The organism is Actinophytocola sp. (assembly GCF_036378875.1).
Taxonomy (GTDB): Bacteria; Actinomycetota; Actinomycetes; order Mycobacteriales; family Pseudonocardiaceae; genus Actinophytocola.
Genome location: NZ_DASUVO010000033.1, coordinates 1 through 57,671 on the forward strand (window position 1 = coordinate 1; position 57,671 = coordinate 57,671).

Consider the following 57,671-nt stretch of genomic DNA (forward strand, 5'->3'; position numbering starts at 1 on the left):
GCAAGGACGCCGTGCTCGTCGCGGACCTGTCGCACGTCAACCGTGACCTGTGCTACCTGCCGGTCGACGCGAGCGAGGAACTGCTGCACCTGGCCGTGCGCCGGCTGGTTCGCGGGCTCGAACTGCCGACCGACCGGATCATGTCACTGCCGTGGGACTTCACGCTGCGCGAGAACGTCCGCGCGCTCCGCCGCCTGCTCGACGACCTGTTCGGCCAGACACCAGTGCTGTTTTCCTTACTGGGCAACACGATCGCCCATCTTGACGCGGACACCGAGGCACTGGAACTGATCGCGACCGAACTGCTGCGCCCTGGCGACCGCCTGCTGCTGGAGGTCGAGGCGACGTCCGGCCTCGGCGACGGCCTCGCCGCGATGGCCGCCGACGAACACGCGCGGTCGACGGTGTTCGGCGAGTTCGTCACGAGCGCGCTGCGTCACCACACCGACCTCGACGCGGAACCCGCGGGCGTGGAACTCCACGGCACGGTGGAGGGCGACCGCGCGCTGCTGGTGAAGACGATGTACCGCGCGGACGAGGACTTCACGATCACACTGCCGAACCAGTCCACGGTCCGGTTCGCCTTCGACGACACGATCCGCCTTGCGCTGTCCCGCAAGTACACCCCGGAGGGTCTTGCCGCGATGCTCGCCGACACCGGCCTGACCATCGTCGGCGACGTGTGCACCACCGCGGACGACCCGTTCGGCATCGCGCTGCTGATGCTCGAGGTGTCGTGATCTCCATGACCGCCGCGGTAAGCACGTCTAGTCCAGGGCCAGGCCCTTCAATAATGGGATGAACACGTCGTCCACCAGGGCGATGATGGTCTCCTCCGGTAGTGGGCTGCCGCACAGGATGGATTCCGCGCGGATGAGGTCCAGGGGGAGACGCTGTACGCGGGGAGGGAGGTGGATCTGTTCTAGCTCGCCGCGGGCTGTCGCGTTGTCGATGATTCGCCAGAGGGACTTCGTCAACGGGGCGGAGTCCAGGCGTTCCCGGAGCAGGGACTGGACCTCCGGGTGCTTGAACGCCTCGGACATGACGCCGGCGATGGTCTGGCTCATCATCGTGTCCGTGCGCATGGCGACCCGGGTGAAGAGCCAGAGCAGATCAGCTCGTAGCGAACCCAGGTCCGGGATCGCCGTGCTGATCGGCTGTCTGCCGGCCCATGCGGCGATGACGAGGGCCGCTCGGCTTGGCCATCTGCGGTAAATGACGGGTTTGCTTGTCCCCGCCCGTTTTGCCACCGCCTCTATCGTGAGAGCTGTGTAGCCCACCTCGCTCAGCTCCGCCCACGCCGCGTCCAGGATGGCCTGTTCGAGCTCAGTGCCACGCCGCCGAGTCCTCGTCTCAGTCACCCTGCTCCTTAGATACGTTGCGTTTCTTAAGCGAGTGGTCTACCTTGCCCAATATTAGACACGGGTCGTTTCTTCCCAGGGGGAACCGTTGCTGAACCGATTACTGTTCGCCTACCTGCGGCCCTACCGCAGGGAGCTGGCGATCGTGCTCGTGCTGCAACTCGTCGGCACGATCGCGTCGCTCTACCTGCCGAGTCTCAACGCCGACATCATCGACTTCGGTGTCGCGCAGGGGGACAACGGCTACATCGTCAGGGCAGGCGGCTGGATGCTCGCCGTCTCGTTGTTGCAGATCGTGTGCTCGGTCGTCGCCGTCCGTTACGGGGCGCGGGTGGCGATGGCTTTCGGGCGGGACGTGCGGTCGGGGATCTTCCACCAGGTCGGCCAGTTCTCCGCCAGGGAGGTCGCCACGTTCGGCGCCCCGTCGCTGATCACCCGCACGACCAACGACGTGCAGCAGGTGCAGCTGCTGGTCGTCATGATCGCCACGATGTTCATCGCCGCGCCGATCATGTGTGTCGCCGGCGTCGTCATGGCGCTCCAGGAGGATCTTGGACTGTCGTGGTTGTTGCTGGTCTGCGTGCCGGCGCTGGTCATCTCGATCGGCCTGATCGTGTCCCGCATGGTGCCGCAGTTCCGGTTGATGCAGGAACGCATCGACCAGGTCAACCGCGTGCTGCGCGAGCAGCTGTCCGGCATCCGCGTGGTCCGCGCGTTCGTCCGCGAGAAGGCGGAGACCGACCGGTTCGGCGACGCCAACCGGGACCTGACGGACACCGCGCTGCGGGTCGGCCGGCTGCAGGCGATGATCTTCCCGACCGTGCTGCTGATCCTCAACGTCTCCAGCGTCGCGGTCCTGTGGTTCGGCGCGCACCGCGTCGACACCGGTGAGATGCAGATCGGCGCGCTCACCGCGTTCCTGTCCTACCTGCTGCAGATCCTGATGTCGGTGATGATGGCGACGTTCATCTCGATGATGATCCCGCGCGCCGCGGTCTGCGCCGAGCGGATCATGGAGGTGCTCGACACCGACTCGTCGGTCAGGTCGCCGGAGCACCCGGTGGCCGAGCTGCCCGCACGGGCCGAGGTCGAGTTCGACAAGGTCGAGTTCCGGTACCCGGGCGCGGTGGACCCGGTGCTGCGGGACATCTCGTTCCGCGCCGAGGCCGGGAAGACCACCGCGATCATCGGCAGCACCGGCGCCGGCAAGACCACGCTGGTCTCGCTGATCCCTCGGCTCATCGACGTCACCGGCGGCGAGGTCCGGGTCAACGGCACGGACGTCCGTTCGCTCGACCCCGCGGTGCTGCGTAGCCGGATCGGGCTGGTGCCCCAGCAGGCGTACCTGTTCACCGGCACCGTCGCGTCCAACCTGCGTTACGGCAACCCGGACGCATCGGACGAGGAACTGTGGCAGGCGCTGGAAATCGCGCAGGCCAAGGACTTCGTCACCGACATGGGCGGGCTCGAGGCCACCATCGCGCAGGGCGGCACCAACGTCTCCGGCGGACAGCGGCAGCGGCTGTCGATCGCGCGGGCGCTGGTGCGCAAACCGGAGGTGTACCTGTTCGACGACGCGTTCTCCGCGCTGGACCTGGCGACCGACGCGGCGTTGCGAGCCGCGCTGCGGCCACGCGTCGAGCGTTCCGCGGTGATCGTGGTCGCCCAGCGGGTGTCCACGATCCTCGACGCGGACCAGATCGTGGTGCTGGAGAACGGATCCGTCGTCGGTGTCGGCAACCACCGCGAGCTGATGGGCACCTGCCCCACCTACGTCGAGATCGTCGAGTCCCAGCTGACCCCGGAGCAGGCCGCGTCATGAGCACTCCCACCACGACCCGCAGACCACAACCCCCGGTGGGCGGCCCTCGTTGGGGTGCCGCCATGCAGGGCCCGCCCAGCAAGGCCGACGACTTCGGCACGTCGGCGAAACGGCTCATGGCCCGGATGCGGGACGAGCGGTTCGCCCTCGGCTTCGTCGTCGCGCTCGGTGTGCTGAGCGTCGCGTTCGCCGTCGCGGGACCGAAGATCCTGGGGCACGCCACCGACATCATCTTCGACGGCGTCCTCGAGCACATGCGCGGCCTGCCCGGCGCGGGCGTCGACTTCGGCGCGCTGGGCACCGTCCTGGCGTGGGTGCTCGCGCTGTACCTCGTCTCGTCGCTGTTCGGCTGGGCGCAGGGCGTGCTGCTGAACAACGTCGTCCAGCGCATCGTCTACCGGCTGCGTGAGGACGTCGAGGCGAAGCTGCACCGGCTTCCGTTGCGGTACTTCGACAACCAGCCGCGCGGCGAGCTGCTTTCCCGTGTCACCAACGACATCGACAACATCTCGACGACGCTCCAGCAGACGCTGAGCCAGCTGCTGACGTCGGTGCTGACGGTGGTCGGCGTGCTCGTCATGATGTTCACGATCTCGCCGCTGCTGGCGCTGATCGCGTTGCTGGTCATCCCGGCGTCGGTGGCGGTCACACGGGCGATCGGCAAGCGGTCGCAGAAGCTGTTCGTGGCGCAGTGGAAGCACACCGGCGCGCTCAACGCGCACATCGAGGAGTCGTTCACCGGGCACCAGCTGGTGAAGGTGTTCGGCCGGCAGGAGGAGTCGGAGGAGGAGTTCCGCAAGCGCAACGAGGACCTGTACCAGGCCTCGTCCGGCGCGCAGTTCGTGTCCGGCCTGATCATGCCGTCGATGATGTTCCTGTCGAACCTGAGCTATGTGCTGATCGCCGTGGTCGGCGGCCTGCGCATCACGTCGGGGTCGATGACGCTGGGCGAGGTCACGGCGTTCATCCAGTACTCGCGGCAGTTCACCCAGCCGCTGACGCAGGTCGCGTCGATGGCGAACCTGCTGCAGTCCGGCGTCGCGTCGGCGGAGCGGGTGTTCGAGCTGCTCGACGCCGAGGAGCAGGAGCCGGACCCCGCGGACGCGACACTGCCGGCCACGCGCCGCGGCCGCGTCGCGTTCGAGGACGTGTCCTTCTCCTACAAGGAGGACCAGCCGCTGATCGAGAACCTGTCGCTGGTGGCCGAACCGGGGCAGACCGTCGCGATCGTCGGGCCGACCGGCGCCGGCAAGACCACGCTGGTGAACCTGATCCTGCGGTTCTACGAGCTGGACGCCGGCCGCATCACGCTCGACGGGGTGGACATCACCGCGTTGAAGCGGGAGGACCTGCGCTCGCAGGTGGGCATGGTGCTGCAGGACACGTGGTTGTTCGGCGGCACCATCCGCGACAACATCGCGTACGGCAAGCCGGGCGCGACGGAGGAGGAGATCGTCGCGGCGGCGCAGGCGACCTACGTCGACCGTTTCGTCCGCACGCTGCCGGACGGCTACGACACGGTCATCGACGAGGAGGCCTCCAACGTCTCCGCCGGTGAGAAGCAGCTGCTGACCATCGCGCGGGCGTTCCTCGCGAGCCCGTCGCTGCTGATCCTCGACGAGGCGACCAGCTCGGTCGACACCCGCACGGAGTCGTTGGTGCAGCACGCGATGGCGGCACTGCGGTCGTCGCGGACCAGCTTCGTGATCGCGCACCGCCTGTCCACGATCCGCGACGCGGACCTCATCCTGGTGATGGAGTCCGGCCACATCGTGGAGCAGGGCACGCACGAGGAACTGCTGGAACAGCAGGGCGCCTACCACCGGCTGTACTCGGCACAGTTCGCGGCGCCGGTGGAGTGACGGTCGGGCGTTCGGGCGGGGCACGTCCTCGCCCGAACGCCCACGCTCGGGGCCGGGCAGCGAGTAGCCTGTGAAGGCGACGGGTCATCGCATCCTGGGGAGAATCCCTTGTGCGCCAAGCGGTCCAGCAGACGACGCCGTGCTCGTTCCCCTGTTGCCAAGTGGGTGGGGGCGGCAGCCAAGAGTCCGTGGACCGTCATGCTGGGCGTGCTGGCCGCGGTAATCGCCGTGGTGCCTGCCTTCACCGGGCCGGTGGCGGTGATCGGCGCGCCGACGAGCACGACGCCGGACACGTTGCGCATCGAGCCGTTGCCCCGCGACTTCGCCACACAGTTCTTCCTGCCGGTGGACGCGCCGTTGGCGGACATGCCGTACAGCGCGCCATGCACCGAACCCACCATCGAATGGTTGAGGGAACACGGTGTGGAACGGCCGTTCGCCTACGAGATGTCGGTGCGCAACGACGCCGACAGCGGGCCGATGCTCACGATCGACAACGTGCGGGTCGTGGACAGGACGGAGCTGGCGGTCCGGCCGGGATACATGTTCCGGTGCCCGGACGCCGGCGTCGGTGAGACCGCGGTGCTCGACCTCGACCTGGACCGGGACACGCCCGCCGTGCTCGTCGAGGAAGAGGACGGGACGACGCGCCCGTTCGCCTTCAACCTGGCGCCGGGCGAGGCGGGCAGCATCGACCTCCGGCTGCGCACCGTCACCACCGCGGGGTACTCGGGTCGTGTCGCCGCCGATGTCACCGGGGGCGGCACCACGTCGCGGGTCGAGCTGGCCCTCGGTGCGGACGGCGGCAGCTTCGAGTATCCAGGTCCGGGCCGCTCACCCGGTTTGCTCGTGCGCCTCGGCGCCTCCCATGGCGAGTTCGACTGCTTCCTGCTGGACGACGACGGTTCGGTCCTGTCGCCCGGGACGTGCGACGCGGAAGAAGCCATGGCGAAGGCCGCCGAGCTGTGGGGCCGGTGATCGCGTACGTAGCATCGGCCACGTGAACGGTGCTGCTCTGGTCACCGGGGCCGGGCGCGGCCTGGGTGCGGCGATCGCCCGCACCCTCGCCGCGCGCGGCTGGCCGGTGGCGGTGAACGACCTGCCGGGCCGCGCCGACGACGTGGTGGCGGACATCGTCGCCGCGGGCGGGAAGGCGACCGTGGCGCCAGGGGACGTCACCGACGAGGCCGAGGTGACGCGGCTCGTCACGGCGGTGACCGAGCGACTCGGCCCGGTCGGCTGCCTCGTCGCCAACGCGACCGGGCCGCAGCCCGTCGTGGGGTTCGAGGACCTGACCTGGCACACCCACCTCGGCCAGCTCGAGTTCTTCGTCAAGAGCCCGACCCTGCTCGCACAGGCCGTCGTGCCCGGCATGAAGGCACTCGGCGGCGGACGGATCATCAACATCGGTTCGGACATGCCGGAACGGGCGCTACCCGGATGGTCGGCGTACTCCGCCGCGAAGGCGGCCCAACTCGCGCTGACCCGGGTGTGGGCACGAGAGCTGGGTGCCTCCGGCATCACTGTCAACGTGGTCGCGCCAGGGTGGATCCCGGTCGAGCGGCACGCCGACGTCACACAGGAGGACGCGCCGAGTACATAGCCGAGTTGCCGCTGCGCCGCATCGGCACCCCGGAAGACGTGGCGGCCACGGTCGCGTTCCTGGCCTCGCCCGACGCGGCCTTCATCACCGGACAGTGCGTCCCCGTCAATGGGGGCCACACGTGACTGCCCGAAGGGCTCCCCAGCGATGCCCTTCGAACCGTCGCCCCGCGCTTTACCACTGAGGCACACTGAAAGGTGAGCTTTGGGGGACACATGTCTGTTGAGTACTCGGCGACCGCGAAGCTCGACGAACTGCGGCGCACCGAGTACGGCTACCTCGACGAGCAGGGGCACCTGTACCTGGACTACACCGGTGCCGGGTTGGCCGCGCGGGCCCAGTACCGGGCGCACGCGGAACGGTTGGCGGGCACGGTGTTCGGCAACCCGCACTCGGCGAACCCGACCAGCGCGGCGGCCACGGAGCTGGTCGAGCGGGCCCGTGCCAGGGTGCTCGAACACCTCAACGCGAGGCCGGACGAGTACACGGCGGTCTTCACGCAGAACGCGACCGGGGCGGCGCGGCTCGTGGGGGAGGCGTACCCGTTCACCCGGCGCACGCGGCTCGTGCTGACCGCGGACAACCACAACTCGGTCAACGGTCTGCGTGAGTTCGCCCGCCGCGCGCACGCGAAAACCGTGTACGTGCCGACGCGAGCGCCGCGGTTGCGGATCGACACGGACGTGCTCGAACCGTTCCTCGCGCACGGCCGGGGTTTGTTCGCCTATCCGGCGCAGAGCAACTTCAGCGGTGTGCGCCACCCGCTCGACTGGATCGGACTGGCGCAGGGGCTCGGATACGACGTGCTGCTCGACGCGGCCGCGTACCTGCCGACGGCCATGCTGGACCTGAGCGTGGTGCGCCCGGAGTTCGTGATGGTCAGCTGGTACAAGCTGTTCGGCTATCCGACGGGCGTCGGCTGCCTGGTCGCCCGCCGCGACGCGCTGGCCAGGCTGCGCCGCCCGTGGTTCTCGGGCGGCACGATCCAGGCGGTGAGCGTCGGCGCGCCGTGGCACACGATGGCCCCCGACGAGATCGCGTTCGAGGACGGCACGCTCAACTTCCTGTCCATCCCGGACGTCCACTTCGGACTTGACTGGTTGGCCGGCATCGGCGTGCCGCTGATAGGTGCCCGGGTGAGCCACCTGACGGGGCGGTTCCTGAAAAAGCTGACGGAGTTGCGGCACGGCGACGGCTCGCCGATGGTCCGGGTCTACGGCCCGACCGACACGAACGATCGCGGCGCCACGGTGGCCTTCAACTTCCTGGACGCCCAGGGCCGGGTGGTCGACGAACGACTGGTCGAGGCGGAGACCGCCGCGGCGGGGATCTCCCTGCGCACCGGCTGTTTCTGCAACCCGGGCGTCGGCGAGGACGCGTTCGGGGTGGACGTGCGGGCGTTGAGACAACTGCGCGCCGCGAACACCGGCTCGCTGGACGAGTACCTGAAACGCATCGGCCTACCCACGGCGGGCGCGGTCCGCGTCTCGTTCGGCCTGGTGTCCACTGTGGAGGACGTGGACCGGTTCATCGCGTTCGCGGAAAAGACCTACCGCGACCGGATACCGGACGCGGTAGGCCTACCCCCGCGAGAAAGATGCTGACCTAGCTCACTGGTTCGAGGACGCGGGTCTCCTCGGTCGCGTCGACCTCTTCCTTCTTGCGCAGGAAGCGTGGGGTCCACCAGTTCGCGTTGCCCAGCACGGTCATGAGTGCCGGCAGGAGGACCGCGCGGATCAGGGTCGCGTCGATCAGGATCGCCGCGGCCAGGCCGACGCCCATCTGCTTCATGTCGATCGTGCTCAGCGTCGCGAAGACGGAGAACACGCCGATCATGACCGCGGCCGCGCTTGTCACCACGCCCGCCGACCTCGTGATGCCGGTGGCCACCGCGTCGCGGGTCGACATCACACCGACCGACTCACGGATGCGGCTCACCACGAACACGTGGTAGTCCATCGACAGCCCGAACAGCGTCACGAACAGGATCACCGGCAGCCACGCCGTGATGCCGCCCGTCGACGTGAAGCCGAGCAGACCCTCCGCCCAGGTGTTCTGGAACACCAGCACCAGCAGGCCGTACGCGGCACCCGCCGACAGCAGGTTCAGCCCGATCGCGCTCAACGCGATCACCGGGGCGCGGAACGCCCACAGCATCACCAGGAACGTCAGCAGCAGCACGAACAGGATCACCCACGGCAGCGCGTCGGTCATCGACGCCACGAAGTCGTTCTCACCGGCCGTCTGACCGCTCACCGCGAACTCGGCGCCCGCGACCGTGCCGACCGTGGCCGGCAGCAGCGTGGTGCGCAGCCGGTCGAGCGACTGGTCCGCCTCCGCGGAGCCGCCGTCGTCCGGGATGCCCGCCGAGATCAGGAAGATCCGGCCGTTCGCGGCGGTGTCGACGCGAGGCGGCTGGTCGTGCGCGAAGCCGGGGTCGGCGGCGAGCCGGTCGAGCAGGTCGGCCACCGCGGACTCGGCGGCCGTGCTCGACGACGCCGGGACCCGAACGGCGATCTGGTGCGACGCGCCCTCGCTCGGGAACGCCTCGGTCATCCGGTCGTACGACTGCATGATCGGGATGCTGCGGGGCAGGTCGGCCTCGGACGGCGCGTTCAGCGTCATGCTGAACGCCGGCACAGCCAGTGCCGCGAGCAGGCCACCGGAGATGATCAGCGTCGTCTTCGGTGCGCGCAGGCTCGGCTTCAGCACCGCCCGCCAGAAGCGCGGGTTGCCCGAGTTGCGCATGGAAAGCCGCCACAGGAACGGGATCTTCGGCTTGTCGACGAACCGGCCCAGCTTGGCCAGCAGCGCGGGCAGCACGGTGATCGAGCCGATCATGGCGGCCAGCACGACCAGGATCGTGCCGACGGCGATCGACGAGAACACGATGTCGTCGACCACGAACATGCCCGCCATCGCGACCGTCACCGCGATGCCGGAGACCACGATCGCGTGCCCCGACGTGGCCGCCGCGATCTCCACCGCGTCCACGTGCCCGGCGCCCTTCGCCCGTTCCTCACGGTCGCGCCGGACGTAGAACAGCGAGTAGTCCACGCCGACCGCCATGCCGATCAGCAGGATCATGCTGGAGGTGTTGTCCGTCGCGGGGATCAGCTGCGAGGCGAGCGCGGACAGGCCGAGCGCGGCGCCGACCGCCGACATCGCCAGCAGCACCGGCACCCCGGCCGCGATCAACGCGCCGAACACCACCAGCATGATCAGCAGCGTGACCGGGATGCTGATCAGCTCGGCCTTCTGGAAGTCCTCACCGAGTGTCGCGGACAGCGCCTTGTCCAGGGACGCGCCGCCGACCTGCTCGACCCGCAGGTCCGGGTACTGCTTCTGTACCGCGGCGGTCGTGTCGAGCAGCGCGTCGACGCGTTCCTCGGCGTTCTCGCGGTCGCCCGCGATCTCGACGTTGACCAGCACCGCCGTGCCCTTCGGCGATTCCACGGGTTCGCTGACCGCGCCCACCTCCCGCAACGCGCCCATGTCCGCCCGCACCTCGTTCGCCGCGGCCGTGGCGCGGGCGGTGTCGAGGGCCCCGTCACGGGCGGAGATCAGGACGTTCTCGGTGGTGGGCCGCGTGAAACCGGCCTCGTCCACGATGCTCTGGTAGGTGGCGAGCTCGCCCTTCGGGTCGTCGTCGAAGTCGGCCTGTTTGGTGCCGGTGGCCTGGCCCGCGCCGATACAGATGGCCACGAACAGCAGCCACGCGCCGATCGCGCGCCACGGATGTTCCGCGCTCCATCTGGCGATACGGACGGTTAACATCGGCTTACCCATCGGGTGCCCCCTCGAAAGTTCTGCTGTCGGGATGACGCAGACAAGGCTGGGGCAGGACAGGCTGTCGAGAACTCCGGGGATACCCGGGAGATGGCTCAGGGTTGCCCCTGAATCGCGAACAGCGGACCGGTCGCGGTGTCCGCGCCGGCACGCCGCCACCAGTCGGCCTCCGGTTTGCTGCTGATGCCGTCGACCGCCACGGTCGCGCCCACCTCGTGGACGAGCGCGGCGACACCGGTGAGCGCCTTCGTCAGCAGCGGCCGGGCCGTGCGGGCACGCGCAACCAGCTCCGGCGCCAACGAAACGGTCCCTACCGGCAGGTCGGCCAGCCGAGCCACGTCGGTCGGGTCACCGGTGAAGTCGTGCACCGCCATCCGTACCCCCGCGCAGGCGAGCGCGGTCAGGTTGTCCATGGCCTGCCCGCCGAAGACCGCCACAGCGGGCATCGCGAGCTGCAGCCGGTCCGCGGGCAGCGACGTGTCGGCCAGCGTGCCGAGCACCGTGTCGACCAGGTCCGGCGCCGAGGCCTGGGTGCGGGACAGGCGCACCGACAGCGGTAGTTCCGAGGTGCTCATCCGCTCGCTGGCCGTGCGCAGCAGCCATCGCCCGACCTGCGGGCTCAGGCCGGTCTCCTCGGCCAGTGCCGTGCAGTCGGGCGTCCCGGCCTTGTCCCAGCACGGGTACGCGTCGACGCTGACCGGCCGCTCGTCGGCGAGGTCGACCCGCAACCGGTAGTCGACCGTGAGCTGGCCGGTCTCCAGGGCACCGGGCATGATCGCCGCGAACCGCAACCGGGTGCGGTCCTCGTCGCCGCCGTTCGGGGCGAGCAGCCGCCACCGGCCAGGACCCTGTTCCTTCGCGAGCCGGAGCGCGAGGTCGGCGGACTGCGTGAACTCGACCAGCTCCGCCCGGTGCGGCGGCGACTGCACCACGCCGATGTTCGCGGTCAACGCGAAGCCGTGGTCGGCGACGTAGGTCGTCTCGGCGAGTGCGGCGGTGATCCTGGCGACGAGCTCGTCCGGTGATAACGGCCGCCGCGCCCGCCCCGGCCGGTGCTCGTGCAGCACGGCGAAGCTCGCCCGGTCGAAACGGGCGAGCATCGCGTCCTCGCCGGCGACCGAGCTGCGCAGCCGTGCCGCGACCGTGAGCAGCAGATGGTCGGTGTGCGGGCTGCCGAGGCCGTCGTTGAGCACGGCGAACCCGTTCAGCTCGATCCGGTACAGCGTGGTCGGGTTGCCGGAGTTCAGCACCTCCTCCAGCCGCGTGGTGAAGAACTGCCGGTTCGGCAGGCCGGTGAGCGCGTCGTGCAGCAGCTGATGGCTCAGCTGGCGGCGCAGCAGCGACAGCTCGGTCGCGATGGCCTCGCGCTCGGCCAGGTACGCCTTGGCGGCGCCCGTCGCCTTCATGGCGACCGACTTCACCGCGCGGATCATGCTCTCCTGCTGCTCGATCGTCCGTTTCCGCAACGCCTCGGCGAAGCCCACGGCGAGCGCGCCGAGCACCCTGGTGACCCGGTCCGGCGCCAGGTGCCGCGTGTCCTCGTCGGTGAGCAGTGGGCCGCTGAGCACGTCCATGGTGATCCGCAGGCACACCCGGTCAACGCAGTTCAGCTCGATCAGCTTGGCGCCGACCCGTTCCGCCGCGTCGAGGTCCGGCGGTTCGCCGGTGAGCGCCGCGAACATCTCGTCGACCATGTCGCGGAACGGCCGCTCCATGTCGGTGTGCCGCAGCGGGACGTAGGTGGCCATGCTGATCAGGTACGCCCATTTCCTGGCGGCCTTGGTCCGGACACGTTCGCGGTCCGCGGCGGATCTCACCGGCGGGGTGTCCGCGTCGTGGGGCAGGGGTCTCGTCACGGGTCGCCCCTTCAGCAGGGTATGGCCGTCGTGGACAGCCGGTCGCCATGATTCACACAATGTCGAAACAAACCCGCGTCGCCGCAGGTGAAAGACGTGTCACTGGAATTCACGAAGCCATTCCCGACGCTCGTCGGAACTTGTCGCACATGGCTCCTTTTCCGAAGCTTGCTGACTGATGATCGGGATCCGGGTGTGTCGAGCGTCGGGTTTGTCGCGAGGTGTCGCCGCAGGGGGCAAAGGTACACCCGAGCGACAATGCCACGCACACGAAGCCCTTCGATGGAGCGGAATCCGCGAGCGGGCACCATCGACCGAGGTGCGACCGGAACGGGCATCGGCACTCCTCGGTGCTGCACGAGTCGGATTACAGTAGGGCCACGCCGTGGTGCTCCAGAAGCACCCGTTCGGGTGTGATTCGCTGTTCTGTCAACTGACTTATTCGAGGATGGCGGATGGCGTGGCTACGGGACCTGGTACCAGGCGTCTCCGTGCCGAGCGGGGCTCGGGTATACGACCACCTGCTCGGCGGTAGCCACCACTTCCCAGCTGACCGCGCCATGGCTGACCAGGTTGAACGCGCGGTGCCGGGAATCCGCGCCGTGGCGCGGACCAATCGGGCCTTTCTCGCCTCGGCCGTACGTTTCATGATCGACCAGGGGTGCGCAAGTTCCTGGACATCGGCTCCGGCATTCCCACTGTCGGTGACGTCCACGAGATCGCCCAGTAGGAGCCACCCGAATGCCGGGCCGTGTACGTCGATCGGGACCCGATCGCGGTAGCGCACAGTGAGCTGATCCTGGCCGGCAACGACAGCGCCGCCGGACCTGTGCGTGATCGCCAGAAAACCGCGTGACCACGCGCCCGTGGGGAAGCTAACCGTGTGCCAGACGCCTCCTTGAGTCATGATCGTGGAGTCAACTCCATGGAGGCCACGTGGATACCCGCCCTGCTGGCCGGCGCTTACGCGTCGCCCTGTTGGTTTGCTCGTCGAGTCTTCTGGTCGGCTGCCAGGTGCTGTCGCAACCCCTGCCCACCAGCACCGCGCCCGCGCCACCACCACCGGCCGGCTCGCTTGGCGAGCAGCTGGCCGCGTTGCAGATAGCGCCGGAGGACACCGGTGCGCACTACGACCGCGACGACTGGCTGCCGCAGTGGGCGCGGTCGGGTGAGTGCTCGACGCGGGAAACCGTGCTGCAACAGCAGGGACAGGGCGTCGTGATGGGCGGTAACTGCGCGCCGAGGTCGGGTCAGTGGCTCAGCGCGTACGACGGCGTCATGGTGACCGACCCGCGCGACCTGGACATCGACCACATCGTGCCGCTGGCGGAGGCGGCGAGGTCGGGCCCGGTCGTCGAGGGGCGCCGGCAGCGTCCCGGCGACTGGCCGGAGGAGCAGCGCCGCGCGTACGCCAACGACATCGAGGGCCTGGTGGCGGTCACGAGCTCGAGCAACCGGAGCAAGGGCGACGACGACCCGGCGCGCTGGCTGCCGGACCGCGACCGGTGCGGCTACGTCGCGGCGTGGCTGAAGGTGAAGCGGAAGTACAACCTGTCCGTTGACCAGGCAGAACACGACGCCATCGCGTCCGTGGCGGGCACCTGCGGTTGATCAGCGGCAGGATGGGTACATAACGGACATGTCACCGACGAAGGGAAGCTCGATGTCGCTGGACCCCGCCCGCCGGTCGCTCCGCATGCTCGCCGTTATCGGCGCGCTTGCCGCTCTCCCGTTGCTGGCCGCCTGCAACGACAGCGAAGAGGGCGACGACGACAACGACGATGACGACGGCATGGGCCGTCCGGCGGCCGTCCTGGTCGTGACCCAGTAGCTCTCGGGCGGGGAAGGGTGAGCGCCCTTCCCCGCTCCACAGTAGACAGACGCGCACCTGACGGAGTCCCGGCCATCGAACGCGGACTTCGTCTTGATTCTTGTTGTCCGCCAAGCGATGTCGGTTCACTGGTCAGCGTGACGAAGTTCGTGCCCCGGGACGCGGCCGTGACCGCCTCCCGGATTCGCGTGCACGGCATCGAGGAACTGGGGGCGTCGGTGCCGGGCTTGGTGGCCCGTCTCGCCGCGGCGACCGGGTTGACGCACAGCCAGGCCTACCGCATGCGGCTGGCGGCCGAGGAGATCACCACCAACACGGTGGTCCACGGGTACCTAGGTGGCGACGGCTGGATCGACATCGACGGCGGCTTCGACCGGGACTGGGTGTGGATGCGGTTCGAGGACGTCGCGCCCGAGTTCGACCCGACGGCCTACGACCCAGCACCGCGGCTGGCCATGGACCCGCGTGCCGCACCCCTGGGTGGACTGGGTGTGTTCCTGGCGGTGACCAGCGTCGACAGCTTCGAGCACTCCTATACCGGCGGCCGAAACCGAAACCTGCTGAAAATGCGGCGTGCCGCGGTCTGACGCGATCGCCGAATCGTTCCGGCCCGTCGTGACACTGACTACGTCAGGTCACCGTACCGGCCGAAGATCGCGGGGACCTAATGTCCTCGGTGGACGACTGGGCGCGCGCCGCGCCTGGAGAAGGCGCGCTCGCGGGGAGGTTGGGGTAAGAAACCCGTCCGATGGTGTTAATGATCTAATAATCGGTTCGGGGGACATTACTATTGCGGGATGGCGGCGCGTCAGTTGTTGATCAACCTCCGATCTACGAGTGCATGGGGCCATCTTGTCGACCGACGACGCCAGTAGGCGCGAGCTCGCGAGGTTCCTGCGGAGTAGGAGGGAGCGCATCTCGCCCGCCGAGGTCGGCCTTCCGGTAGGGCCACGCAGGCGGACGCTGGGTTTGCGGCGCGAGGAAGTCGCCGTGCTGGCCGGGGTCAGTCCCACCTGGTACACCTATCTCGAACAGGGCCGGGGTATTCAGCCCTCGCGCGAGGTGTTGGACAGCTTGTCCAGGGTTCTGCGACTCACCGAGGACGAGCGCCGATACATCCACAGCCTGGCGCACGGCGCGGCCATGAACACCTCGGCCCTGGATGCCGAGGTTTCCGTCCATGACCTGATCAGGCAGGTCATCGCCCTGTTCGACAAGAGCCCTTACCCGGTCTACGCGGCCGACCATCACTGCGATCTCCTTGGGTGGAACGCGGCCGCCCTCGAGTGGTACGACGACTGGGACGCGCTACCGCCGGAGGAGCGCAACATCCTGCGGTGGATGCTCTGTTCGCCCGTCGCCCGCACCCGCCTGTTGGATTGGGAGGACGACACCAGGGACGCCGTCGCCCGGTGGCGTGCCGAGAGCGGCAAGCATTCCGCCGATCCGGTGTTGCACGCCCGGATCGCGGAGCTCCATCGGCTCAGTCCCGACTTTCGCGCCTGGTGGAGCCAACATCACGTGATGGAGCACCGGTCGAAGATCCGCCGGTTTCGCCACGTCAGGTTCGGCCCGCAGGTTATGCGGATTGTTCCCATGGGATCTCCGGAGATGGTTCCGTCCGGAGTCGTACTGCATGTTCCGGTGCATACTGAATAGTCAGTACTATCTCCCGCGTCTGTATTTCGTTAGTTCTTCGTTGACCGCTCCCTCCCGGGATGGTCAGATGTGGGGGACGAACTCAAAAGGGAGTAGCGCCACTATGACGACACTGAGATGGCGAGATGGGGAGATCACTGGCGCAGGGTCTTCGGTGGCGGTAGTCGGTGCCGCCTGTCGCTTCCCCGGGGCATCGGACACGAATGAGTTCTGGGATCTGATGTTATCAGGGCGGGACGTCGTCGGACAGATTCCGCAACAGCGGTTCGATGCCAAAAAATGGTACTCGCCGGAGCCTGGTAGACCACGAAGAATTGTGAACCTCAGCGGTGGATTCCTGGAAAATGTCGATGGTTTCGACGCGGATTTCTTCAACATCACGCCCAGCGAGGCCGAGCAGATGGATCCGCAGCAACGCGTGCTCATGGAGGTGGCGTGGCGGGCCATCGAGGACGCTGGGCAGACCGCCGAGAATCTGGCCGGGAGCAACACCGGGGTATATCTGACCACCTTCAGCACCGCCTACTGGGACATGATGCGGTCGGCCGGCCATTTCGGGCCCCACGCCGCCATGGGCGCCGAGACGGGCGGGATCATCGCCGGGCGGCTCTCGTACCACCTCGACCTGCGCGGACCGAGCCTGGCCATCTCGGCCACCTGTGCCACGCCGCTGGTAGCCGTGCACGTGGCCACCCGCGCACTACAGTCCCGGGAGATCGACCTGGCCATCGTCGGCGGGGCGACGCTGATCCTGTCCCCTGACGTGTACTTCGCCCTGTCCGAGTCGAACCTGCTCTCGCGCAGCGGCCGGTGCCGGTTCGGTGACGTCGGCGCGGACGGCTACGTCCGCAGCGAGGGCGCCGGCGTGGTGATCCTGAAGCGGCTCGAGGACGCGGAGCGGGACGGCGACCGTCCCTACGCCGCGATCGTCGGCAGCGCCATGGGGCATTACGGCAGAACCGGCTCCTCCATGATGTCGCCGGGGCAGACCGGACAGGAGGCGACGCTGCGGGCCGCGTACGCCGACGCCGGGGTCGGGCCGGGGACCGTCGCCTACGTGGAGGCCCACGGTGCGGGCACCGCAGGCGGCGACCCGGTGGAGCTGCGCGCTCTCAGCACCGTGCTCGGTGAACAACGGCCGGCCGGGCAGCCCTGTCTCGTCGGCTCGGTCAAGTCCAACATCGGCCACCTCGAGGGCGTGGCCGGGTTCGCCGGGTTGATCAAGGCCGCGCTGGTGCTGCGGCACCGCACCGTCCCGGCGACCCTGAACGTGCGCGAGCCCGCGCCACCGCTCCGGTGGCCGGACTCGCCGCTGCGGCTGGTCCGCGGCAACCAGCCACTTCCCGACGACCGGCCGGCCGTCGTGGGCGTCAGCGCGTTCGGGGCGAACGGGTCGGTCGCGCACCTCGTGCTCGCCGAGTGCGCCGGCGCCCGGCACGGTCCCGATGCGGAGGAGCGTTCTGGCTATCTGCTCCCGCTCTCCGCCCGGCATCCCAAGGCGTTGGCGACACTCGCCGGGCAGTACGCCGAGCTGCTCCACGAGCGGGACTCCCCGGCCCTCGCCGACGTCTGCCACACCGCCGGGGCGCGTCGCACGCACTTCGAGCGGCGGATCGCGGTGGTCGGCGCCGATCGGGCGGAGCTCGTCGCCGGCCTGGCCGCGGTCGCCGCAGGCGAGCGGACGGAGCACGTGATCGGGGACGGCCGGGAGATGGCCGGCCGTCCCCGGGTCGTGTTCGTCTACCCCGGCCAGGGCTCGCAGTGGCCGGGCATGGCTCGGGACCTGTTGCGGACCAACCGGACCTTCGCCGACCGGCTCGCCGAATGTGACCGGGCCGTCCGTGAGGAGCTGGGCTGGTCGCTGATCGAGCACATCGAGCGCGGTGACGAGCTGACCACGATGGACCGGGTGCAGCCGACGCTCTGGGCCGTCCAGGTCGCGCTCGCCGAGGTCTGGCGCGAGTGGGGCGTCGAGCCCGACCTGGTGATCGGGCACAGCATGGGCGAGGTCGCGGCCGCCGTGACGTCCGGCGCGCTCACCGTGGCCGACGGCGCCACGGTGATCTGCCGCCGCAGCGCGCTGTTGGCCGCCCGGCGCGAACCCGGTGCGATGTGGGCGGTCCAGCTCGGTGAGCCGGCCGCGCGGCGGGTGGTCGAGAAGCACGGCGGCGAGGTGTGCGTCGGTGTCGTCAACAGCCACCGCTCGACGGTGCTGTCCGGTGACCCGGTCGCGTTGGCGGAGATCGCCGACAGCCTGCGTGAGGACGGCGTGTTCTGCCGCCAGGTGCCGGTGGACTACGCCTCCCACGCTCTCCAGCTCGAGTCGCTGCGCCCTCGTCTGGTCGACGCGCTGAGTGGCTTGCGTCCGCGCCCCGGCCAGGTGCCCATCCACTCCACCGTGCTCGACCGCGTGGTCGACGATGGCGACCTCGACGCGACGTACTGGGCCGACAACCTGATCCTGCCCGTGCGTTTCGACCTTGCCGTTCTGACGACCCTGGCCGATGCCGGGCGCACGGTTTTCGTGGAGATCAGCCCGCACCCGATCCTGCACGCCGCGCTCGAGGACGGCATCTCGGCCGCCCGCGCCGACGCGACCACGGTCGCCTCGCTGCGTCGGGACGAACCGGGGCTCACCACGCTCCTGGCCGGTCTGGCGACGGTGTACACCGAGGGCGGCCAGATCGCGTTCGAGCGGGTCGACCGGGACGGCCGGTTCGCCGACCTGCCGCTCTATCCCTGGCAGCACAAGCGGTTCTGGGTCGACGGCCCCTCGAGCAACGACGTCGAGTGGCCGCCATGTGACGACGAACCACCGCAGAGCCCGGCCGACGAGCCGCACCCCGTCGACGAGGCGGCCATCACGACCTTGCCCGACCGTGTGCGCCACATAAGGCTGCGGGTGTCCACGCTGCTCGGCGTGCCGGACATCGAGCCGTCCGTGCCACTGGTCATGCAGGGCCTTGACTCGGTGTTCGCGGTTCGGCTCGCCTACCAGATCCGGACCGAACTCGGGCTGGAAGTCACGAGCAGCGACCTGCTCACCGGCCGGTCGATCGAGCAGTTGGCCGGTGACCTGCCTGGTCCGGCCGCGCCCAGTGGTGTGCCGTCGATCCTGGCGGAGGCCGGCTGACGCCCGCTGTCAGCCTGGTACTCGCAGTACCCCTACAAGCACGTTCTGGGTAAACCGCCGCGATCGGTCGATCGTGGAGGTGTACACGACGGGTGGAGGGGCCACGGCATGATCAATGTGATGACCGCCGTGGTCGGCGGTGTGCTGATAGTGGCCACCTGGCTGAGCGTGTTCCGCACGGTGTTCACGCAGGGCCAGGCGCCGACGTACGCGGCCATGTGGACCACCCGTCTCGCCGCGGGCGTGCTCATGCCCTTCGGTCGCCTGCTCGGGCCGACGAAGCGGGAACGGCTGCTCGCCCTGTGCGCGCCGCTCGCCCTGTTCACGATGTTCGGCGTCTGGTTCACCGGTAGCACGGTGGGTTTCCTGCTGCTCGCGACCGCTTCGGGGGCGGTCGAGCCGCGGCAGGAGGACCTCGGCCGGATGCTCGCGTTCCGCCTCGACGGCACGGCCAACCTGCTGGCCGTCATGGCGGCGCTGTCCGGTGTGCTGCTCGTCGCGGCGTTCGGGGTGCACCTGTCCCGCGTGACCGCCGCGTACGGCCGCAGGGAGCTGCTCGTCGCACGCCTCTCGGTCCACGCGAACAAGCCGTCCGACGCCGAGCACGTGATCGCGACCTATGTCCGGACCGACTCACGCGGCCAGCTCGACGCCTGGTTCGGCGACTGGGCCGACTGGCTCGCCGACATCAACTGCACCCATGTCAGCGCGCCGTCCCTCGTGTACTTCCGCGCCGCGGGCCGGTTGTCCTGGCTCGAGGCGGCGGTGATCGTGCTGGACGCGGCGGCACTCGTCGAGGCGACGGCGCCCGACTGGGCGCCGCCGAACACGCAGGTTCTGCTGGGCGCGGGCGCCGACTGCCTGCCGCGGCTCGCGGCCCGTGTCGGCATCGCCCTGTCCCGGCCGAGGATCAGCCTGCACGGGCGGGAGCAGTGCGGCTTCGCCGACACCATCCAGACCACACTGTTCGCCGGGCTCCCGGTGGCACGTACCCAGCCGGTGGCGTGGGCCGTGTTCCAACAGGAGCGCACGAAGTACGCACCGTACGCGTCAGCGATCTCGGCGCGGCTCCAGTACGGGCGGGACGCCGCCAGGGAGTACCCGGTCTCGGTGGTCACGACTGAGAAGACCTGGGGGACATCATGACGACCATCGAGTTCGGCGCGGCGTCCGTGACGGACTCCGCCACCGACCTGAACGAATACTGCCAGGACAGGCTGTCTCCGCTGTCCCGGTCGGACCAGCGGCGCTGGGGCGAGGCGTATGTACGTGGTCTCGTCACGGTGCCGGGCCGCAAGTCCATCCGGCGGATCTCCGACTTCGTGGTCGGATCGCGGGTGGACCAGTGCCTGCAGCAGTTCGTGAACCAGAGCACCTGGCAGTGGGAGCCGGTACGGCAGAACCTCGCCGAACACGTCACCGGCATGATCGCGCCGAAGGCGTGGGTCGTGCGGGACGCGCTGTTCCCCAAGAACGGCGCGAGTTCGGTCGGGGTGGCCAAGCAGTACGTGCCGGCCGCGGGCCGGGTGGTCAACTGCCAGGTCGGCCTCGCGGTGGTGCTCGCCGGCGACTCGGCCGCCTGCCCGGTGAACTGGCGCCTGCAGCTGCCCCGCTCGTGGGACACGGACGAGCGCCGCCGCGAGTTGGCGCACCTGCCCCCGACACAACGGCACCGGCCGCGCTGGCAGCTGTTGATCGAGGCCGTCGAGGAGATGGACCACCACTGGCGGCTCGCGCCGGCACCGGTGGTCGCGGACGTCACCGACGAGCAGGACGTCGAACCCCTGCTTCGTGGGCTCGAGGAACGCGGGTTCGGCTACCTGCTCCAGGTGGGACAGCACGTGCGGGCCGTGCCGATCCGGCCGCCCGCGTCCGGCGTGCGTGTGCCGACGGTGCGTGAGCTGGCGCTCCTGGCGGTGCGCCCGGCGGCCGGCACCCTGAACTGGCAGACCCGCACGGCCGCGCGTGCGGCCGCCACCCGTTTCGTGGCCTCGCCGGTGGCCGGTGAGATGGAGCGACCGGTGTACGGCGGCGGGCCGATGCGCCGGCGCCATCCGCCGCGCCACCTGCTGGCCCAGTGGACGGTCGGGCACGCCCGGCCGCGCGCCACCTGGCTGACCAACCTGAACGTGGCGCGGCTGCCGCAGCTGATCGATCTGGTGATGCTGAGCGGCCAGGCGGCCGGTCACCTCGACCGCATGCAGGACGACGTCGGTCTGCGGCACTTCGAGGGCCGCTCGTTCCGCGGTTGGCACCACCACGTCACCCTGGCCTCCGTCGCCTACGGATACCGGCTCGGCCAAGAGTTGGCGTATGGCTAGAGCACGTGACGGTCCAGGTGTGCTCGCCGCCCCCATGCGCCGTGATCATTGTAGGCTTCTTTTGGCATACAATCGGTTACATCGATCTGGCGATGGGGCGAGAGACGTGACCGATCTTCTTCTGTCTGTCGTGGACGAAGTGGGTTCACCGGTCTACGTCTACGACCTCGCAGAGGTCCGAACCAATCAGCGGCGGCTGCGTGCCGCGCTGCCGCACGGCGCCGGTGTCTACTACGCGCTGTCGGCCAACCCGCATCCCGAGCTGCTGCGGGAGATCCGCGCGGGCGGCGCGCTGCCCGCGGTGCGTTCGCCCGGCGAGTTGGACATGGCGCTCGTCGCCGGCTGGTCGGCTGAGGAGATCCTCTACACCGGTCCGGCACGGCGGTCTGCGGACCTCGACTGGGCGCTGTGGCTCGGTGTGCGGAACTTCACCGTGGACTCACCGGCGGGTCTGGTGCAGCTCGCCGAACGCGCTACCGTGCACCAGCGTGAGGTGGACTGCCTGCTCCGGGTGAACGCCGGCGCGCTGCCGTCGACCGGCGCCGACCCCGAACAGGTGCTCGCCGAACCGGCCGACTTCGCCGGCCGTGCGGGTGCACGCGTCAACGGACTGCACGTGTGCGTCACCGAGGAGTCCCATGTGGACGATGCGGCGGCCTTGGCAGGCCGGCTCGCCTCGGCACTCGCCCGCCACGGCGTGCGTGCCGGGAAGGTCAACCTCAGCGGCTGCCCGGCGCCGCGGTTCGCCGGTCTGGTCCACGGGCGGTCGGGGGCCTTCGAGGTGGGCCCCGACCTCGTCGGCTCGGCCGGCCTGCTGCTCACGGCCGTGCTCGACGTGCGGCGGACGGGCAGCCGACAGCTCGTGGTGCTCGAGTCGGGCGCAGGGCACGTCGGCGGGTTCGACGGTCCGCGGCGGCGTGGACTGGTGCCGCGGCTGGTTTCCCGGTCACCGTCAGGAGAACTGGTCGAGACCGTGCTGACCGGTCCGCAGGAGACCCCGGTCGACGTGTGGACGACACCGGTCCGGCTGCCACCGCTGCGGGAGGGCGACCTCATGGCGGTGCCGGGCCTCGGTGCCTGGGGGCCGACCGCGGGCCTGGTCGGGTTCGCCTCTCCCGCCGTACCGGTGGAGGTGGTGGTCGACCGGGACGACCCGGACCCGGGGATCGTGCACGTCTCCCGGCTTTCGGTGACCAGGTACCCGGAGGACGGCGGCGTCTAGCTGTCCACAGTGGAGGGTCGGACCGTCGGTTGCTGGTACTAGGAGTACCAGGTTGAGCCCTGATCGGACCGGCGATCGCGCGGTACCGTGGGAGCGACGAGCCACTGGAGGAGCGATGACCGGCGAACGCGGGACTCGTGGCGCCTCCCCGTCCCGACCGGACTGACTGTCCACTCCAGGAGAGTCGGTCGTTCGGGGAAGTGAGGGGTGATCCGTTGGTCGATGTGGTCGCGCTCGTCGCCGGTGTCCTGCTGGCGTTGATCACCTGGCTCTCGGTGCTGCGTACCGTTTTCATCCCGCGCCAGCGCTCGTCGCTGCTGATGCGCTCCGTCGTGCGGGGCACGGGCTGGACGGGGTCGGCCGTGGCCCGCCGGCTGCCGCAGTCCCTCGGCGAGCGCGTGATGGACATGTGCGCGCCGGTCGCGTTGTACGTCGCGGCGGCGTGCTGGCTCACCGCGACGCTCGTGGGGTTCGCGCTGATGTCGTGCGCGGTCGCCGACATGCCGCTCACGCTGGCGGGGTTCACCGGATTCCTGTTGCTGCGCACCGAATCCGACGGCGGGATCCTGCTCGCCGTCGGAGCATGGGGCGCGGTGGCGCTCGTGCTGTCGGCGTTCGTGCTCCACCTCTACCGGTTCACGGCCGCGTACAGCCGCCGCGAGCTCGTCGTGGCGAGGATGGCCGCGCACGCCGCCCGCCCCACGGAGGCGGAACTGGTGCTGGCGGAGCATCTGCGGCTCGGCTCCCGTGACCATCTCGACCAGCTGTTCGCGCAGTGGACGGCGTGGCTCGCCGACATCCGGGCCACCCACACCGGCTATCCGGCCCTCACCATCTACCGCTCGGCCACGGAGCTGTGCTGGCTGGACGCGGCCGTGCTGGTGCTCGACGCGGCAGCGCTCACCGACGCGGTCGCGACGAACTGGGCGCCGCCGAGCACCCGTTCGGTGCTGGAGGCGGGTTCGGTGTGCTTCCCCGTGCTGGCGGGGCAGGTGGGAGTCCACCTGCCCCGCCCGACGGTGAGCCTCGAGGGCCGCGAGGAACGCGGTTTCGAGCAGACGGTGCAGGTCGCGGTGGCGGCGGGTCTGCCGAGGGAACACTGTGACCGTGAAGCATGGACGGTGTTCCAGAACTGGCGGACCCGCTACGCCCCCTACGCCGTCGCCATGAGCTACCGGCTCTGCTACCTGTGGCCGAACGAGGACCCGCGCCTCACGGGTTGATCAAAGGCGAGTAGGCGCCGTGGATGTCACCGTCGGCCGGCTCGACGTACCTCGTGTTCTCCAGGCCGAAGATGGTGTCCGGGCAGCTCGCGCCGCCGATCTCGATCCTGGTGTCGTGGATGAGCTTTCCTGTCTTCAGTTCGAACACCCGCACGGGCACCCCGATCCGGTGGAACGTCACGGCGGTGAAGATCGGCGAGTCGGGGGTGGACTCGTAGTTGCAGGTCTCCTGCGGCGTGCCGAACTGGGCCTCGCTGGCGCAGATCACCACGACCGCGTTGGCCGCGTCCGTGGCCACCCAGTCCGGAGGGAGCCGGCCGCCGTACTCGTCGCCGAACACCATCGCGCGGTTCGGCGAGGCCGCGCCGTAGGGAGCGGCCGCGCTGTATGGCGCCGGGCTCGTGCAGTACTCGGGCAGCCCGCCGGCGCCCGTGAGCGTCAGCAGTTGGCGCACGTTCGCCAGCTCGATCGCCTGAGTGGCCAGGGTGGCACCCTCTTCTGCCTTGCCGGCGAGCTCGTGGTCGGGGTACTGATCGAGGAGCTGCTTGTACCGGTCGAGCGCCTCCTGCCACCGCTCGTCCGCCATGTACGCGTCCGCGCACCCGACGATCGCCTCAGGCGCGACGTCCGGGACGATGTCGCCGATACGGTCCATGCCCTTGGCGCGGGTGTCGCGCAGGGTGTCGGTGATGTCCGCGGTGTAGCAGGCGTCCTTGACAGGCAACGCGTCCAGGAACTTGTCCAGTGTGCGCTCGACCATCTTCTCGTGGCCGGGCAGCTCGTTCAGCACCGTCGACAGTCGACCGATGCCGGCCTCCACCGCGTCGGTGTCGCCACCGAGCCCGGTGTTCAGCTCGCGGGAGGCGGTCTGCAGCAACCCGCACGCGCGGACGGTGTCGTCGCCTTCCGCGGTCAGCGGCGCGTTCGCCACCGTGTGTCCGAACCACCGGCTGTCCAAAGAGGACATGGCGGCGGCGCAGTCACCACTGGCGCGGGCATCGGCGACGTCTCCGTCGATCCGCGCGGCGTCGAACCGGAGCAGCCCGAAGGCCAGCAGGACGGGAACCGTGATCCCGAGCGCGACAAGCCGTTGCTTGCGGGTGTTCGTGCCCAGCGCGGGCTTGCGGCTCGCCAGGAACCAGCCGTGCGCGATGACCGCCACCCACCACCCGACGACGACGAGTTCGAGCCACAGTGTCCGCACGGAGGTGGCGAGCACGACCACGAGCGCGATGGAGACCAGCCCACTGAGGACGGCCAACACCCACCGCCCGAGCATCGCGTACCCGGCACCGAGCAACGACCCGTTCGCCACCGCGACGGCCAAGGGATCACCGGGTTTGAGCGTGCGCCGCGGGGGCCGCGTCGGCACCGGCAGCGGTGAGGTCACCGCCTCGCCCCACGCCTCCGGCGCTTGCGTTGGCATGAATCCCGGCGAGGACGGGGGCGCACCGGGTGCGGCCGCGAACGCTGGGACCTGCGCCACCGCCGGAACCGACTCGGACGTCAGCTTCACCGTCTCGGACTCGCCCTGCGCCGTCCCGGCTTGCGGCGCGGCGAGGTCTGGGGTGGGTAGCGTCGCCGCGACGGTGGGGGCTTCGGATTCGTTCTGGATTGTGGTGGGTGTGGGTTGGGGTGTCGCCGTGGTTGCCGCTTGGGCTTGCGGTGTGGCGGGTTCCGCGATTGGCACGGTTTCCGGAGTCGGTGCGGCTTCGGGCGTTGGTGGCTCTGCTGCCGGGGTCACGGTCTCGGATTCGTGCTGCGTTGTAGTGGGTGTGGGTTGGGGTGTCGCTGTGGTTGCCGCTTCGGCCTGCGGTGTGATGGGTTCCGGGGTTGGCGCGGTTTCCGGAGTCGGTGCGGCTTCCGGGGTTGATGGCTCCGGCGACAGCGTCGTGGTCTCGGACGCACCCTGCGCTGTCTCGGCGTGCGCTGTCTCGGCCTGCGGTGTGGCGGGTTCTGGGGTTGGTGGCTCCGCCGTCAGGGTGTCGGATTCGTTCTGGGTTGCGGTGGGTGTGGGTTGGGGTGTCGCTGTGGTTGTCGCTTCGGCTTGCGGTGTGGCGGGTTCCGGGGTTGGCGAAGCTTCCGACGTTGGTGGCTCTGCGGCCGGGGCCACGGTCTCGGATTCGGCCGTGGCTTGTGTGGGTTCGGGTGCCGAGCTGGTTTCCGTCTCGGTTTGTGCTGCATTGGTTTCCGGGATTACCGCTTCCGGCTGGGATGCCGACTCTTCAGTGGCTGGCTCCGCTTGGGTCGCTGCTGCCGGTTGGCCGGGTGAGTCCGTTTGGGCTACTGCCTCCGCGGCGGCTGCCGGTTGTTGGGCAGGCGGCTCCGTTAGGCCTACCGCTTCCGGGGCGGACGCCTGCGGTGCGGGTGACTCCGGCTGAGGTAAGGACTCCGGGGCGGGCTCCGTTTGCTGTGCCGGTGCGTCCGTTTGGGTCAGTGCCTCCGGCTCCGGTGCCGCTTCTGAGGGTGGTCGAGGCTCGGGCTCGGGCCCACGCACCGGTTGATCCATTGTGTTCCTTCCTCGGGACAGCTCGCAGCATTCTTTCCGCATTGTGCTGCCACAAGGATGGGACAGGTCCCCGTTCGCCGAAACGTTATTGGCGTGCGTGCCAGAGAGCCGTGTCCACGAGGACGTCGAGCAGGTCCCCGTAGCCGAGACCGGCCGCCTGCCACATCCTCGGATACTGAGAAGCGCTGGTGAAACCGGGGAAGGTGTTCACCTCGTTGACGACCCGGCTCCCGTCCTCGCGGAGAAAGAAGTCGACGCGCAGCAGTCCGGAACATTCCAGTGCCCGGAACAGCCGCACCGCGTCGTGACCCAGCGCCTCGGTCACCGCGGGGTCGACGGCGGCCGGGACGTCGAGCACGGTGGTCGGGTCGCCGTACTTGGCCGTGTAGTCGAAGAACGAGTACGCGTCGGAGGTCAGGATCTCCATCGGCGGGCTCACCGCCAGCTCCCCGCCCGGCCGCTCCAGCACGCCCATGTCGATCTCCCGGCCGGTGACCGCCGCCTCGACGAGCACCTTGCCGTCACTCTTGCGTGCCGCGTCCACCGCGGCGGGCAGCTCGGCCCAATCGTCCACTCTGGACACACCGATGCTCGAGCCCTCGCGCGCCGGCTTCACGAACACGGGGAGACCGAGACGTTCGCGGTCCGCCGAGGAGACCTCGCGCTCGGTGTCACGCAGCACGACCGACGCGGCCACCTCGAGGCCGATGCTCGCCGCGATCTTCTTCGTGTACTCCTTGTCCATGGACAGCGCGCTCGCCGCGACGCCGTTGCCGACGAACGGAATCCCGAAGCCGTCGAGCAGCGCCTGCAGCCTGCCGTCCTCGCCGTATGGGCCGTGCAGCGCCGGGAACGCCACGTCGCACCGCTGCAGCTCCCGCATCGTCGCGAGCACACTGCCGGCCGGCGTCGCGTGGTCGGGCAGCGGGAAACCGGCCCGTTGCCATTCCAGCGCCGCCTCGATCGAGTCCAGCTCCGGCACGGCCGGCGCCGTCGCCCACACGCCGTCGCGGCCGATCCGGACCGGCACGATGTCGTACCGCCGGCGGTCCAGATTGGTCAGGATGCTCGCCGCGGACTTGCACGACACGTCGTGCTCGCCGCTGCGGCCGCCGAACAGGACGGCCAGTCGGATCTTCTGTTCAGGCACGTGACGGCTCCTCGACCTTGCCGGCTGTTGCGTACGTGTAACAGCGTCGCACTCTCGGGCCCACGCCGGTGACGATCTCGTGTGGCACCGTGCCGGCCCACCCCGCCCACTCGGCGACCGTCGGTTCACCCTGGTCGCCGGGCCCGAACAACACGACCTCGTCGCCGGTCCGCGCGGGGGCGTCGCCGAGGTCGACGACGAACTGGTCCATCGCGATCCGGCCGGCCACCGGGTACCGGCGGCCCGCGAACCACACCTCGGCCTGCTTGGCGGCGGCCCACGGCAGGCCGTCCGCGTAGCCGAGGGGCACCAGCCCCAGGGTGCTGTCGTGGCCGGTGACGTAGTCGTGTTCGTAGGAGACACCACTGCCCGCCGGCACCCGCTTGACCATGATCAACCGTGCCGACAGCGTCATGGCGCCCCGCAGCCCGTGGACCCGCCGAGGGTCCGGCTCCACCCCGTACAGCCCGATGCCGGGGCGGACCAGCTCGTAGTGCGTGTCGGGCGCGGCGAGGGTCGCCACCGAGTTCGCCAGGTGTCTCAGCTCAGGTCGCAGGCCCGCGTGCCGCGCGAGCGCGACGGCTTCGTCGAACAGCCGGATCTGCGTCAGCACCGAGGTGCCCGCCGGGTCCGTCCCGCTGATCAGGTGCGACCACATGCCGCGCACGTGGACGTGCCCGGCCTTCTCGCTGGCGCGGGCGGCCCGCACCAGCTCCGGCCACTCGGTGACCCGCGCGCCGTTGCGGTGCAGGCCGGTGTCCGCCTTCAGGTGCACGGCTGCGGTCACCCCGAGCGTCTCCGCGCTCGCCGCGACCGCCCGCAGATGGTCCACGGAGGACACCGACAGGTCCACGCCGGCGAGGAGCGCGGGCCCGAAGTCCTCGAACGGGCTGTGCATCCAGCTGAGGATCGGGGCGGTGAGGCCGCTCTCCCTCAGGTGCACGGCCTCGGCGCACGTCGTCACGCCGAGCCAGGTCGCGCCGGCCGAGAGCACGGCGTTCGCCACGGGTACCGCACCGTGACCGAATCCGTCCGCCTTCACCACGGCCATGACTGCCGCTTTTGTACGGTTGGCGAACAGTGCTGTGTTGTGCGCCACAGCGTCAAGGTCCACAAAGGCCTGTGCATGTGGCGAGACCATTGGTGTAGCAGGCAACATCAACACGATCCTGACCCAAGCACGCCTGTCAAGAGATCGGCCGATCGGCCATTTTCCCGAAGGCACTCCACCGGATGTCCGAAAGGGCACCCGGGTCGACAGAGTAGTGGCCCGTCAGGCACCATCGCGCGGGTGGCAACCTCGAACTCCACCGAAGCGCTGACGTCCCTGACCCCGCAGCTCACGGGCACCGCGGGAGACTGGACAGACCTCCGTGACCATGTGACGTTCCCGTCAAGGGCACAGGTCCTCGAACTTGCCGTCTCCCTGTCCCGCCCCGTGCCGGGACACATCATCGAGTTCGGCAGCTGGAAGGGCGCGTCGACCAGGGTCATCCGCGACGAGCTCTGGCAGGCGAAGATCTGGGACAGGCGGCAGCGCGCCAAGCGCATCTACGCCTGCGACTCGTTCGAGGGGCTGCCGGAGGACTACGAGCACCTCAAGAAAGGGACGTTCGCCACAGCGGTGCCCAAGCTGAAGGGCGTGCGCGTCGTCAAGGGCTTCTTCGAGGACTCGCTGACCGAGCAGCTGGCCAGGGAGATCGGCCTGATCAGCTTCGCGCACCTCGACGCGGACCTGTACAGCTCCACGGTGACCGCCCTGAACTGGATGACGCCGATGCTCCAGCCGGGCAGCGTGCTGCTGTTCGACGAGTTCGTCGGCGAGGACCCGGCCGAGGCACGCGCCCTGGTGGAGTGGCAGCGCGACACCGGCGTACGCATCGCCATGCTGGCCCTCTTCGGCCGCGAGCCGAGCGGCAAGGGCGCCATGACCGACCGGCGCGCCATCTTCCAGATCGTGGGCGACAAGAAGCTCCGCAAGGCCCCACCCCTGTTCCCCAAGCGCCTACGCCGCCGCGCAGCCGCCAAGTGGTGACCCTCGCCGGGCCGGCCGTGCCCTGAGGGTGCCCTTTGGGACGTGCGTCCCGAAGGTGCCCTCAGGGCATGGGCTGCTCCCGAGAGGCTTTGGGGCTCGGTCCACGTCGCACCTTGCGAGAGTTGTGGGCCTGGTCAGGCGCTTCGCGGGCGTCGGGCGCTGCGCGCCCGGCGCGCATCCGCTGGGTCCCGAAAGACGCGTTCGGGACAGCGCCGATGTCTCGAAAGACGCGTTGATGACGGTCAACGACCCGAAAGCGTCTTTCGGGACAGTGTCGGTGGCACCGTTCGCAGCACTAGGGCTTCCCTGGCGATGTGGTGATGGACGCCTTCTTCACGCTGGCGGTGAGGTAGGACGCCTTCCTCACACGGCCGCCGGCCGAAGTCGCGGCCGCCCGCTGCGGGACCACCGAGCCGCACCGCAAGCCACCAAGACCATTGGTGGATCTGGGTTCAGCGCTATGAAAGCGCCTAAAGTGGGCCATCCGGCAGACTCCTGGTTGCAGCCGGTCGGTAGGTGAGCACTCGTTGCGCCTGGCCTGTGAGTCCTGGTGAAAGACCGTGCCTCTGCCGGTAGGTCGGGAGAGCTGGATCGCTGCTGGGATGTCGTGCCCGCCTTTCACCACATGGTTGGGAGGTGAAAGCGCCTTTCGCGGCGCGCGGACGGCGATGGCCCGGCGAACGTTCGCGGTCACAGCACTAGGAATCCGCGCGAACGGTCCGTTCGTGCAGGACGACTGGCTCGGTTTGTCGGTGCTGACCGGTAGCGTGGAAATCGGGGGCCCCCGATGCACGAATGGGACTTTCGCTCGGGTTGGGTGGGTGAAGGTGTTCCCAGTTGGGGGCCGCAGGGCCGGAAATGTCGGTGGGTGCCGGTAGTGTGGAAATCGGGAGGCCCTCCGGTGCACGAATGGGACTTTCGTATCAGCGGGGCAGTAGGCCGGCCAGGAATTCCGTGTTTGTCTGGGTTTTGCGTAGGCCGGTCAGCAGGACGTCGATCGCCTGGTGGGGCTCCCGAGTGGACAGTGACTGGCGCAGTGTTCGGGTCACGGCCAGTTCCGTCTGTGTGAGCAGGAGTTCCTCCTTGCGTGTGCCCGACCGTTGGATGTCGATGGCCGGGTACACGCGGCGCTCGGCGATGCGGCGGTCGAGGCGGAGTTCGGCGTTGCCGGTTCCCTTGTATTCCTCGAAGATCAGTCCGTCGCCCGCGGAGCCGGTTTCGACGAGGGCCGTTGCGAAGACGGTTAGTGAGCCGCCGTTCTCGATGTTGCGTGCGGCGCCGAGGAAGCGTTTCGGTGGGGTGAGTGCCGAGGCGTCGACGCCGCCGGTGAGCACGCGGCCTCCGCCCGGGGCGGCCAGGTTGTAGGCGCGGCCGAGCCTGGTCAGCGAGTCGAGCAGTACAACGACGTCGCGGCCGTGCTCCACCAGGCGTTTCGCTCGCTCGATGGCGAGTTCCGCCAGCGCGACGTGCTCGTGCGGGGGCTGGTCGAAGGTCGCCGCGGCGACCTCGGCCGGTACGCCTCTGGCGAGGTCGGTGACCTCCTCCGGGCGCTCGCCGACGAGCACGAGCATCAGGTGGCATTCGGGGTGGTTCTTGGCGATGCCGTGTGCGATCGCCTTCAGCACGGTGGTCTTGCCGGCCTTCGGCGGGGCAACGACCAGTGCGCGCTGGCCCTTGCCGACCGGCATGACGAGGTCGGTGACCCGGGTGACGAGCGCGTGCGGCTCGGTCTCCAGGTGCAGTCTTTCGTTGGGGTACAAGGGAACCAGGTCGGCGAAGGCCGGGCGTCGGTAGCCGGGCCGTTGCCCGTTGACGGTGTCGATGTCAACGAGCCTGCCGTTCTGGATGCTGCCGCTGACGGTGTCGCCGCGGCGTAGGTCGTTGGCGCGGATCAGTCCACTGGGGACGGACGGGTCCGCTGGGCTCGGCAGGTAGCCGTCCACGCGTAGGAACGCGCGGTTGCCCGACAAGTCGAGTGTTCCGGATATGGACATGGGAAATCTCCGCAAGGGGTAAGTGGATCGAGCGCACGCGGCGAAGTCAGCGCGGCGAAGGTGATCCGAGAAACGTGGGGGCCGAGTGCCACAGCCACGAGAGGTAGACAACGCGAAGGGTACCCGTCCGAACGGGAAACGGTCAACCGAGTAGCGGCGCCACCATGCGGTCGACGTACACGCCCAGCGTCTCGCGGTCGGCGGTCGACATGGCGCGGGTCCCGATTTTGTGGCGGAGGAAGCCGATCCCGACGAGGATCGCGCCGACCAGTTCGGCACGCAGTTCCGCGTCCGGTCCGTCGAGGCGCGCGGCGAGCAGCGTGCTGAACGCGGTCTCGATGCGCTCACGCATGATCGCGCGCACGTGCTCGTCGTTGGTGGCGGTGACGAGCGTCGACAGCTCTGCGGCCTCCGCGGCCTCGGCCGCGAGGAGGATGCGGTCGAGCAGCACGCGGGGCAGGTCGGCGAGCGGGGTGTTCGTGATGAGGTCGTCGGGCGAGTCCGCGCCGGTCGCGGCTGCCTCGGCGAACAGCTTCTCCTTCGAGCCGAAGTAGCGGTACACGAGCGCCTGGTTGACGCCCGCCTCCGCGGCGACGTCCCGGGTGCTGGTGCCCTCGACGCCACGCTGGGACATCAGTGTCCGCGCCGCGTTCAGCAGTGCCGCGCGGGTGGCGGCGGCGTCGCGGCGACGGGGTGGGGTCGTGGGACCGGCGTCCATGACAGCCCTCCGGGTAAAGAAGTAGTCAAATGATGACTTTACCGCAGACCTGCGTGAACGTGGTGTGTCGAGGCTCACCGATCGGCATGTAGTCAATTGACGACTTCGGTCGTACAGTCTAAGTCGTCAAGTGACTACAAAGGAGCTCGAGGTGTCCGAAACCCAGACAGCGCCGCCGCGGCCCGGCCCGGCGCACACGAATCCGACGGCGGTGCTGCTGGTGCTCGCCCTGTCGACCTTCGCCATCGTCGTGATGCAGAGCATGGTCATGCCGATCCTGCCCGGCCTCGCCACGTCACTGAGCGTCTCCATGGCGGACGTCTCCTGGGTGGTGACCGTCAGCCTGCTCTCGGCGGCCGTGTTCACCCCGATCCTCGGCTCGCTCGGCGACGCGCTCGGCCGCAAGCGGGTGCTGATGGTCACGCTCGCGCTGGTCACGGCCGGTTCCGTGCTCGCGGCGTCATCCCACGTCTTCGCGCTCGTGCTCGCCGGCCGGGTCCTGCAGGGCATGGGCTTCGCCGCGATGCCGCTGGCGATCGGGATCGTCCGGGCGATCTTCCCGCCGGCCAAGGTGGCGTCGAGCATCGCGCTGCTCAGCGCGCTGACCGGCATCGGGGCGGGCGCCGGGCTGCTGGTCTCCGGGCTGCTGGTCAAGGCCGACGTCACCGCGCAGGGCATGTTCTGGATCTCCGCCGCGGCCACCGCGATCGGCCTGCTCGGCGTCGCGGTGCTGGTCAAGCTGCCGGAACGGGCGTCGAAGTTCACGATCGACGTCTGGGGCGCGCTGACCCTGGCCGGTGGGCTGGTGTGTGTGGTGCTCGGGATCAACCGCGGCCCGGCCTGGGGCTGGGACTCCGGCACGGTGCTCGGCCTGTTCGCCGGTGGTCTGGTGCTGCTGGCCCTGTGGATCTTCGTCGAGACGCGGGTGGAGGTGCCGCTGGTCGACATGCGGATGATGCGCAAGCCGGTGGTGCTCGGCACCAACCTGACCGCGTTCCTCGCCGGCGCCGGGATGTTCGGCGCGATGGTGCTGATCCTCCAGTACGTGCAGACCCCGAGCCGCTTCGGCTACGGGTTCGGCGCCGACACGCTCTCGGCCGCCCTGACGCTGACGCCGCTCACCGCGGGCACACTCACCGCGGCCGTGCTCGTCTCGATGCTGATCCGCCGTGTCGGTCCGAAGTGGCCACTGGCCCTCGGCATGGTCGTCGCGACCGGCACGTTCGCCTTCCTCGTCGCCTTCCACACCGAGCACTGGCAGTTCTACGTGGCCACCGGCCTGCTCGGCCTCGGCCTCGGGTTGGCCATGGGCGCGATGCCGGCACTGCTGAACACCGCGGTCGCCCCGGAACAGACGAGTGTCGCCAACAGCATCAACTCGACGCTGCGCTCGGTCGGCGGCTCGATCGGCACCGCGATCGCGTCCGCGATCCTCGCCGCCAACACACTTCCCGGCGTTCCACTGCCCACAGTGGACGCCTATGTGACCGCGTTCTGGGTCGCGGGCGGGATCTGCGTACTGGCCGTCGTCGCGGCGCTCCTGGTGCCGTACCGCCACGGCCGCGCCGCGACGAGCACCCAGCCCGACACCGCGCCTGCCGAGCAGCCGGCCCTGGTCATGCGCTGACCGAACCGGTGCACGGGGTGGCAGGGGGCAGCTGACCGGACACGAACGCGGCGGGCGGGACGCCCATGATCGTGCGGAACTCCACGGTCAGATGGGCCTGGTCATAGAAGCCGGCCGCCACCGCGAGGTCCGACCAGCTGCCCCGGCCGGCGCGGGCCAGCACGGCCCGCAGCCGGTCGAGGCGCGCGAAGTGCTTGGGGGACAGGCCGATGGCGTCGGTGAAGATCGTGCGCAGCTGCCGCTCGCTGACGTGCAGCTGTCGCGCCGCGTCGCCGACAGTGGTGTCCCCGGCCAGGACGGTCGCCGCGCGGTGTGCGAGGTCGCTGCGTGCGACCTCGCGCGCGGACCGCTTCGCAAGACGGGCCAGCAACATCTCGGACAGTTCGCCGTTCTCCTCGTGCAGTGGCACGACTCGGTCGACGAGTTCACCCACGGGTCGGCCGAGCAGAAGTTGGGCCCGGCCAGGCTGAAGGCGCACAACGACGCGACGCGCCGGGCCGCCGAAGTGGTACCCGGCGCGGGTGCGTGGCCCGGTCACCGCAACGCCCCCGCCGTCACAGAAGACCAGCCCGGTGGCGGTGTCCGGCACCACGGTGACGGGTGCGTCCGTGCCGGTTTCCACGCTGATGCTCTGGACGAGGTGCCGCAGTTCCGTCGGCACCGGCTGAACGCTCATGAGGCCAACGATAACCGCCGAAATCTCATAACAGTGGCCGCGTGCCCGGCACGATGATCGTCGTCATGATCCTGATCACGGGTGCGACTGGCACCATCGGCGGTGAGGTGGTCCGGCTGTTGTCCGAGGCTGGCGTGGCGATGCTGGCGATGACACGGGACCCCAGACGAATCGACGCGGACGTGCCGGTCGTGCGGGGTGACTTCGAGTCCCCGCCTTCGCTGACGGGTGTCGACACGCTCTTCCTGATCGCGCTGCCCGGGCACGGTCTCGCGGTCCTCGACGCGGCGCGTGCGGCAGGGGTGGGCAAGGTCGTGCTGGTGTCCGGCATCGGGACCGGGGAGCGCGTTGGTGATGCCGTTGTCGGGCCGTGGTTCTGGCGGGCCGAGCAGGCTGTCCAGGCGAGCGGCATGGACTGGACCATTCTGCGGCCGACCAACTTCGCGTCGAACAGCCTGCGCTGGCTGGGTGAGATCGCCGAGGGTCAGCCGATCCCGGACTCGTCGAACGGCGTGCCGGACGGGGTCGTCGACCCTCGGGACGTGGCCGCGGTGGCGGCGACCGTGCTCCGCTCTGACCACAATGGACAGACCTATACATTGACCGGTCCGGAGCTGCTCACGATGGCGGATCAGGCCGAGGTGCTGGCGCGAGTCCTGGATCGTCCGGTGTGGACGGAGAAGAAGACGGTGGCCGAGACCCGAGAACTGGCCGAGGCGGCGTTCCTGGCCCATGGCCTCGACGTCTCCCTCGTCGAGGACTATCTCACCGCGGTGAAGTGGGGACACACCGGCGGCGGAGCCATAGTGTCCGACGACGTGCCCCGCATCCTGGGGCGCCCCGCGACCAGCTTCGAAACCTGGGTCCGCGACAACGCGGCGGCGTTCAGCTCTGGACCTGGAGCGCGGTCCAGGTCCTAACGTCCAGGTCATGGAGTATCGATTTCTTGGCCGGTCAGGCCTTCAGGTGAGCGAGCTGTGCCTTGGCTCGATGATGTTCGGTGAGCGGACCGACGAGCAGACGAGCCACCAGATCCTGGACATCTTCAGCGAAGCGGGCGGAAACTTCATCGACACCGCCGACGTCTACGGACAGGGTCGCTCCGAGGAGATCCTGGGCGGTTGGCTGAAGACGCGGCGCCGCGAGGACTACGTCATCGCCACGAAGGCGTTCGGCGAGATGGGCCCTGGACCGAACGAGCGCGGCCTGTCGCGCAAGCACATCCTCGACGCCGTGCGGGCCAGCCTCCGCCGGCTCGGCACCGACCACATCGACCTGTACCAGGTGCACGTCTGGGACGACGGCACGCCGCTCGAGGAGACACTGTCCACACTGGATGCCCTGGTGAAGGAGGGCACGGTCCGCTACGTGGGCGCCAGCAACTTCTGCGGTTGGCAGCTACAGAAGGCGGTCGACCTGTCGCTGATGCACGGCTGGGAGGCGTTGGTGTGCCTCCAGCCGCTGTACAACCTGCTCGACCGGGAGGCCGAGTGGGAGCTTTTCCCGGTCTGCCGCGCGGAAGGTCTCGGCGTGCTTCCCTGGTCGCCGCTGCGGGCCGGCTGGTTGTCCGGCGCACACCGGCGCGGCGTGACCGGCCCGGCGGAAGGCACCCGCGTCAAGGCGGAAGCCGAGGCCGGGTCGATCCCCTGGAGCGGCTACGCCACCGAGCGGACCTGGCGGGTGATCGACGAGGTCTCCGCGATCGCCACGGAGACCGGCCGCACGGCGGCGCAGGTCTCCCTGCGCTGGCTGCTGCAGCGTGCGCCGGTCACCGCGCCGATCATCGGCCCGCGCACGCTCGACCACGTGAAGGACAACCTGGCCGCCGCGGAGTGGACGCTGACCACAGAACAAACCAACCGGCTCACGGCGGTGAGCACTACCGAAAACCTGCCGTACCCCTACAACCTGCTGACCCGCTTCGCCCGACGCTAGTCACACAGGGCGGTGTCCAGGACCGCGTCCACCAGGAACCTGGGGGACTGTTCCGGGCTGGGCAGGGCTGTCACGACGACCGTGGCCGCGCGGCCGTCGTCGGTGATCGCGTCTCGGGTCTCGTAGCCGTCGATGTCGCCGCCGTGGCCCCATGCGGTCTCGCCGCAGCTCAGCTCGATCCGCATCAGGCCAAGGCCGTACTGCCAGTTGGGCGGGAAGCCCGGTGCGGTCACCGTGGTCTTCATGGCCGCCAGCTCCGTCGGCGCCAGCAGCTCGCCGCCAAGCAGTGCATCGAGGAACCTGTTGACGTCACGGGGAGACGCGATCAGCTGGCCGGCCGCCCAACCCCAGGACGGGTCTATTTCGGTGAAGTCCAGACGCGCGCCGTCGGTCGGGGTCGCCGGGGTGTAGTAGCCGTGGGCGTGCTGGCCGCGGATGGTCTGCTCGCCGACGGCCGGCCAGTACGTGTCCCGCAGACCCACCGGCCTGATGATCCGGTTGGTGATCTCCTCGCCGATCGGGCGACCCGTGACGCGCTGCACGATCAGGCCCGCGACCACGTAGTTCGTGTTGCTGTACTGCCAACCGGTGCCCGGCGCGAACAGTGGCGGCCGCGTCAGCGCCCGGTCGAGCAGCTCCCTCGGTTCGGCGTAGCGGTGCTGGATCGTCAGGTAGTCCAGCGTGAAGTACTCGGGCAGGCCGCTGGTGTGTTGGAGCAGCTGCCGGACGGTGATCTCCGTGCCACCCGGGACCAGACCCGGCACGTAGGTCTCGATCGGCTCGTCCAGGCCGATCTTGCCATCGCCGACGAGCTGCAGCACGACCGTCGCGGTGAACATCTTGGTGGCACTGGCGATCCGGACCCGGCCCTCGGTCGGGACCGGTGCGCCGGTGCGGAGATCGCCGACTCCGGAAGCGTAGAAGCGGGACCGGCCGTTCGGCTCACGCACGGAGGCCATCGCAGCGGGGAAGTTCTCGTCGCGGACCAGGCTTTCCAGGCCTGTGCGCACCGGACTCGGTGCGCCTTCCGAGCTGGCCGGTGGCGCGGCGGCCACGACGAACCCGGTCAGCGCGGCGAGCGCCGAAGCGGCGGCGATGGAACGCAGGTGTGACATGGAATCCCCTTCACTCGGCGGTCTTGCGAACACCACCAAGCCTGCCGTCGCACGGCGTCGCGATCGATCCAGCGCGGTGGAGAGAAAGGGGTACAGCCAGCTCTACCGTCGGCCGCCTTCGAGGTAGTGCAGCACCGCGGTGACCCGGCGGTCCGCCTGGTCGTCCGGCGCCAGGTCGAGCTTGGCGAAGATGCTGCGGATGTGCTTGCTGACCGCGCCTTCGGTGACGACGAGCCGCTCGGCGATGGCGGTGTTGCCGAGCCCTTCGGCCATCAGCGCCAGCACGTCGTGTTCGCGCGGGGTGAGCCGCGAAAGCCGGGTGTCGGGACGGTTCTGCGCCAGCAGCTGTGCGACGACCTCCGGGTCGATGGCCGTGCCGCCGCCCGCCACGCGGTGCAGGGCGTCGAGGAACTCCTGCACCCGCCCGACGCGTTCCTTCAGCAGGTAGCCGAGTCGGGCGCTGCCGCTCGCGAGCAGGTCGGTGGCGAACGCCTGCTCGACGTATGCCGACAACACGAGCACCGCGAGACCGGGCTGGCGTTTTCTGGCCTCCACGGCCGCGACGATGCCCTCGTCGGTGTGCGTCGGCGGCATCCGAACGTCCACAATGGCCACGTCGGGGCGGTGTTCGCCCACGGAGACAAGGAAGTCCTCCGGGTTGCTCGTGGTCGCCACGACGTCGAGCGACTCGGCGCGCAGCAGCAGCGCGAGCCCCTCGCGCAGGAGCGAGTCGTCCTCGGCGATCACAATCCGCATGGCACGCTCACAGTCAGGGTAGTCGGTCCCCCGGAGGGGCTGGCCAGCGCGAAGGCACCGTCGTGCGCCTCGACCCTGCGCCGGATCCCGGCGAGACCGGACCCGGCGACGGCGGCCGCGCCGCCCTTGCCGTCATCGGTGATCTCCACGCACAGCTGGTCATTCTGCCGGCGCAACGAAACCGCGGCGTGGCGGGCACCGCTGTGCCTGGCGATGTTGGTGAGCGCCTCGGCCACCACGAAGTACACGGTCGCCTCAACGGACGCCGCGCACCGGTCGGGCACGTCCGCGTCCACCTGGCACGCCACCGGGCACGCCGTGGCCAGTGCCGTGAGAGCGTCGGGGAGACTGCGGTCGGTCAGCACCGGCGGCAGGATGGTCCGGACCACCGCGCGCAGCTCGGTGAGCGCCTGCTCGGCGGCGTCCTGCGCACGGTCCAAAACGGCCGCCGCGGAAGCCGGATCGCGTGCCAGCGCACGGCGTGCCGCGCCGAGCAGCACGGTGACCGCGACCATTCGGTTCTGGGTCCCGTCGTGCAGCGACCGTTCGATCCGCCGCAGCTCGGTGGTGTGCGCGTCGAGGGCGGCCGCACGGGTCGCGGTCAGGTGCGCGACCCGCAGCGCCAGGTCGGTGCCCGGATCCGGCGAGAGCAGGTGACGTCCCGGCCACGCCTGCGCCCGGGCCAGAGCAGGCAGAACGGCCACGACGACGATCAGCCACCCGAGCCCCATCAGGCTCACCAGGAACGCGTCCCCAGGCCCGCGCACCGGGAGCAGGTGGAGCGTGTCGGAGGCCTCGGCAGGCGGCAGCAGGTACCACCACAGCGGGAAGGTGCCGTCCGTGACCGCGTACAGGGGAAGCGACACCCCGAGAAGGCTGACGGCGAACCCGGCCGTCGCGTGGCACCCGACCCAGCCGACTTCCCGCCGAACGGCCGGATCCCGGACGGCGGCACGAAACCCGGCCGGCACCGGCTCCGGTCCAACGACCTCCCCGTCCCAGCGGGACAGCCGGCCGCGTTCCCGGTCGGCGACCGCACGCACCACCCTCGGCACGGTGGGCAGCAGGAACACACCGACACCGACGAGACAGGACACCGCGGTCACGGCCGTCCACAGCAACGCGGCAAGCGCGAGCACCGCCGTGCCCAAACCGCCGACGAGGTGCTCGATCGCGTCCACTGTGGTGCGAAGGCGGCCAACGACGTCCCAGCGCCGGGCCTCATGCGTTGCCATCACAGCGGACCATAGCCACCTCGGGTGGGACCCGGCCAGCGGTCCGGCACATAAGTACAGCCAGCTATACCCGAACTGTCCTACGCGCGGGATCGAGACGGCCGCCGCCCGCGCCTAACTTCTTGGTCATGACTTCTACCGAAACGCAGCAAGCCTCCCGCCTCCGCCCGCTGCTGTGGGTGGTGCTGGCCATCAGCGCGGGCGGAAACCTCGTGACGGGCGCGGGAAACCACCTCGCCGTGAGCATCCCGCTGGGTGTGGTCGCCGTGTTGTGCGTCGTCGGTCTGGTGGTCGACCACTACCGTCGTCGGTGAGGGGCGGTCAGCTCCTGCTGGCCGAACCCGGCGACTGTACGGACGACCGTACGTTCAGGTCGTTGAGGCGCAGGTCGTCCTCGATGTCGGTCTCCGTGAACGGGCCGGGGACACCGATGCCGGCGTTGACGGCCAGCGCGTCCACCGGTCGCCCGCCCGCGACGACCTCGGTAAAGAGCCGGCCAACACCCTGCTCGTGCGACAGGTCCGTCTGGAACCGGCGCGATCTGGTCGCGAGAACTGAACCAGGCGTTGAAGGACGCCTTCCTCACCGCGGGCGAGAGGCAGGCGTCCTTCAACGCACCGGGGGAGTCACCCCAGGCCGAGGACTCGGCTGGTCTGGGTGGCCATGTTCTGCTCGCCGAGGGCGTTCGGGTGGACGACCACCGGGTTGGTGGTGTGGAGTACCGGTTCGATCCAGCGGACGCCGACTGGCTGGCAGGCGTCGTGGCCGTTGGCCGCCACGCTCATGTCCACATAGGTCGCTCCGGTCGCCGCCGCGGCCCGGCTGACGGCGTCGTTGAGTGTCATCTGCAGGTCACGCAGGTAGGGCACGTCCCCTTTCGCCACGGGCATGCGGTCGAAGCAGCCGCCTGTCGCGGGGAGGATCCACGGGTAGCCGAGGATCGCGACCTCCGCGCCCGGGGCCTTGGCGCGGACCGCTTGGAGCGCCGCGACCAGCGACGGGTAGGTCGTGTTGCGGATGGTGTCGGTGAACCTGGTTCCGTACAGGTCCTTGCACGGGCTGCCCTGTCCCAGCGTGAGGATCCCCGCCGCGCCGCAGGCCAGGATCGCGTTGATGAACACGCCGCTGTCGTTGCCGCCGATCGTCATCGTGACCAGGTCGGTGTCGGCGCCGAGCGCGTTCACCTGCGGCGGGACGCCAGGGTACTGGGCGGTGGTGAAGTGCTTGGTCTCGGCGGCGCCGCAGGTGACGTCGGTCAGCCGGGCGCCGGTCCGCGCCGCGAGCACGTGCGGGTAGTTGCGGCTGGAACGTAGGCACAGCAGTGGTGCGGTCGGGTCGGACGGCAGTACCCCGGACGCGGCGCTGTAGGAGTCGCCCAATGCCACATAGGTCAGCGTTTCCGCTGCCTGCGCGGTGTTCGGGACGAGCCCGATGGCGGCGATCGCGGCGGCGAGGGTCGCGAACAGACGACGTGACATGGCAGTTCTCCCCGGCATCGATGACGGCGGACACGCATGTTACCTACCAGTAAGTAACATGCGTGGCGATCGTCAGTCAACGACTGATTCCAGGCTGTGACCATCCGCGTCATGCAACCCACGGGTCCGATCTGGCGTGTGAGTCCATCGGGGGGTAAAGCACTCACGAAACAGGAGCGCAGTTGCGTATAACACGCTTTGCCCTGGTCACGGTGGCGGCCGCGGTGCTCGCCTTACCGCCGGCGCCGGTGACGGCCCAGCCGGGAGCGGCCGGGGCGACGGGCGATCCGGCGGCCCCACTCGGCACGGTCACCCTGATCACCGGCGACCGCGTCACCGTCCGGGGCGATCGAGTCGTCGCGGTGTCCATGCACGCCAGCCGAAGAGCGGTCCGGTACTGGCAGCAGAGCCAGGACGGGCACGACTTCGTCATCCCCATGGACGCCGCGCGGGCTCTTGCCGAAGGGCGGCTCGACAAGCGGTTGTTCGACGTCACCGGGCTGGTCCAGCAGGGCTACGACGACCAGCACACCCGCGAGGTGCCGGTGATCGTCGAGGCCCCGAAGGGCGCGCGGGCGGTCGCACCGGCCGCCGCCCGGCTCACCCAGGACCTCGGTGACGTCGGCATGCTCGGCCTCACCGTGTCCAAGACGCGGGCGGTGGACTTCTTCCGGTCCAGCCCCGGCACGAAGATCTGGCTGGACGCCAAGGTCCAGTCCAGTTTGGACCAGAGCGTCCCGCGGACCGGCGCCCCGAAGGCCTGGCAGGCCGGCTATCGGGCGGACGGGGTCAAGGTGGCCGTGCTCGACACGGGCGCCGACGCCACCCACCCCGACCTCGCCGGCAAGATCGACGCCGTCGCCAACTTCTCGCCCGACCCCGACACGAACGACGGCAACGGGCACGGGACGCACGTCGCCTCGACGATTCTCGGGAGTGGGGCCGCGTCCGGGAGCCGCTTGCAGGGCATGGCGCCCGGTGCGCGGTTGCTGGTGGGCAAGGTGCTCAGCAAGCAGGGTTACGGGTCCGAGTCGGGCATCATCGCCGGGATGCGGTGGGCCGCCGAACAGGGTGCCCGCGTGGTGAACATGAGCCTCGGCGGCGGCTGGTCCAGCGACGGCACCGACCCGATGTCCCTCGCGCTCAACGACATCAGCCAGTCCACGGGCGCGCTGTTCGTCGTGGCCGCCGGGAACCTCGGGCGGAACCGTGCGGTGACCTCACCAGCGGCCGCCGACAAGGCACTGGCGGTCGCCAGCGTCACCAAGTCCGGTCAGCTCAGCGGTTTCTCCAGCCGTGGGCCGCGAGCCGGTGACAACGGGCTGAAGCCGGAGATCGCCGCGCCCGGCTCGGACATCGTGGCCGCCCGCGCCGCCGGCACGCTCGCCGAGCAGTCCGTGAACGCCCACTACGCCAAGCTTTCCGGCACCTCCATGGCCAGCCCGCACGTGGCCGGCGCCGCGGCGATCGTGGCCGGACAGCACCCGGACTGGCGGGCCGACCAGATCAAGGCCGCGCTGGTGGACAGCGCCAAGCCCATCGACGGCGTCAACCAGTTCGGTCAGGGCGCCGGCGTCGTGGACGTCGCGCGCGCGGTGACCCAGCAGACCCGCGTGGAGCCGGCGGCCATCACCTTCAACACGATCCAGGGCAACGAAACCGGCGCGGTCTACGTCAACGACGTCGACCGGCCGGTCGAGCTGACGGTCTCCGCCGACCTTCGCCATCTCGACGGTTCGGCCGCGCCGGCAGGGTTGTTCTCCTTGAGCAGCACCACACTGACGGTGCCCGCCAAGGGCACGGCCAAGCTGTCGTTGAAGGTCTCCGCGGAAGCGGGACAGTCCGGTCTGTTCGTCGGCGCGATCACCGCGAAGGGCGGCAGCACCAAGCTGACCACGCCGGTGTCCGTCACGCTGGCGGGCGAGGAGCACACACTGACCGTCCGGGCCACGGACCGGCACGGCAACCCCGGCGTCTCGAACATCGCCGTGCAGAACGAGACCACCGGTGAGGTGTATTCGCGCATCGTGGCCGACGGCGTGTTCTCGCCGACCGTGCCCGCGGGGCGGTACCGGGTCATCGGCCAGATCCTGGAGGGCGGCTGGAACGTGGACGGGGTGACCACGTTCGCCCTGCCCGGTACGGAGGTCGACGAGGACACCGAGTTGACGGTGTCCGCGGCGGGCGGCAAGCCGGTCACCGTCTCGGTGGACGAACCGACGGCACGGCCGGACCCCAGTGCCGGCGGCCACGGCGTGGTGTCCATAATAGACGGACAAACTGGACGGCGGGGTGCTGGCGTGCTGTTCAGCAGTGGCCCGGTCATGCCGATGTACGCGATCGGCAGTCCGGAGATCCCCGGCCTGTTCTTCGGGCACATCAGCAAGTGGCAGCAGCCGTGGACGACGATCACCGTGACCGGGCCGAACGGCTACTCGCTCACCGACCTCTACGAGCAGAGCCGGGAAGGCTGGCGCGGCAGCGTCACCGGTCGACTGGTCGATGTCGGCGACGCGAGCACCGACCCCGGCGACCTGCACGGCCGGGTGCCGATGCTGGCCACCACCGAGTACGTGCCCGACGAGGAAATGGTCGACCGGGTGCGAATGCTGAAGGAGCGCGGCGCGCAGGTCGTGGTGGCGTACAACTACATCGCCGATCTGAGCATCCTGCCGGTGGTGCAGCTGTTCGACAGTCGGGCGATCGCCCGGTTCCGGGCGGACCTGGCGAACGGTCCGGTCGAGGTGCGCGTGGATGGCAGGCGCGACAGCGCCTTCGCTTTCTTCAACGCCGAGGTCGTGCCCGGCCATGTCCCGAACGGCTACGAGTTCCGCTTCGAGAAGGCGAAGATGGGCCGGGTGGACAGCAGGTTCGCGTCGCTGAAGACGACCGACGACCGCTCCGTGCACATCATGACGGCCCAATCCGACGTCCTGAACGCCGGCTTCGAGGTGAACACGCGGACGCCGCAGCAGCGAACGGACTACTACTCACCGGCATTCACGTGGCAGACCACCACCAGCCTCGGCTTCGACCCCACGGCTTTCACGGACCACGGCTGGGAGCTCACCTCGCCGATCAACATGAAGGCGGGTGAGCGGACCGCGATGTGCATGTACTGCGCCCCGTTCGGCCCGGAACTGGCACGGTCGCAACCGGACGCCCAGACGGGCGAGCCGCGGCCGTGGGCGTACCGACAGGGTGAGAAGCTGACGTTCGAGGTCCCGATGTTCGGCGGCAACGACCCGTCCACGTTCACGTTCATGGACGCGACGAACAAGGGCACCACGGTACTTTCGCGCGGTGGCAAGGAGATCGGCCGCAACGACGCGCCGGGCCGCGGGGAGTTCGACATCCCACGCGGCGCCGGCCGGTACACGCTGGTCAGCGACGCCACCAAGACCCTGGCGGACTGGCCGCTCTCCACGCGGACGCGTGCGGAGTGGACGTTCCTGACCACCCCGTCCGGTGAGCGGACCGCGTTGCCGTTGCTGGACATCCAGTACGACCTGCCGCTGGACGTCAACAACGCGGCGCCTGCCACGGGCATCTCCGGGTTCGTCACGGCCGTACACCAGGACGGCGCGGCCCGCCGCCCGATCCGGCAGCTGACCGTGGACGTGTCCTTTGACGACGGTGCGTCCTGGCAGCCGGTCAAGGTCGCCGCGGCCGGCTCCCGGTGGAAGCTCGACCTTCCGGCTGGCACCGGCTTCGCGAGCCTCCGCACCACGGCGGTCGACACCGCCGGCAACTCGGTGACGGAGACGATCATCCGCGCCTACCGGGTGCGGTAGACCGGTCGACGGGTGGGTCGGAACCGTAATGGCTCCGGCCCACCCGCTGGTCATGGACTCGTCATCGTGTTGGTCTTGCCGTGCACGTCGAAGTCCTTGGCGTTGCCCACCATGCTCAGCCGCGCGATCTCGGACTGTTCGAAGTGGACCGGGAACCGCTCCAGGTCGCGGCGGTGCTCGCTGGGAATGCCCCAGTCGTAACGCTTCTGCACCTCGACCTGGTAGGTGATCTGGTCGCCGTGCTTCTCCCCGACGATGCGGTACTCGAAGTTGTTGAGCCCGTAGTACCAGTTGAGGTTCTGGTCGTGGGGCGAGCTGCTGTCCAGCCACTTCGTCGTGAAGGGACCGTCCGGCAGCTTCCTGGCGTCGGCGAGGGCCGTGTTGACGTCCTGTTGGAACTTGGGCACGTCCTTCAACAGCCGGTTCGCGTCGATCTCGTACGGCTTGCCGCTGCCGTCCAGGTAGTGGTCGAGCAGGCCGGACGCGTCGCCCCAGCCCTTCGCCGCGAGGGCGGCCTGCACGCCGCGTAGCTCGAGCTCGGTCTTGTCGTCGCCGAACCCGCCGTCCTTGGTCGTGCGCCCGCGGTGCTCGGTGCGGAAGGTGTCCTCGTCACCGAAGATCACCTTGAGGCCACGCGCCATGTTCTCGTCGGCCTCGGTGGCTGCCTTCAGTACCTCCTTCACCCTCTTCTCGAGGGCGTCGGCCTGCGCGTTCTTGTCGTTGATCCGCTGCTGTTCCTCCGGCGAGATCGGGCCCGGCGCCCTGAACTCCGCCCAGTTGACCGTGCCGTCCTCCTGGATGGTGAAGCCCTTGCCGATCGCCTCGTGCTGGAGGTTGACGAGGTTCTGCTGGTGCGTGCGCAGGTTGCCGTAGCCGTCCCCACTGCCGCTCGCCATGTTGTCGAGGAACTTCTGCACGGCCGTGCTCTCGATCGCCACCGCCTCGATGTCCAGGCGGATGCCCTCACAGATCTTGGCGGCGCTGTCACCGGCCTCGCCCTCCCACCGGCGGTTCTTGAGCGGGTCGACGACCGCGCCGGCGAAGCCGTCCCTGGCGCTGTTCAGCTTCGCGGCGACCCCCAACCACGCGTCGGCGGCGGCTTCCAGCTCGCCGATGTTGAGGCCCAGCAGTTGCGGCACAGTGACCATCACGCCCCCAGCACGTCCGGATCAGTCGTAGTCGAGCACTTCGTCCCATCCGTCGCCGATCTCGTGGAACTTGCGTTCGACCCAGTTCTCGTTGCCGTCGTAGTCGCTCGCGCTGAACCGGAACTCCTCCGCCGCCCTGCTGAGTTCGTCGCGTAGCAGCTTGTTCAGGTTCTCCCAGCGTTCGCTCAGCTGGTCGAGGCTGCCGAGGAACGCCCAGCCGGGCGCCGCGTTACGCATCTTGGTCACCGCGTCGTCGGCTGGACGAAGCTCGTTCCGCACCGCCGTAGCGGTGCCGTCGCAGTCGCTGGCGCAGAGCCGCAGCCAGCCGGTATCCACCTTCACGCCCCCATCCGGCATGAACCGACCATAACTCAAGGTGGTCTCGGCGCGTACCAGATTCACCCAACAGGTGAGCTTGGCTTCCGCCCAGTCAGCGTGGGTCTCCTTACTCAGCGCGGATGTCGTCGACGTACACGTGGCCGCCGTTGAGGAAGACCCACACCGCGTGGATCTGGCTCGGGTCCGGCGTCACCCCGGCGGGACAGTCCAGTTCCTCGAAGGTCACCGAGACGGTCCGGCTCTTCCCCGCGTCCGTCCACGCCCAACGGCTGCCCTGGCACCACGACCAGCCGGCGCCGGTCTGCACGGCGATCTCGCCCGTGGTGCCCGCGGCGGCGTCGGCCTTCACGTCGACCTTGAGCCGCGTGGCGCCCGTCAGGTCGAACGGCACGGACAGCCGCGCGCCGTACCAGTTCCCGCCGAGCGGTGTGGTCACCTCGAGGCCGTGTGTGCCCTCGGTGGCAAACGCAGTCGACTGCGCCACGGTGCCGCCATCGCCGGGGTTGGCGATCGTGAAGTCCTCGGTGCCCGACTCGAAGGAGAACAGGGTCTCCTCCTCGGGCTCGACCGGGTCGTTCGGCGTGCTGTCACCGCAGGTGAGCACGGGTGCTGCCCAGTCGGCGTGCGCGGTGCCGGCGGTGACCAGCCGCAGCCAGTCCACGCCGGTCAGGTCCGCGGTCAACGTGACCGGCGGCTCGCCGGACGCGACCTCGGCGGAGGCGGCCACGGCGTCGTCGGCGTGCACGGTGAACGAGGCCTGCCCGGTCGACTCGTCGTCCACGCCGGCGTCGGTGACCAGCTGAGTGCACCGGTCGCCGAGGTAGTAGACGAGTTCGCTTGGCGCGGTCGTGCCGAGGCCACGCTGGTAGACCCGCCCACCGATGGTGATGAGGGAGCCGCCTGCGCTCGTGTCGGTCCCGGCCGTTCCCGTGACCGGCTCGACGGTGCTGAGGTGGCGCCGGCCGTCCGGTGGCGCGTTCACCACGGTGCTGACGAGCTCACTCGCCGTCTCGCCAGGCCGATGCCGTCCCCACGTGTAGTCGGCGGTGATCGTGACGGGGTAGCGGCCGGCCGGGGTGCCTTCCGGCGCGGTGACCGTCCACGTGGTCGTGAGCGACGTGTCGGTGGCCAGTCGCCGTTGCCTGGCGGGGGTTTGTGCCGTGACCGTCCAGCCGTCGGGCACCCGCGCGCTGACCGCAACGTCCGTGATCGTGCCCGCGCCGCGGTTCGTGACCGTGGTGGTGAGCGTGCCGCCGGCGTCCGGGACCAGGGTGCCGAGCCCGGCGTCCGCGGTCACCGACGGCGCGGTGCCGGCCGGGTCGCGCAGCGGGCGCACGCGGTAGACCACGGTGCCGTGTGCCGGCACGGCGGCGGAGATCGTGGACTTCGCCTGCCGCACGTCGCCGGTCCACAGTTCCCGCAGGCGGTAGGCGGGCGCGCGTGACAACCCGGTGCCGCTCGCCGGGACGCTGACGGTCGCCAGCGAGTCGGTCGAGTTGTACAGGGCGATGGCGCGGTCGCCGTTCGCGAGCGGCTTGTCCAGCACCATCAGCCCGTCACGGTCGGACACGACGGCGCCAGCCACCCCGAGCCGGTCCTGGTCGACGGCGATGATCTCCCGGTTGCCCAGGATCGCCAGCGTCTCCGGGGACGCGGTGCGCAGATCGGTGCCGATGAGCAGCGGCGCCGCCATCATCGCCCACATGCTCATGTGGGTGCGGTACTCGGTGGCCGTCATGCCGCCGTTGCCGATCTCCATCATGTCGGGGTCGTTCCAGTGCCCCGGGCCGGCGTAGGGCGCGAGCGGCGCGTTCTTGGCGATGATCGACTTGAGGCTCGGCCACTCGTCGTTGATGTCGCCGGTGGTGCGCCACAACTGGCCGACCCCGTTGCCCCACAACCACGGCTGGGACGTGCCCCACTCGCAGATCGCGTACACGATGGGGCGGCCGGTCTTGTTCAGCGCGTCCCGCATGGCCGTGTAGCGCCGGATGTAGTCGGCCTGGGAGCCATCGGACTGGTTGTTGCAGTTGTCGTACTTGAGGTAGTCCACGCCCCAGTCGGCCCAGGTCTGGGCGTCCACTGTTTCGTGGCCGAGGCTGCCAGGGAAACCGGCGCACGTCTTCGTGCCGGCGTCGCCGTAGATGCCGAGCTTCAACCCCTTGGCGTGGACGTAGTCGGCGACTCCCGAGATACCGCCGGGGAACTTGGCCGGGTCGGGCACCAGCCGGCCGTCCGGGCCACGTTCCCGCAACGACCAGCAGTCGTCGATGTTCACGTACTCGTAGCCACGGTCGGCGAGCCCGGAGGAGACCAGCACGTCGGCGGTCTCCTTGATGAGCGTCTCGTCGACGTCGCAGCCGAAGGCGTTCCAGTTGTTGAACCCCATGGGTGGGAGGGCCGCGAGTCCCGGGGTCGCTTGTGCCGTAGGAACGAAGAAGGGAAGGACGACCACAACGAGGAGCAGGCACACGAACCTGCGCATCGACACGCACCTCCTGTTTCAGTGTGGCACCGGGACGCGGGACCAGTCGAGGTCCGAACCCATGTAGAAGCTCGGGTACGACGGCTGGTTGTACGTCGTCTGCTGGCGAGCAACCTCGGCCCGGTACTGGGGATCGTGCATGAGCGTGTACAGCTTCCGGTCGGTCACCTCGGTGCTCAGGTAGATCCGCACCGCCGTGCTGTCCGTGGTGCGTACCAGCATCTCCTCACGCCAGTCCCCGAAGATGTCCGCCACCAGACACGGGTTGCCCTTCGTCCAGTTGTTCGTCAGGGTGCCTTCCGCGAGCAGGAGGGTGCCGCGGCGCCAGTCGACGATCCTGGTGGGCTCGACCGTTTCCGTCTGGTGGCCCACGATGATCTGCGTGGTCATGTCCCCGGACCACCGGATGCTCTGGTTGGTGCCGGGCACGTCCGGGCCGAGGAACTCCCCGTCCGCCGTCCACATCCCGATCACGTCCGCCGCGGACGACTCCGCGTTCGCCGCCCACACCTCGAGTCCGGGCCGGTCGGGGAGCACATCGCCCACCATGCCACGGCCCGTGTCCACGCCCGAGTAGTCGCCGAAGAGGACCTCACCGGTGCGGGCGTCGCGCAGTGCGTGGCCGTACGGGGCGAACCGGCCGCTCTCGTGCACCATGTAGATCTCCAGGCCCGGCCGGCTCTGGTCGATGTCGGTCACGTGCATCGCGTCGCCGTGACCAAGCCGCGCCATCGTGCCCGGTTGAGCGCTTTCCGGTGGCAGCACGTCGAACGAGCTGTACAGCAGGTCGCCGTCGTCGTCGATGGTCGCCCCGCCGTAGACGATCTCCTGCCGGCCGTCCGCGTCCACGTCCGCTGAGCTGAGCGAGTGCGCGCCCTGCGTGGTGAGCGTGGCGAACTCCGGGTTCGTGCCATCACGGCCGTGTGGGCTGTCGTTGAACGGGTTCGTCATGGGCACCCAACCGCTGTCGGTGTACCACCGCTCACGAAGACGCCGGCCGTCCCAGTCGTAGGCGACCAGCGTCGAGCGCGTGTAGTAGCCGCGCGCGAACACCGCGGACGGGCGCCGGCCGTCCAGGTACGCCACCGTCGCGAGGAACCGGTCCACCCGGTTCGCCGGTTCGATCCTCGGCATGGCGTAGTCGCCCCACATGAGCCCGTCGTCCTGGCGGCCCGGCTTGTACCGGATCGTCTGCAGCTCCCGGCCGGACGCGCCGTCGAACACGGTCAGGTACTCGGGTCCGTCCACGATGAAACCTTCGAACGCACGCAGGTTGTTGCGGCTGCTGCGGCTCGGCGCGTAGACGTCGACGAAGTGGTCCGCGAGCGCCGAAGCGTCCACACGGGACAGTGGGTAGGCGTAGCGTGGCGCGATGCCGAAGGCCTGTTCCAACGTCGCCGGCCACCGGCCGGCGACCACCTCCGGATGCCTGTGCCAGTTCTGGAACATCGTCACGACGTGCTCGTGGTAGTCCGCCGCGTTGAGCCGGTAGTCGTCGGCGTGCGAGTAACCGGCCCGCACGTCCTCGCGTGGCATGGTGACGAACCGTTCCCTCCCGCCGGGCTTGACCACCTTCGTGCCCGGCGCGGTCTTCAGCATCACCTCGGCCCGGCCGTCGCCGTCGAAGTCGTACACGAGGAACTGCGTGTAGTGGGCGCCCGCACGGATGTTCACGCCCAGGTCGATGCGGTACAGCAGCGTGCCGTCCAGCTCGTAGGCGTCCAGGTACACCGGGCCCGTGTAGCCGACCTGCGAGACGTCCTTCTGGTTCGACGGATCCCACTTCACGAAGTACTCGTACTGCCCGTCCCCGTCGACGTCCCCGACGCTCATGTCGTTGGCCCGGTACGTGTACACCTCACCGGCCGGGGTGACACCGTCGGCCGGTTTGCGCAGCGGAAGCGTCAGGTACGACCCGGACCACGGCGTCACCTCGTCCCCGCCGCTGACGCGGTACCGGTCCCGCACGGAACCGGCGCGGTCGAGATAGTTCGTGCTGTCGGTGACGGTCGCGATCCGTTTTCCGTTGCGGTACACGTGAAAGTTTCGGCCGACCAGACCACGGTCCGAATGACCGGTCACCTCGTCGCTGAGCAACCGCCAGCTGAGGAACACCCCATCGTCGGTGGTCGCGGCGACCAGCCCCCGGTCGAGGCGCTCCAGTTGAACACCAACGGGATTCGCGTCGGCGGGACCGACACCCACGACGAGCCCCAGGGCGAGCGCGGCCAGAATTCCCTTGCCAGGATTCATGTCGAACTCCTCTCGCGCCTCTCGACACTACTGAAACGGCCGGCCCTCTGGTGGGACCGGCCGTTCGCATGACCCGCAATCTCAGCGCGGGCAGTGCCTCCAGCTGAAGTGGTAGATGGTGTTGATGGCGCCGTCCGTCGAGTCCATCGAGAGGAAGCTCGTGGTCGTCGCCGGGTTCGACGTACCCGCGCTCACCCGTAGCTCAGTGTTGATGTTGAGCGTGCGCAGCGCGCCGCACGGGTGGAGCTCCATCGACGCGACATCGGTCTCGTCCGAGGTCTGCCAGTTGTCCTCGTAAGCGCCGCGGAAATTGTGCGTCCGGATATCGGTGTTGGGGGTGCCCTGGAAATAGTAGGACGCCCTCTGCATCGCGGTCGAACCCGCCGCCAGGGAGGCGAAACCGCGGAAGTCCGCCCTGGCAACGCCGTAGGTGAAGCCCTGTGGAACGTGGACGAGCACGTTGAGCTGGCAGTTCTTCCGGAAGTCGGTCGGCGTCGAGCCGACCCCGACCTGTGCCGTGTACCTGCTGTAGGTCACGGTGAACGCCGTGTTGTCCGGCGCGACCGACACGGCGGCCGACCCCGGCGGGCAGCCGGAACCGTTCACCGTCACGATGTCGATGACTATCTGGTCGTCCGGCGGAGGAACGGGAAGATCGAGAAAACCGGTCGCCGACGCCGGCGAAATGAAGAACAATTGGCTGAACAACATCAGCAGGATGGTGCCAGCGATTATTGGGATTTTTCGCATGGGGCTCCCTTCGGGCATCAAATAATGCGGCCCCCGCAGCGCGATCTGATGCTAGAAGTGGCGGTAAGGCCTGGTCAATGCGCTGATTGGCCTACTGGTGAATTCAATAAAGCAACCCGAATAAAACCCCCTAGGGGTCTTGTGACGATCATTTCCGGGTTGCTAACGTTCGCCGGCTAGCTTTGAATTCGACACCTAGGGAAACCACATGTCAGTCAGGCTCACCAGCGTGCGGCTGCTGTTACTCGTCGCTCTGACCAGCGTCTTCGCCCTGCCTGGGACGGCAGTCGCCGAAGCACCTCCGGGGGGCCGGATCACGCTCGACGTCCAGACCGTCAACGGCTCCGGCTGCCCGCCAGGCACGGCCAGTGTCGCGGTCCTGTCTGACAACACCGGCTTCCGGGTGACGTACCGGGAATTCCTGGCCGAGGCCGGTGGAAACGTCGACCCGGTCGATTTCCGGAAGAACTGCCAGATCAACGTGCTCGTCCACGTTCCTCAGGGTTTCACCTTCGCGATCGCCTCGGCCGACTACCGTGGCCGGGCGCGCCTGGAGGCCGGCGCCACCGCTCTCCAGCGCACGAACTACTACTTCTCGGGGTCGCCCGCGAACCACTACGTGGACCACTCGTTCTCGGGCCCGCTTTCCGGGACGTGGCAGACCACCGACGCGACACCGGTGACCCAGCTGGTCTACGCCCCGTGCGGCGAGTCCCGCAACGTCAACCTCAACACCGAACTGCGGGTCAACGAGGGCAGCGTCAACGCCAACAAGACCAGCGCGATGTCGATGCGTACGACGGAGGGGAACGTCGACACGATCATCCACTTCGCCTGGAAGGAGTGCTGACCGGCACTCGATCCGTCAGTCAGCCGCGGCCCCCTTGCGGGTCGCGGCTGACCTGATGATCCGGCCCGCCAGCAGCAGACCGCCGATCGCGACGGCCCCGCCGACCGCGATCAACCGGTTGACGTCGAACGTCGGCTGCCACCGCACCTCGCCGTCCTTGATGACGAACGCCCCCACCGGCCTGGCGATCAACCCGAGACCGCCACCCGAGCCGTGCGCCCCGCGCCGGTCCGTGCCGTCGCCGCCACCCCCACCGCCGACGATCTGGGCCGCCGGGATCACGGTGACACCGTCCTTCTCGACCGGGTCGCCGTAGACCATCCTGGCCTTGGCGGACTCGGTCACCCGGGACAGCAGGTCGTCGATCTTCACGGTGAGCTCCTCGGTGTAGGCAAGTGCGGCACGGTGTGGGGTGCGGCAACCGTGCTCTGTCCGAACTGGACACTTCAGTCTCCCACGTCATTCCTTCTTCGTCCCGACTCCATGACGCCTGGCAGCCGCCCGCTGTAGTTCCTCGACCACTTCCAGCGATGCGCGGGCCTGCATGACCTCGTCGCCGGAGACCGAGCCCGCTCCCACGTTTCCCGGACTGTTCCACTCCTCCTCCAGCGAGCGCAGAGAGGCGGCGTGTTCCTCGCGCAGGACCGCGAGCATGGAATCACCGCAGCGCACCGCCTCACCCTCACGCACCCCCGCGCTGGGGTAAGCCTCCGCGGCAAGGTAGAAGACCGTGGAACGGCCAACCCGCAGCTCCTCGAGCCGGTAGCACACGATGCGATCGTCCTCGCCCGCCTGGGCAGCGGGGATCTGCAGGAGTGGCAACAGATCGGGGTCGCGGGTCAGGAGCAGCGACTCGACATCCGCCAGTGAGTCGGGCAGGTTCGCTGGGCCGCCCCGTTCGGGCGGGACAGCCAGTTCCCAAGGCTGGTTGGTAAAGTACGCCAGCAGGTCCAGGGACCACAGCCCGGCGTCGACGACGACGAAGACCTCCTCGGGAAACGCGACGCCGTAGCACTCGCGCAGTACCTCCTGTGCGCACAGCCCGTTCCCGTACAGTGCCCGCGCCAGCCGTGCCATGGACGCGTAGTCGTCGCGCGACGCCCCGGCCCGCAATCGGCCGACGGGCTCCGAGGTCATCGCTGCTCCTTCGTTCCTCGACGACACCGCTCCCATCATTTCATCGAGCAGCGCGCGGGCGCGGCCTTCGCGGACGGCCGGGACGCACGCCGGAGGTCCACAGTGGCCACCCGTCCGGAGCGGACAGTTCATCTCCTCGGCGAAATCGAGGCAGCGCGAGCGGGTGCCCCGTCACGAATCAGGGAGATCAGCTCGCGCAGGCCGGGCCGCTGCTCCTGCGGGGGCAACGCGAGCACCACGGAGTCGGCGCCTGCCTGCCGCAGCTGGCTGATCTTCGCCGCGCACCGGGCCGGATCGCCGACGATCGCGAGTTCGTCGATCCACTCCTCGGGAAGCCGGGCGGCGAACTCGTCCGGTGAGCCGCACTTCGCGAGCAGCCGCGTGACGTCGTCGACCAGGCCGAGTGGTTCGAGATGTGCATGGCTGGAGGGCATGGACAGCTCCGCCGCGACCTGTGGGCGGAGCCGAGCGCGTGCTCGCGCCGGGTCCGCGTCGACGCTGACGGGGCTGCACGCGACCACGAGCGGTCGGCCGGAAGGCCCCGCCTCCTCGACGAGTGCTCGCGCGTGCGCAACGTAGGCCGGTGCCGCGGGCCATGCCAGGATCACGCCGTCGGCCCGCTTTCCGGCCATGCCAAGCGATTTGGGGCCGCGAACACCGGCGAGCACCGGGGGCACGACGACCGGTGGATGGTCGAGGCGAACCCGGTCCAACCGAACGTAGTCGCCGTCGAGCGTGACCGTGTGGCCGGCGAGTAGGTCCCGGACCACCTGCAGATGTTCGCCGAGGGCGGTCAGGGGTGACTTCGGTGCGGCGCCGATCTGTCGCATCCAGCCGGCCATGCCATGCCCAAGGCCAACGATCACCCGCCCTGGGTAGATCGAAGCGAGTGCTGCGATCTCCATGGCGGTGAAGGCCGCATTGCGAGCGACGGCCGGGAGGATGCCGAGCCCGACGGTGATGCGTTCGGTCGCCGCCAAGGCGGTGGCAGCGGCGGCGATGCCGCCCGCGAAGAAACAGTCCTCGGCAAGCCACAGCTCGTCGACGCCCGACTCCTCGATCCAGGCGGCGACTTCGCCGATCCGTGACGGGGGAAGGTCGGGTCCGATGCTGAGTCCCAGTTTTGTCACCGCTGGATCGCCTGGCGTGCGGCGGCGGCCAGTTCGGTGGGGGAGTCGCCGCGTTCGAGGGCCGCTCGCATCGCCGCGCTGAGGGCGCCGAGGAGACCACCGACGACGGTGGCCGCCGCTACCTCGTCGTACCGGGTCGGGTGGGCGTCGCGCAGGACGGCGGCGAGTCGGCGTTCCAGCTCCCACAACAGGTCCAGCGAGCGTGCCCGCAGTTCGGGCTCGGCCAGGATGAGGCGTGCCTGCGCCAGGTTCACGTCCAGGCTCGGCTCCGGACAGGCCATCACCCAGTCGATCACGTGCTCGGCCGTTCTGGCGAGGGCCTCGTCCGGCTCACGGTTCTTCAGCTCGTCGGCCAGTACGTGGGCCATCACGTCGATGCGCTGCCTGCGGTAGCCCAGGAGCAGATCTTCCTTGCCGGCGAAGTGATTGAACAACGTCTTCACCGACACGCCGGCCTCTGCCGCGATCTCCGCGACCGTCGTCCTGGTGTAGCCCTGCGCCAGGAACAGCCGGGTCGCGGCCTCGTACAGCGCCTGACGTGTGCGTTCCTTCTTGCGTTCACGCAGGCCTGAGGCAGTCATCGGCACACCCTATCAGTTCAATGGTTGTAAAAAGCAGTCTGACTAGTGTTTGATAGTGAACTGTCAAAATTGCTTCGACTGGAGGGGGTCACCCATGACCGGCGTTCTGCCCACAACCAGGACTACACCGTTCGATCCACCACAGGAAGTGCTCGACGACCCTCGGCCGCTGCGCCGGATCACGTTCGCCGACGGGCATGTCGGCTGGCTCGTCGCCGGCTACGAGCTCGGCCGGGCCGTGCTAGCCGACCAACGGTTCAGCAGCAGGCTCGAACGCCGCCGCGCGTTGATCCGCAGGCCGCGGGTGGCGGAGTTCCGGGGCGCGTCCGCGCCGCCCGGGTTCTTCATCGGGATGGACCCGCCCGACCACACCCGGTTGCGCAGACTGCTCACCGGACAGTTCACCGTCCGCCGGATGAAGGCGCTCGAGCCACGCGTCGAGCAGATCGTCGTCGAGCACCTCGACGCGATGGCGCAGGCCGCGCCGCCGGTGGACCTCGTGTCCGCGTTCGCCCTGCCCATTCCGTCGCTCGTGATCTGCGAGCTGCTCGGCGTGCCCTACGCCGACCGTGAGCGTTTCCAGCGGGACAGCTCGGTTCTGCTCAGCCTGACCGCCACCGACGAGGCCGCGGCGGCCGCGATGGGCTCACTGATGGGATATCTGACCGAACTCGTCGCACGCAAGCACGCCGAGCCGACCGACGACCTGCTCAGTGGACTGGTCGCGGGTGGGGAACTCGGCGACGACGAACTGGTCGGTGTCGCGTTCCTGTTGCTGATCGCCGGGCACGAGACCACCGCGAACATGCTCGCCCTCGGCACGTTCGCCCTGCTGACCAACCCGGAACAGGCCGAGGCACTGCGCGAGGGCCGGGCCGAGGTGGCGAACGCCGTCGAGGAACTGTTGCGGTACCTCACGATCATCCAGTTCGGCATCACCCGCACCGCCGTCGAGGACGTCGAGCTGGGTGGTGAGGTGATCCACGCGGACGAGTCCGTGGCCGTGTACGCGCCGACCGTCAACCGCGACCCCGCGCGGTTCCCGCGAGGGCACGACCTGGACCTCACCGCCGACGCGCACGGCCACCTCGCCTTCGGTCACGGCGTGCACCAGTGCCTCGGGCAGCAGCTCGCCCGCATCGAGATGCGGGTCGCCTATCCCGCGCTGCTGCGCCGGTTCCCCACGCTGCGGCTCGCGGAGCCACCGGAGGACGTGCCGCTGCGCGACGACATGGCGATCTACGGCGTGCACCACCTCATGGTCGAGTGGTAAAAGCTTCGGGGCATCGCCGATGTCTCGAAAGACGCGCTGATGACGGTCAACGACCCGAGAGCGTCTTTCGAGACAGTGCCGGTGGCACACGCCGTTCACAGTGCGCGGCGCGCGGGCAGCATGATCATCGGTGGATCCGGGTTCATCACGGCCCGAGCAGCCAGAGCCGGCAAACGTTTGCGGTCACAGCACTACACGCCCAGTCGCTCCGCGGCCAGCTCGGTGCCCCGCACTCGGGCCTCGATCTTGGCGAACGCGGTCTCCCGCGACGTGGAGGTGTCGTCGGCGAACGGGGAGAACCCGCAGTCGTCGCAGGTGCCCAGGCGTTCGACCGGAATGTGGTCGGCGGCCAGCAGAACCCGGTCCCGCACCTGTTCCGGCGTCTCGATCGTCGGGTCGATCGGGTCGGTGACACCGACGAAGATCCGCTGGTCGTCGCGGGAGTGTTCGCGCACGATCCGCAGCACCCGTTCGGGGTCGGGCTCGCTGGCGAGCTGGAGGTAGAACGAGCCGGCGCGCAACGAGAACAGCTGGGGCAGCAGTTCGGCGTAGTCGATGTCCAGGCTGTGCACGGAGTCCTGGTCACCGCCGGGGCAGGTGTGGACGCCGATGCGGGCCCGCTCCTGCGCGGAGAACCGGTCCAGCACGGTGTTGTTCAGCTCGATGAACTGGCGCAGCACGCCGCCGGACGGGTCGAGCTTGAGCGACAACCGGCCCTCGGTGAAGTCCAGCTGCACCGACGACGCGCCCGCGTCCAGGCACTGGCGGATGTCCTTCTCCGCCTCGTCGGCCAGGTCCGCAAGGAACGTCTCCTGTGGATAGCCGTCGATGCCGTCGGCGGGGTAGAGGAGGCTCAACGCGGACGGGGCGATCACCGGTTGCTTCACCGGCAGGCTCGTCAGGCTCCGCGCTGTGGCCAGATACGACACGGCGTAGGTGCCGTAGCGGAACGGGCCGCCCGTCAGCCGGGGCAGCTGACGGGTGTGACCGTCGGCGAAGGGGATCACCGCGCCGTCCGGTG

At 69.3% G+C, this 57,671-nt stretch carries 47 protein-coding genes and 2 pseudogenes (1 of these 49 running past the window's edge); 25 read left to right on the plus strand and 24 right to left on the minus strand.

All coding sequences use genetic code 11. The features are described 5' to 3' along the window. On the plus strand, positions 1-740 hold a 740-nt coding region (locus tag VF106_RS09250; protein WP_330839193.1), incomplete at its 5' end, for an L-histidine N(alpha)-methyltransferase. A gap of 27 nt (positions 741-767) precedes the next feature. Here VF106_RS09250 and VF106_RS09255 read toward each other — a convergent pair. After that, positions 768-1,361 (minus strand): TetR/AcrR family transcriptional regulator, encoded by a 594-nt coding sequence (locus tag VF106_RS09255; RefSeq protein ID WP_330839194.1) that lies wholly within the window; start codon positions 1,359-1,361, stop codon positions 768-770. Positions 1,362-1,449: 88 nt separating this feature from the next. On the opposite strand from VF106_RS09255, the gene VF106_RS09260 reads away from it, so the two are divergent. The 6 genes from VF106_RS09260 to VF106_RS09285 all read left to right on the plus strand — a co-directional run bounded on the left by VF106_RS09260 (position 1,450) and on the right by VF106_RS09285 (position 8,252). Continuing rightward, positions 1,450-3,183 (plus strand): ABC transporter ATP-binding protein, encoded by a 1,734-nt coding sequence (locus VF106_RS09260; protein WP_330839195.1) that lies wholly within the window; start codon positions 1,450-1,452, stop codon positions 3,181-3,183. Further along, on the plus strand, positions 3,180-5,045 hold the full coding sequence (locus VF106_RS09265; RefSeq protein ID WP_330839196.1) for an ABC transporter ATP-binding protein: 1,866 nt from the start codon (positions 3,180-3,182) through the stop codon (positions 5,043-5,045). Before VF106_RS09260 ends, VF106_RS09265 begins: the two co-directional genes overlap by 4 nt. 207 nt (positions 5,046-5,252) lie before the next feature. Then, the gene (locus tag VF106_RS09270; protein ID WP_330839197.1) at positions 5,253-6,023 is read left to right on the plus strand and encodes a hypothetical protein; all 771 of its coding nucleotides are present in this window, start codon (positions 5,253-5,255) and stop codon (positions 6,021-6,023) included. A 22-nt stretch (positions 6,024-6,045) separates the two neighbouring features. Continuing rightward, on the plus strand, positions 6,046-6,648 hold the full coding sequence (locus tag VF106_RS09275; protein WP_330839198.1) for an SDR family NAD(P)-dependent oxidoreductase: 603 nt from the start codon (positions 6,046-6,048) through the stop codon (positions 6,646-6,648). Positions 6,649-6,686: 38 nt separating this feature from the next. Next, positions 6,687-6,773, plus strand: a complete 87-nt coding sequence (locus VF106_RS09280) for an SDR family oxidoreductase (RefSeq protein ID WP_330839276.1) — start codon at positions 6,687-6,689, stop codon at positions 6,771-6,773. 90 nt (positions 6,774-6,863) lie between these two features. Beyond that, the gene (locus VF106_RS09285) at positions 6,864-8,252 is read left to right on the plus strand and encodes an aminotransferase class V-fold PLP-dependent enzyme (protein WP_330839199.1); all 1,389 of its coding nucleotides are present in this window, start codon (positions 6,864-6,866) and stop codon (positions 8,250-8,252) included. A 1-nt stretch (position 8,253) separates the two neighbouring features. Here the strand turns inward: VF106_RS09285 and VF106_RS09290 are convergent, their stop codons facing one another. After that, positions 8,254-10,437, minus strand: coding sequence for an MMPL family transporter (locus VF106_RS09290; protein ID WP_330839200.1), 2,184 nt, complete (start codon positions 10,435-10,437; stop codon positions 8,254-8,256). Between the two features lie 95 nt (positions 10,438-10,532). Then, a complete protein-coding gene (locus tag VF106_RS09295; protein ID WP_330839201.1) occupies positions 10,533-12,293 on the minus strand; it encodes an EAL domain-containing protein in 1,761 nt (586 codons plus the stop codon). 455 nt (positions 12,294-12,748) lie between these two features. Between VF106_RS09295 and VF106_RS09300 the strand changes: the two are divergent. The 10 genes and pseudogenes from VF106_RS09300 to VF106_RS09345 all read left to right on the plus strand — a co-directional run bounded on the left by VF106_RS09300 (position 12,749) and on the right by VF106_RS09345 (position 23,682). Further along, positions 12,749-13,149, plus strand: a pseudogene (locus tag VF106_RS09300) (SAM-dependent methyltransferase). Between the two features lie 158 nt (positions 13,150-13,307). After that, positions 13,308-13,904 carry an HNH endonuclease family protein gene (locus VF106_RS09305; RefSeq protein ID WP_330839202.1) on the plus strand — a complete coding sequence of 199 codons (597 nt, stop codon included), beginning with the start codon at positions 13,308-13,310 and terminating at the stop codon, positions 13,902-13,904. Positions 13,905-13,932: 28 nt separating this feature from the next. Beyond that, on the plus strand, positions 13,933-14,124 hold the full coding sequence (locus VF106_RS09310) for a hypothetical protein (RefSeq protein ID WP_330839203.1): 192 nt from the start codon (positions 13,933-13,935) through the stop codon (positions 14,122-14,124). Between the two features lie 137 nt (positions 14,125-14,261). Beyond that, complete coding sequence (locus VF106_RS09315) at positions 14,262-14,711, plus strand: ATP-binding protein (RefSeq protein ID WP_330839204.1); 450 nt, start codon at positions 14,262-14,264, stop codon at positions 14,709-14,711. 265 nt (positions 14,712-14,976) lie between these two features. Beyond that, complete coding sequence (locus tag VF106_RS09320) at positions 14,977-15,783, plus strand: helix-turn-helix transcriptional regulator (protein WP_330839205.1); 807 nt, start codon at positions 14,977-14,979, stop codon at positions 15,781-15,783. 103 nt (positions 15,784-15,886) lie between these two features. Beyond that, positions 15,887-18,916, plus strand: a complete 3,030-nt coding sequence (locus VF106_RS09325) for a type I polyketide synthase (RefSeq protein WP_330839206.1) — start codon at positions 15,887-15,889, stop codon at positions 18,914-18,916. Positions 18,917-19,024: 108 nt separating this feature from the next. Next, positions 19,025-20,062, plus strand: a complete 1,038-nt coding sequence (locus VF106_RS09330; RefSeq protein WP_330839207.1) for a hypothetical protein — start codon at positions 19,025-19,027, stop codon at positions 20,060-20,062. Further along, entirely contained in the window at positions 20,059-21,237 is a 1,179-nt protein-coding gene (locus VF106_RS09335; protein ID WP_330839208.1) for an IS701 family transposase, read from the plus strand. The genes VF106_RS09330 and VF106_RS09335 overlap by 4 nt, the downstream gene beginning before the upstream one ends. 106 nt (positions 21,238-21,343) lie before the next feature. Further along, a complete protein-coding gene (locus VF106_RS09340; protein ID WP_330839209.1) occupies positions 21,344-22,459 on the plus strand; it encodes a type III PLP-dependent enzyme domain-containing protein in 1,116 nt (371 codons plus the stop codon). Between the two features lie 215 nt (positions 22,460-22,674). Then, a complete protein-coding gene (locus tag VF106_RS09345) occupies positions 22,675-23,682 on the plus strand; it encodes a hypothetical protein (protein WP_330839210.1) in 1,008 nt (335 codons plus the stop codon). On the opposite strand, the gene VF106_RS09350 is transcribed toward VF106_RS09345, so the two are convergent. From VF106_RS09350 to alr, 3 genes are all read right to left on the minus strand, one after another. Further along, positions 23,672-25,108: a tetratricopeptide repeat protein gene (locus VF106_RS09350; RefSeq protein WP_330839211.1), complete on the minus strand. Its 1,437-nt coding sequence runs from the start codon at positions 25,106-25,108 to the stop codon at positions 23,672-23,674. The two genes, VF106_RS09345 and VF106_RS09350, sit on opposite strands and share 11 nt — an antisense overlap. Positions 25,109-26,276: 1,168 nt before the next feature. Continuing rightward, complete coding sequence (locus VF106_RS09355) at positions 26,277-27,341, minus strand: D-alanine--D-alanine ligase family protein (RefSeq protein WP_330839212.1); 1,065 nt, start codon at positions 27,339-27,341, stop codon at positions 26,277-26,279. After that, the gene (gene alr, locus VF106_RS09360; RefSeq protein WP_330839213.1) at positions 27,334-28,500 is read right to left on the minus strand and encodes an alanine racemase; all 1,167 of its coding nucleotides are present in this window, start codon (positions 28,498-28,500) and stop codon (positions 27,334-27,336) included. The genes VF106_RS09355 and alr overlap by 8 nt, the downstream gene beginning before the upstream one ends. Positions 28,501-28,632: 132 nt before the next feature. Here alr and VF106_RS09365 point away from each other — a divergent pair, with 132 nt between their 5' ends. Next, a complete protein-coding gene (locus VF106_RS09365) occupies positions 28,633-29,376 on the plus strand; it encodes a class I SAM-dependent methyltransferase (RefSeq protein WP_330839214.1) in 744 nt (247 codons plus the stop codon). A gap of 923 nt (positions 29,377-30,299) precedes the next feature. On the opposite strand, the gene VF106_RS09370 is transcribed toward VF106_RS09365, so the two are convergent. Then, a complete protein-coding gene (locus tag VF106_RS09370) occupies positions 30,300-31,370 on the minus strand; it encodes a transcription termination factor Rho, short form (protein WP_330839215.1) in 1,071 nt (356 codons plus the stop codon). Between the two features lie 142 nt (positions 31,371-31,512). Beyond that, positions 31,513-32,088: a TetR/AcrR family transcriptional regulator gene (locus VF106_RS09375; RefSeq protein WP_330839216.1), complete on the minus strand. Its 576-nt coding sequence runs from the start codon at positions 32,086-32,088 to the stop codon at positions 31,513-31,515. A 151-nt stretch (positions 32,089-32,239) separates the two neighbouring features. Between VF106_RS09375 and VF106_RS09380 the strand changes: the two genes are divergently transcribed. Beyond that, a complete protein-coding gene (locus VF106_RS09380) occupies positions 32,240-33,715 on the plus strand; it encodes an MFS transporter (RefSeq protein ID WP_330839217.1) in 1,476 nt (491 codons plus the stop codon). On the opposite strand, the gene VF106_RS09385 is transcribed toward VF106_RS09380, so the two are convergent. Beyond that, a complete protein-coding gene (locus tag VF106_RS09385; RefSeq protein ID WP_330839218.1) occupies positions 33,705-34,391 on the minus strand; it encodes a helix-turn-helix domain-containing protein in 687 nt (228 codons plus the stop codon). The genes VF106_RS09380 and VF106_RS09385 overlap by 11 nt on opposite strands. 41 nt (positions 34,392-34,432) lie before the next feature. On the opposite strand from VF106_RS09385, the gene VF106_RS09390 reads away from it, so the two are divergent. Beyond that, positions 34,433-35,311, plus strand: coding sequence for an NAD(P)H-binding protein (locus tag VF106_RS09390; protein WP_330839219.1), 879 nt, complete (start codon positions 34,433-34,435; stop codon positions 35,309-35,311). Between the two features lie 10 nt (positions 35,312-35,321). After that, positions 35,322-36,326, plus strand: a complete 1,005-nt coding sequence (locus VF106_RS09395) for an aldo/keto reductase (RefSeq protein ID WP_330839220.1) — start codon at positions 35,322-35,324, stop codon at positions 36,324-36,326. On the opposite strand, the gene VF106_RS09400 is transcribed toward VF106_RS09395, so the two are convergent. The 3 genes from VF106_RS09400 to VF106_RS09410 form a co-directional block, all read right to left on the minus strand. Continuing rightward, positions 36,323-37,441: a serine hydrolase domain-containing protein gene (locus VF106_RS09400; protein WP_330839222.1), complete on the minus strand. Its 1,119-nt coding sequence runs from the start codon at positions 37,439-37,441 to the stop codon at positions 36,323-36,325. The two genes, VF106_RS09395 and VF106_RS09400, sit on opposite strands and share 4 nt — an antisense overlap. 102 nt (positions 37,442-37,543) lie before the next feature. After that, entirely contained in the window at positions 37,544-38,197 is a 654-nt protein-coding gene (locus VF106_RS09405) for a response regulator (protein ID WP_330839223.1), read from the minus strand. Then, a complete protein-coding gene (locus VF106_RS09410) occupies positions 38,185-39,432 on the minus strand; it encodes a sensor histidine kinase (protein ID WP_330839224.1) in 1,248 nt (415 codons plus the stop codon). Before VF106_RS09410 ends, VF106_RS09405 begins: the two co-directional genes overlap by 13 nt. Before the next feature lie 128 nt (positions 39,433-39,560). Here VF106_RS09410 and VF106_RS09415 point away from each other — a divergent pair, with 128 nt between their 5' ends. Beyond that, complete coding sequence (locus VF106_RS09415) at positions 39,561-39,746, plus strand: hypothetical protein (protein ID WP_330839225.1); 186 nt, start codon at positions 39,561-39,563, stop codon at positions 39,744-39,746. 7 nt (positions 39,747-39,753) lie between these two features. Here VF106_RS09415 and VF106_RS09420 read toward each other — a convergent pair. Both VF106_RS09420 and VF106_RS09425 read right to left on the minus strand, forming a co-directional pair. Next, positions 39,754-39,954 (minus strand): annotated as a pseudogene (locus VF106_RS09420) (hypothetical protein); the annotation flags it as partial. A gap of 104 nt (positions 39,955-40,058) precedes the next feature. Further along, positions 40,059-40,910 carry an SGNH/GDSL hydrolase family protein gene (locus tag VF106_RS09425; RefSeq protein ID WP_330839226.1) on the minus strand — a complete coding sequence of 284 codons (852 nt, stop codon included), beginning with the start codon at positions 40,908-40,910 and terminating at the stop codon, positions 40,059-40,061. A gap of 182 nt (positions 40,911-41,092) precedes the next feature. On the opposite strand from VF106_RS09425, the gene VF106_RS09430 reads away from it, so the two are divergent. After that, the gene (locus VF106_RS09430; RefSeq protein ID WP_330839227.1) at positions 41,093-44,704 is read left to right on the plus strand and encodes a S8 family serine peptidase; all 3,612 of its coding nucleotides are present in this window, start codon (positions 41,093-41,095) and stop codon (positions 44,702-44,704) included. A gap of 50 nt (positions 44,705-44,754) precedes the next feature. Here the strand turns inward: VF106_RS09430 and VF106_RS09435 are convergent, their stop codons facing one another. The 5 genes from VF106_RS09435 to VF106_RS09455 form a co-directional block, all read right to left on the minus strand. Further along, positions 44,755-45,855, minus strand: coding sequence for a hypothetical protein (locus tag VF106_RS09435; protein ID WP_330839228.1), 1,101 nt, complete (start codon positions 45,853-45,855; stop codon positions 44,755-44,757). Positions 45,856-45,873: 18 nt separating this feature from the next. Beyond that, a complete protein-coding gene (locus VF106_RS09440) occupies positions 45,874-46,209 on the minus strand; it encodes a hypothetical protein (RefSeq protein ID WP_330839229.1) in 336 nt (111 codons plus the stop codon). A gap of 88 nt (positions 46,210-46,297) precedes the next feature. After that, positions 46,298-48,676, minus strand: coding sequence for an NPCBM/NEW2 domain-containing protein (locus tag VF106_RS09445; protein WP_330839230.1), 2,379 nt, complete (start codon positions 48,674-48,676; stop codon positions 46,298-46,300). Between the two features lie 18 nt (positions 48,677-48,694). Beyond that, complete coding sequence (locus tag VF106_RS09450; protein ID WP_330839231.1) at positions 48,695-50,929, minus strand: rhamnogalacturonan lyase; 2,235 nt, start codon at positions 50,927-50,929, stop codon at positions 48,695-48,697. 81 nt (positions 50,930-51,010) lie between these two features. Then, positions 51,011-51,640, minus strand: a complete 630-nt coding sequence (locus VF106_RS09455; RefSeq protein WP_330839232.1) for a DUF4360 domain-containing protein — start codon at positions 51,638-51,640, stop codon at positions 51,011-51,013. 247 nt (positions 51,641-51,887) lie between these two features. Between VF106_RS09455 and VF106_RS09460 the strand changes: the two genes are divergently transcribed. Continuing rightward, positions 51,888-52,529 carry a DUF4360 domain-containing protein gene (locus VF106_RS09460; protein WP_330839233.1) on the plus strand — a complete coding sequence of 214 codons (642 nt, stop codon included), beginning with the start codon at positions 51,888-51,890 and terminating at the stop codon, positions 52,527-52,529. A gap of 15 nt (positions 52,530-52,544) precedes the next feature. Here the strand turns inward: VF106_RS09460 and VF106_RS09465 are convergent, their stop codons facing one another. The 4 genes from VF106_RS09465 to VF106_RS09480 all read right to left on the minus strand — a co-directional run bounded on the left by VF106_RS09465 (position 52,545) and on the right by VF106_RS09480 (position 55,377). Next, complete coding sequence (locus VF106_RS09465) at positions 52,545-52,901, minus strand: sporulation protein (protein ID WP_330839234.1); 357 nt, start codon at positions 52,899-52,901, stop codon at positions 52,545-52,547. 87 nt (positions 52,902-52,988) lie between these two features. Continuing rightward, positions 52,989-53,666: a hypothetical protein gene (locus VF106_RS09470; RefSeq protein WP_330839235.1), complete on the minus strand. Its 678-nt coding sequence runs from the start codon at positions 53,664-53,666 to the stop codon at positions 52,989-52,991. Between the two features lie 128 nt (positions 53,667-53,794). Next, complete coding sequence (locus tag VF106_RS09475) at positions 53,795-54,796, minus strand: LLM class flavin-dependent oxidoreductase (protein ID WP_330839236.1); 1,002 nt, start codon at positions 54,794-54,796, stop codon at positions 53,795-53,797. Further along, a complete protein-coding gene (locus VF106_RS09480) occupies positions 54,793-55,377 on the minus strand; it encodes a TetR/AcrR family transcriptional regulator (RefSeq protein WP_330839237.1) in 585 nt (194 codons plus the stop codon). Before VF106_RS09480 ends, VF106_RS09475 begins: the two co-directional genes overlap by 4 nt. A gap of 94 nt (positions 55,378-55,471) precedes the next feature. Between VF106_RS09480 and VF106_RS09485 the strand changes: the two genes are divergently transcribed. Continuing rightward, on the plus strand, positions 55,472-56,650 hold the full coding sequence (locus VF106_RS09485) for a cytochrome P450 (RefSeq protein ID WP_330839238.1): 1,179 nt from the start codon (positions 55,472-55,474) through the stop codon (positions 56,648-56,650). 191 nt (positions 56,651-56,841) lie between these two features. Here the strand turns inward: VF106_RS09485 and VF106_RS09490 are convergent, their stop codons facing one another. Then, positions 56,842-57,671, minus strand: partial view of a uroporphyrinogen decarboxylase/cobalamine-independent methonine synthase family protein gene (locus VF106_RS09490; RefSeq protein WP_330839239.1) — the 3' portion only. 202 nt of this gene lie beyond the right edge of the window; only the last 830 of its 1,032 coding nucleotides appear in the window; its start codon lies beyond the right edge, outside the window — the gene reads right to left on this strand; its stop codon occupies positions 56,842-56,844.

Excerpts from the sequence above, each read along its gene's own strand:
- VF106_RS09265 (WP_330839196.1), top strand. The coding sequence starts at position 3,180 with ATGAGCACTCCCACCACGACCCGCAGACCACAACCCCCGGTGGGCGGC.
- VF106_RS09285 (WP_330839199.1), top strand. The coding sequence starts at position 6,864 with ATGTCTGTTGAGTACTCGGCGACCGCGAAGCTCGACGAACTGCGGCGC.
- VF106_RS09290 (WP_330839200.1), bottom strand. The coding sequence starts at position 10,437 with ATGGGTAAGCCGATGTTAACCGTCCGTATCGCCAGATGGAGCGCGGAA.
- VF106_RS09310 (WP_330839203.1), top strand. The coding sequence starts at position 13,933 with ATGTCACCGACGAAGGGAAGCTCGATGTCGCTGGACCCCGCCCGCCGG.
- VF106_RS09325 (WP_330839206.1), top strand. The coding sequence starts at position 15,887 with ATGACGACACTGAGATGGCGAGATGGGGAGATCACTGGCGCAGGGTCT.
- VF106_RS09330 (WP_330839207.1), top strand. The coding sequence starts at position 19,025 with ATGATCAATGTGATGACCGCCGTGGTCGGCGGTGTGCTGATAGTGGCC.
- VF106_RS09335 (WP_330839208.1), top strand. The coding sequence starts at position 20,059 with ATGACGACCATCGAGTTCGGCGCGGCGTCCGTGACGGACTCCGCCACC.
- VF106_RS09350 (WP_330839211.1), bottom strand. The coding sequence starts at position 25,108 with ATGCCAACGCAAGCGCCGGAGGCGTGGGGCGAGGCGGTGACCTCACCG.
- alr (WP_330839213.1), bottom strand. The coding sequence starts at position 28,500 with ATGTTGCCTGCTACACCAATGGTCTCGCCACATGCACAGGCCTTTGTG.
- VF106_RS09370 (WP_330839215.1), bottom strand. The coding sequence starts at position 31,370 with ATGTCCATATCCGGAACACTCGACTTGTCGGGCAACCGCGCGTTCCTA.
- VF106_RS09375 (WP_330839216.1), bottom strand. The coding sequence starts at position 32,088 with ATGGACGCCGGTCCCACGACCCCACCCCGTCGCCGCGACGCCGCCGCC.
- VF106_RS09385 (WP_330839218.1), bottom strand. The coding sequence starts at position 34,391 with ATGAGCGTTCAGCCGGTGCCGACGGAACTGCGGCACCTCGTCCAGAGC.
- VF106_RS09395 (WP_330839220.1), top strand. The coding sequence starts at position 35,322 with ATGGAGTATCGATTTCTTGGCCGGTCAGGCCTTCAGGTGAGCGAGCTG.
- VF106_RS09400 (WP_330839222.1), bottom strand. The coding sequence starts at position 37,441 with ATGTCACACCTGCGTTCCATCGCCGCCGCTTCGGCGCTCGCCGCGCTG.
- VF106_RS09405 (WP_330839223.1), bottom strand. The coding sequence starts at position 38,197 with ATGCGGATTGTGATCGCCGAGGACGACTCGCTCCTGCGCGAGGGGCTC.
- VF106_RS09410 (WP_330839224.1), bottom strand. The coding sequence starts at position 39,432 with ATGGCAACGCATGAGGCCCGGCGCTGGGACGTCGTTGGCCGCCTTCGC.
- VF106_RS09415 (WP_330839225.1), top strand. The coding sequence starts at position 39,561 with ATGACTTCTACCGAAACGCAGCAAGCCTCCCGCCTCCGCCCGCTGCTG.
- VF106_RS09425 (WP_330839226.1), bottom strand. The coding sequence starts at position 40,910 with ATGTCACGTCGTCTGTTCGCGACCCTCGCCGCCGCGATCGCCGCCATC.
- VF106_RS09440 (WP_330839229.1), bottom strand. The coding sequence starts at position 46,209 with ATGCCGGATGGGGGCGTGAAGGTGGATACCGGCTGGCTGCGGCTCTGC.
- VF106_RS09445 (WP_330839230.1), bottom strand. The coding sequence starts at position 48,676 with ATGCGCAGGTTCGTGTGCCTGCTCCTCGTTGTGGTCGTCCTTCCCTTC.
- VF106_RS09450 (WP_330839231.1), bottom strand. The coding sequence starts at position 50,929 with ATGAATCCTGGCAAGGGAATTCTGGCCGCGCTCGCCCTGGGGCTCGTC.
- VF106_RS09455 (WP_330839232.1), bottom strand. The coding sequence starts at position 51,640 with ATGTTGTTCAGCCAATTGTTCTTCATTTCGCCGGCGTCGGCGACCGGT.
- VF106_RS09460 (WP_330839233.1), top strand. The coding sequence starts at position 51,888 with ATGTCAGTCAGGCTCACCAGCGTGCGGCTGCTGTTACTCGTCGCTCTG.
- VF106_RS09470 (WP_330839235.1), bottom strand. The coding sequence starts at position 53,666 with ATGACCTCGGAGCCCGTCGGCCGATTGCGGGCCGGGGCGTCGCGCGAC.
- VF106_RS09480 (WP_330839237.1), bottom strand. The coding sequence starts at position 55,377 with ATGACTGCCTCAGGCCTGCGTGAACGCAAGAAGGAACGCACACGTCAG.
- VF106_RS09485 (WP_330839238.1), top strand. The coding sequence starts at position 55,472 with ATGACCGGCGTTCTGCCCACAACCAGGACTACACCGTTCGATCCACCA.